The sequence below is a fragment of the Alteromonas sp. KUL42 genome, from assembly GCF_006538325.1.
GTDB lineage: Bacteria > Pseudomonadota > Gammaproteobacteria > Enterobacterales > Alteromonadaceae > Alteromonas.
In genome coordinates this window covers 1-57,671 of sequence record NZ_BJKK01000008.1, presented here as the reverse complement: position 1 = coordinate 57,671, position 57,671 = coordinate 1, and the positions used below count along the sequence as shown (strand labels likewise).

Below are 57,671 nucleotides of genomic sequence, written 5' to 3'. Positions count from 1 at the left end.
ATTAAGTAACAATATTTGGTAAATATCGACAAATATCTTATACAACCCCTAACAAAAGGCGAAAGGCGCTCAATCATAAGGTGTGTTAGTTGGCTGTAAAATCACGGTGTCCGACTTTACCAGTAGGTCCACTGTCTCTATGATAAGGAGCATGTTGAGCGGGTTGCTAAAGCTTATATAAAGCATGCAGAACACAATGGTATTAAGGCTTTATTCGTTTTAGCTTTTGCAACCCATAAAAATATTCAACAACACTATAAATTACGGCACTAAAAAGTATATAGATGAGTAACGCTGAAAACATAATATACGCCTATTTATTTAATACATTTTCCATTTCGCTTTTAGTGTTCAAACGGGCAAGTAAGATAAACATACTGTCTCTACCATACTGCTATCCCTGAACAACCAAATACGCTTTTATGGTGTCTACGAAAGAAGATAGTATCGTGACAATATTGTGATTTTTTTATGAAGTGTTTTATTGGAAAGGACTTTGAGCCAATAACTATACGTGTAGACAAGTACATCACTTACACTAAGCGGGTAACCTTACCGTACTTAGTAGCAATAAAAATAAAACTATGGAAAAGCACTCTGATTAAAACAATACAATATAAGACTTTGATTATTAATTACTTTACAACCTAGAGCGCGCATACTTGTGTAGATAGCAACTTACGGACGCGCTTTCTGGTCTTAATAATAAACACTTTGCTGTTAAAACGTATCGAAATGGTCAACACGCTTTAATCTTGAATATTGTTCCGCCCTATTTCAGCAACAACGTTTGGCAGGGTAATAAGCGTAGCAAATTGTAGAAAAACGCTCATCATCAGCGGGCGCAAGTTATGTGAATCAGTTATAAAAATGATTTCTTTAAACACCCAGTAAATGCACAGTAGGCAAATCATTGACAGCAGTAGACCTGCTCTACTTTCCGACCCAACACCCGTTTTACGCTTTCCATCGCGGTAAACTTTAATAGACAGGAACAGTAGCAATGTACAAGCAGCAGATAAGACACTTACTTTTAGCAATATTCCTGTTACCTTTTCCGAATTAAAAAGTGCAATTGCCACACACGAGGAAATATAGATAGTTACAGTAATCCACTGAATATATCTAAAAGGGAGCAGTTGTTTTCCAATAACAGAAATACGCTTTACGGCAACATCAACACTGTTCTTAAATAGTAACAAAGGGAGCAACTGGAATACGAAAAATGCACCTAGAATAGCCAGCTGGGTACGTGTTTGCTCAAATAAACTAGCAGAGAAACCAAATAGCAGTATTAGGGCCCCACACACCAATACGACCATATTGGCTTTCAAAAAGAGAGTATTAAGTGCTTCGGAAGGACTTAATATTTTTCTCAAAATTCCCCACGGTAAGAAGGCATTAATTAGTATTAATTGCACGAAGGTTGATATTTGAAAAGCGATTAGAGGCTCCATAGCGACTCCCAACAACAATATGATTGTATTTACATTTGTGGAGTATAGATTGCTCTACTATTTTGAATCACCACAGAACGTGCATACTGCATTGCAGCACGTACAATAATGAAGATATGCGTTTCATTGAGTTAGATCGTTGCTTTACTTTTTTAATCAAAACAAAAATTAAAAGCGATGATAGTAATATGACTGGAAGCCAGAACGGCATAACAAAATATATTAAAATGGTGCGTCTACCCTGATTCGAACAGGGGACCTCTACCATGTCAAGGTAGCGCTCTAACCAACTGAGCTATAGACGCATTTTGAGAGTGCTTTTCAGCGAAGTAAAAAGCGGTGTTGAAAAGTTTAAAGAAATAAAACCTTAGCAACGGCGCGTATAATACTGAGGCTAGTGCTTGCCTGCAAGAAAAACTTAATCAACAGAGTGTTAAGTGCTTATTTTGTCGGCAATACAACAAAAATAAGCACTAGGTTTTTATTCGTCTTATTAAATCTGCTTAAACGGAAGCGGTTTAATGCTATCCACAAGGGTGCCATCGCTAACCGCTTTTATGAAGTATTCCCCTAATCGATCCGTTTCTTTAAGTACCGTTTGCCAATATTTAATTCGCGTATTGGCATCAAGCACTTCAAAGTCTTTCCTATCGGGAATTTTACTGTAAGGTAAGTTAGCCACAAATGAGGCGGATGGCACTAACATAACCACATTGTCATAACTTGAGCGATGGGGCACTCTGCCCTTTAGCCCTTTATCAAACCAGCCGGGTATGGGTTTATTGTAAAAATGTGGGTACAACACCAAACCTTCATCTGGCCCAAAAGACACATCGAAGTGGTAATCTATTATACCCCCATCGCGGTACATCCCCTTTGGTGCACCCTCTATTTCTTCTACGCCTTCAATAACGACAGGAATAGAGCCCGAAGCCAATAATGCTTGATGAATATTACCTTGTGTGAGTGAACAGTAATGCGTGGGAAGCTCATAAGGGTCATCTATATTAAATGTGGTGTTAGGTGTAGAGAATACATAACGTTCATAAAGCCGAGATAAGCGCTTTCTACTGACTGTATTCATGGCTGCACTCATGGCCAAGCCTGAAAGTTGTCTTACTTTACTTTCGTAACGGGTGGCACCTAAACACTTTGCCACAATTAAATGCGCTTTAAAGCGGTCATTATTGAGTACTTGTTGTTTTCCTGCGTCATCGACCATTATTTTTAGTAAGTCTTCAGCTTTTTGCGTTATTTCCCGTGCAGTGGGTTTATCGCTACTGTAAGTGGTTGTCGAGTAAGACTCTGCCAAGCGATTAATTGCCGCAAGTGGATCATCTTGAACTGCACAAATGGTTCTAAATGCACCGGCTGATGAACCAATGACGTGAATTTGATGAGAAACGTTAGCGAACCACTCAGGAAACAAGACCCTGTCTAACCCAGCCAGTGAGAACCATTTTGGACCACCGGAAGCACCAAGAAAATAACTGAAAATTTCTGGCGTGAAGCCATGCTTCATAATAGTTTCGCGCGCTTTTTGACCTGCGTATACTTCTAGAGGTAACACTTACTATCCTTTATTTGTCTTTTATTTACTTTTTATTTGACTTTTATTTGTCTGGGCTCACTACCGTTTTTCTTTGTTGGTAGATATGTCCTGTCTTACATTTCGCTTTGAATAAAACAGTAAACGAGAGCATGTTGACCTTCGACGATGTAGATGAAATTTAACAGTTAAAAGCGCAAAAGTAACTATGGCATAAGAGCAAGCGTGACAAGCTTTGCAGTAAAATAGCCAGATCAAAGGCGAAAACTAGGTGGTGAGTGAGGTGGTAAGTGCTGCTATTACTTTTAAGAATGTTTCATACTCAGTTTCAGTGATACCCGCTAATTTTTCTTTTTGCCATTTTGCGACCAGTGGCACCAGTGTTTGATAAACTTCCTTTCCCTCGTCGGTAAGAAAAACTTCTGTCGCACGCCTATCTTCCTCACTTGGGCTACGGAAAATTAGATTATTATTTTCCATAGTAAGTAACGCACGTGAAACCTGTACTTTGTCTAGTCGTGTCGCAAAAGCTATGTGTTTTGCCGTAAGCGCCCCTCTGGGAAGGTTATTTTTAGCTTCTGTGATTTCTTGTTCATCTGATTCAATCGAAGAAGGCTCAGGAGGTATAAACTCAGTAGCGATAAGCTCATTGGGCATAATCTCAGCCACTTCACCTAAAGTTGCTAAAATACGCCATTGCGGCATGGTAAGTTGATAAGGTGCATAAACCTTGTAAAGTGACTCACTTAAGTCGCTGGAGAGCATAGCTACTTTATACGCTAACATTTCATTTAGTTTCATATGCCCTTTATCCATCTTTCCATTCCTCGTCACAATTACTCTTCTCAATTACTCGCAAAAGGTCATCACCGAAGATCATGTTAACTAGAGCGTGTTGAACTTTGTAAGATCTTAGCGTTGAAAGCCCCATCTCTCGCAATGCACTTCTCGCGTAAAACCTTCGTGTAAACTTATTAAAACAGCAGATTAAAAAATGCCGCCCTTCTATTTTGTGCTTAACAATTGATTTACACCGTTAATCCTTCTAGCCTAAAACAATTAGTTTCATTTGCAACTAATTAACTTGAAAAATAATTCACCCCAAGACGTCATTGGGTACTGATTGTGCAGGATTTTAGTAAGCATTTTGATATGACTAGCCTTGTAAGGGCACTAACGAAGAATTCAGTGGAATAGCTAAATGGATAACTTAACGTATTTAACGGGTTTTAATAACGAGCACGAATCAGAAGCTTTACCCGATGCCCTACCCAAGGGGCAGTTTAGTCCTCAAAAAGTAAACTATAAGCTGTATGCAGAACAGTTAAGCAGCACGGCATTTACTGCCCCAAGAGCTGGTAATCGCAGAAGCTGGACGTACCGTTTACGTCCATCTATTGCTATGGGTGATTTTGTTGCTGTAAACAATGGACTTGTTCGAACCGCGCCTGAAACAGCAATACCCTGCCCGCCCAATGTACTTCGTTGGAACCCCGTTCCTCTGCCCAATCAGCAAACTGATTTTGTTGATGGAATAGTTACTATTGCCACCAATGGAGATGCCAAAGCACAATTAGGAATAGGAATTCACTGCTACAGCGCTAATAAGGCTATGGAAAACAAGGTGTTTTACTCATCAGATGGTGAAATGCTGTTTGTTCCTCAGCTTGGAAACATGTTAGTGACCACTGAGTTCGGAAAGTTACATGTTTCTGTGGGTGAAATTATGGTGATCCCCCGTGGTGTAAGGTTTTCAATAGCGCCAATCAATGGGCCTATTCGCGGCTACATATGCGAAAACTATGGTCATCCATTTGTACTACCAGAGCGTGGGCCTGTTGGTGCGAATGGCTATGCCAATCAGCGCGATTTTCAATATCCAACGGCATGGTTTGAAGACAACGACATACCACATACGATGATAAACAAGTTTTGCGGTAACTTATTTGAAGCACCACTAAGTCATTCACCGTTTGACGTTGTGGCATGGGTTGGCAATTCAGCCCCTTATAAATACGACCTATCACGATTTAACGTGATGAATACAGTGAGTTTTGATCACCCTGATCCCTCCATCTTCACTGTACTTACCTCTCCTTCCGATTTGGAAGGCACGGCTAACGTTGATTTTGTAATTTTCCCTCCGCGCTGGATGGTTGCAGAACAAACCTTCCGTCCTCCTTATTATCATAGAAATATAATGAGTGAGTTCATGGGGTTAATTGAAGGTACGTATGACGCAAAAGAACACGGTTTTGTGCCAGGTGGAATGAGCCTACATAATTGTATGACGCCACATGGACCTGAAGCTGAAGTATTTGAAAAAGCATCGAATGCCGACCTTGCTCCACAACGTTACGAAAACACGTTAGCGTTTATGTTTGAGTCTCGTTATCCCATCGTCCCCACTGAATTTGCGATGAACTCAGAGATAAGACAACGCGACTACCTTTCCTGTTGGAAAGGATTAAAAAAGTATTTTGATGGTGAAAAATAGTTATCGCACCATCTCTATTGGCTTCATTTCAACAAGGCGAAAGGGGCACACAAAAACTGCGCTCCTTAGCCCCTATCCAGCATTTAAAAGCGCACTTTACAAATCATCACATTGCAGCAAGCAGTAAAATCACAACCGACAATTTATATATTTAGCTGCTCGGTCTTCTACCCTAATATGAATTTACTGCAATTAGAATGTTCCGTAATTTAAATGTAGAGCAACATAAATGTACCGTAATATGAACACTTCCCCTTATACAATAAATTACATAAAGTCCATTCAAAACAAAACCTTAATCATCCCAGTAGCATCACAAATGCAGCATTAACAATAGGTGAAAACTTTTCGTTACACCTTGTCTTTCCATTCCAAAAATGGCGTATTCTGTAGCACTATTGCTTGCTTTTTTACCTCGCGCTTACAATCGAGTCATAAAGCTACAATAAATACAATGTTGAGGAAGCATGACCATGGCTGATTTATTCGACAATCCAATTGGTTTGGATGGGTTTGAATTTCTTGAATTCACAGCACCAAAGAAAGGAATGTTAGAGCCTATCTTCGAAGCGATGGGTTTTACGCGCGTTGCTCGCCACAAATCAAAAGACGTTGAACTATGGCGTCAGGGCGATATTAACCTACTTAGCAACTACGAGAAAAATTGCCACGCATCTTATTATGCTGAAGAACACGGCCCATCAGCGTGTGGTATGGCCTTTAGAGTAAAAGACTCTCAGAAAGCGTATAAAGAAGTACTTGAACGCGGCGCACAGCCAATGGACACGCACACGGGTCCAATGGAGCTTAGGCTTCCTGCGATCAAAGGTATTGGCGGCGCAATGCTCTATCTTATTGACCGTTATCAAGGTGAAAATACCATTTATGACATCGACTTTAATTGGCTTGAAGGTGTCGATCGTCATCCTGAAGGTTGTGGTTTCCACACACTTGATCATCTAACACACAACGTTTATCGCGGTCGCATGAATTTCTGGGCAAACTTTTACGAGAAGCTATTTAACTTCCGTGAAATTCGCTACTTCGACATTAAGGGTGAATACACAGGGCTATTGTCAAAAGCGATGACGGCCCCAGACGGCAAAATTCGCATTCCACTGAATGAAGAAGCTGTTGGCGGTGGCGGTCAAATTGAAGAATTTCTAATGAAGTACAACGGCGAGGGGATCCAACACATCGCTTTTGCCTGTGATGACTTAGTGTCTTGCTTAGATAAACTTAAAGCGAAGGGCATGAAGTTCATGACAGCGCCGCCAAGCACGTATTACGACATGCTTGAAGAGCGTCTTCCAGGACATGGTGAAAATGTTGATGAACTTCAAAGTCGCGGTATATTGCTAGATGGTACAACCGAAGGTGGAGAGCCACGTTTGTTGCTTCAAATTTTCTCTGAAACCGTGTTCGGACCTGTTTTCTTTGAATTTATTCAACGTAAACAAGACGAAGGATTCGGCGAAGGTAACTTCAAAGCGTTGTTTGAATCAATTGAACGCGACCAAGTGAATCGCGGTGTTTTGAACAAGTAACGCTTTATACGCTCAATTTAAAATTTTATTAATAGGTAGTGAGTAATTCCTGAATCGGTTTTACTCACTGCCTTTTTCGTATAACGCACATACAGCTCCAGATGGGTCGCGAATAACGCAAAAGCTGTCGCTGCCGTGATGTCTTACTTCTCCAATCAGCTCCCCCCCATTGGAACAAACCGTGTCAATAGAAGCAGTTAAATTCTCTACAGTGAAGTAATTCACCCACCCGCCCGGCAATGACTCATTAGTGCCTCTCTTGTGGCATATTCCTCCTACTGGCGTACCATCAGGCTTCATCATGACATAATCATTGTACCCACCCATATCAATAGGCTGTTTTGTCCACCCCATTACGGCTTGGTAAAACTGAACTAAGCTTTCTGCATCTTGTACGGTGATATCACACCATGCTGACTGCGACATAAAATTCTCCTACTGGTTAACCAGAATACCTGATCGGTTGACACGATCGTTGATATGCACTTTTGTAGTGCACCACGCCTGACAAACGCCAATCGCGCTTAAAAAGTACCACATTGTCAAGACAAGAAATTGCAAAATGAATAAACATTTTTTACTTTAACTCTAGACACAGCCTGTGGAAAATGCTTGCAAATTTGATAATGTTATCCACTGCACATTGTTTGTACAGTTTATTTATTGTTTTATTATCAATAACTTACACAAACACTCCAAACTACTCAACAAACTTATCCACAGATAAAGTGGATAACACGTAGCACTTAACCACAGTTAGTGGTTTAATGTGAACATCTTCGACATTATCATTTTTTCGGTATCTTATGCCCAAACAGACACTCTTAGTTCGCGAGTCTTTATTTACCATTCACAGCTTAGATCCAGACAGTGATATTCCAGCATCGGTATTAGCAAGCCCACTTTTCTTCTTGGGAAAAACAGAAGAAGAACTGTCGATTGTAGTACCCAATACCATTAACGTCTCCTCAATAGATTGTGATGAAGGTTGGCGTGCAATGGAGCTTCTAGGTCCTTTACACTTATCTTTGATTGGGATCATGGCACAAATCGGCCAAGTGCTCGCTGCTGCAAAAGTGTCAATTTTCGTGGTTTCGACCTTTGACACCGACTTTTTCTTGGTAAAGGAAAACAAGTTGTCAGATGCAGTTTCTGCCCTCAAGAAAGCTGGATACACAGTGAATGAGGAAAAATAGTATTGAACAACAAACTATTACAATACCCACCCAGTGATTTTAAGCGACAGTTTGATATCGCCAGTCCCTTTACTGGCCAAGTAATAGCCCTTTCTGCATTAGAAGACGTTTTAGTTAAAAATGGTTTTTTTTGGGCCAGGTGCAGCTGTATCCTCCACCTCTAATACGGTAATGGCGCCTTTTGATGGGGTTGTTTTAACGGTTTGCCCATTAGACTATGCCGTTGAAGTTAAATCCTCAGCGGGCCTTAGATGCAGAATAAAATACGGTAATGACACGCAGCATTTATATGGAGCTCAATTTTCATGTTCCTTTAAGCCAGGTGACAAATTTTCAATTAAACAGCCATTATTTACGATTAACAGTGCTTGGTTGAAGCAGCAAGGCGTTGCAAATATTTGTATAATGACGGTTTTGAATGCCCAAGCGTTACAAGGTGTTATGCCCACCCAAAGAAGGCATGTTGAAGCAGCAGAAGATACGCTTTTCTCTCTTTACTTATAAATCCTCAGTACGTTAGGCTTTCGCACACAACAAGTAGTTTGGACATTATTCATGAGTACATTCCTTTACGGTATTCCCAATTGTGACACCATAAAAAAACGCAAAAAAGTGGTTAGCAGACAATAACATTACCTACGCGTTTCACGACTATCGCAAAGACGGCATAGAGGCTGACTTTTTAGCTAGCGCAGAAGCAGAACTTGGCTGGGAAGCTATGCTAAATAAACGCGGTACAACGTTTCGTCAACTAAGTGATGAAGACAAAAATGATATTGATAAAGAGAAAGCGTTGAAATTATTGCTACTTCACCCTGCTATGGTGAAACGCCCTATTTTATTTCACAATAACGCTTATCACATTGGATTTAAGCCAGCCCAGTACGAGGAAATATTTTGTTAAACGACTCAGTTATCGATATTGCCAAAAATCTAATGAACCGCCGCTCGGTAACACCGGAGGATGCGGGATGTCAGGATGCAATGAAAGAATTTCTAGGCACACTGGGTTTTAACAATGAGACCATGGTGTTTGACGATACTACCAACCTATGGTCTCGTCGCGGTACAACTGAGCCTGTATTTTGCTTTGCTGGGCATACGGATGTGGTACCTAGCGGGCCTGAGAATGCATGGAAAACACCACCGTTTGTCGCCACTGAGGTTGATGGCTACCTTCATGGCCGTGGCGCGGCTGACATGAAAGGCAGTTTAGCGGCGATGTTAGTCGCTACCCGTGAATTTGTACAAAAATACCCTAATCACAAAGGCAGTATTGCGTACCTTATTACAAGCGATGAAGAAGGCCCGTTTATTAATGGCACAACACGGGTCATTGACACATTAGAAGCACGTAATGAAAAAATCACGTGGTGTGTGGTTGGCGAACCATCATCAACCGATGAAGTAGGCGATATTGTTAAAAATGGTCGTCGAGGCTCATTAACCGGTGACTTAGTGGTTAAAGGCGTACAAGGTCACGTTGCCTACCCTCATTTGGCCAAAAACCCTGTGCATATGGCAATGGCTGCCTTAGATGAATTGGCGAAGTCTCACTGGGATAACGGCAATGAATTTTTCCCGCCTACCAGTTTTCAAATTTCAAACATCCACGGTGGTACAGGTGCAGGTAATGTTATTCCTGGCGAACTCCACGTATGTTTTAATTTCCGCTTTTCTACAGAAGTCACTGATCAACAACTTATCGAACGTGTCACTGCTATTTTAGATAAGCATGAGCTTGACTACGAGATTAAGTGGACCTTCAACGGTCAACCGTTCCTAACAGATACAGGCGCTTTGCTAGAAGCCACTCAAGGAGCCATAGCAGCCGTTAAAGGAAACCCAACCGTACTTTCTACTGCGGGCGGTACATCAGATGGGCGTTTTATTGCACCAACGGGGGCACAAGTAATTGAGCTTGGTCCGGTAAACGCCACCATCCATAAAATAGATGAGTGCGTTAAAATGGCTGACTTAGAGCAACTCGCCGATATGTATTTCGGTATTCTTGAACGCTTACTCGCGAATTAAGCGAGTATGCGATTACACCAATGCACAAAGTAGATATAGAACAATGGCTTGGACAGCACAACGATTACTTAGTTGATGCTGGCCATGGCCATTTTTTACATCCTGAAGTATTAACTGATTTCACTGCAATGCAAAATGCGGCGCTTCACGATGGTATAGACTTACAATTAGTCAGCAGTTACCGTGACTTTTCACGACAAATGGCTATTTTCAATCGAAAATGGCGAGGTGACGCCACGCTACTTAATGCAGAAGGTCAAGTTCTCAACTTCAGTGCACTGACGCAAGAAGAAAAACTGCACGCCATACTTACATGGTCAGCATTGCCAGGCGGTAGTCGTCATCATTGGGGTACCGATATTGATGTTTACGATAAGCAGGCCGTCGCTCAATCGCAGCAACCATTTAATTTGATTTGCGCAGAGTATGAAAAAAACGGCCCGTGTTATTCACTGGCTTGCTGGCTTGAAAGCAATATGGCCACTTTTGGCTTTTACCGCCCTTTTGATGAATACAAGGGCGGAGTAGCTAGAGAACCATGGCATCTTAGTCATAAATCAACCGCAACCTATTTTGAAAAAGCAAGAAACTTAGACGATTTAGCACACGCCATTTCACAAAGTGACATTGACGGCAAAGCATATATACTTTCTCAGCTACCTTTATTGTACACTAGGTATGTGCTGAACAACGGGCGAGACTAAATTACCGCCTCATTTAGATGTGTGGTACTTGCTTAGCTATTAAGAGAACATCATGGATTTTACTTGGGTTATTGTCATTATCGTCTTAGTACTTGGTGTGGTAATTGGCAATATCACACTTTTGAAATACAGTGCAAAGTTTAAGTTCCCCACGCCTTTGAAAACTGAAGACGGCGAAGAGCAAAATACCCATACTGATGGGACTTCAAAACAAAGCCCTCAAAAAAAGAGCAAGGGCTTTGATGACGATGACGAGTGGTAGAAGCTATTTTCGTGGGAATTCGTTTAATTTTTTTCATATTTAACAACTGTAAATACTCAACAATATCCTGTTGCTCACGCCTTTGAGCGTCCATCAAAAGTGTATTCCCCTGATGGTCTTTTAGGTTAAAATCAGCCCCGCGTTCTATTAAAAATTTCACCCGTGCAAGATCGCCATAGTAACCGGCCATATGCAGCGCAGAATCCCCTCGTTCATCTTGAGCATTAATATCTGCGCCTGCGTTAATAAGCACTTGCGCTAACGCTGAAACATCATCACCAAAATATTGCCACATTAAACGGCTCAGATAATGCTGCCCTCGAAATCCACGGTGAGTTAAGTCTGCTCCTGCTCTTGCAAGATAAGAAAAAAACCGCCCATTGCCCTGCTTCAACGCATAATCCATCAAGGGCAATTCATTAATCGTTTCATTTATCAAAGTTGGAGAGGCATTCAACATAGCTTCAAGCAACGCCAAATCGTGTGTAATAAAAGCGTGCATTAATATAGCTTCAGTAACCTTCTTTGATATGTGCCAATTGTTGCCTCTTTCAATTAATTCCAATGCTTCTCCGCGTCGCCCCGAGCGCAGCAAATATAATATATCACTGTCGAGTACAGGCACCTTTTGATGAGCTCTCTGCTGCTCACGTAACCATTCAATATGCGTAGATATTCTCGAGTAATGCTCTGTGGCACCGTAACTACCTTGAACGTCTGCTTCCTGACAACAGCTTACACCAGCCAAAAATGGAACGCCTGATTGGAAAATGAAGGCAGGACCGCCACTATCGCCTGTACCACTCACACCTTCAAACTCAGTCCCCTCAGCGGGTTCATTGAACTTAAATGACATCCAATGTCCATCTGTTATAGAAATAACATTTGTTGCACCGCGAAAAACACCGTCTCTTAGGCTATCTCCGGTTAAACCGTTACCCGTTGTGCCATTTCCTATTAGTGTAATCTGCTTGCCTTTTTCATCCTTATTTTCGTATAAAGGCGCATACTTTGCGCCAATCAAAGGCCACGCCAATTGTAAAAGCGCAATATCAGAATCGCCGCTTTTAGCAAAATCTGGGTGGCCAATGATGTGCGTAACAGGGTATTCGTTTTGTAGGTGTGTAATGCTCACGGGGTAATGTTCATTTGCATTAACACAATGGGCAGCTGTTACTAACCAGTAGTCATCTATGACTGTCGCGACGCAGCTGTCTAAATGTGCCACGTAAGGTGTTAGATCCTTTGCTAATTGCTGGTATTCGGCGTCAGGTTTGTCATGGCGAATAACAATGGCGTTTGCATCAAAGGTTGTTGATATGCTGCTTAGAATAAGTACCAAAGGCGTTGTTTTTATTATATTTAATATTGGCTGTAGATTCATTTAATTACCTTGAACTAACGTGTTTGTGATTAAATACGCTTTACTCAGTCGCGCTAACGCTGCAATCCCATGCTGTGTAGCGCACTGTGTTAACGTATTGTGGAAGCGTGTAGTTACGCGGGATAATTAACAATACAGAAATGATGTTGTTTTCCTTAAGGAAACCTTAGGGCATTAAAAATCAAAGAGTTAGATATAGTGGCAGTACAAAAAACAATAAATATTAAAAAGCCATTTTGGTTAAATGACTACTATATTGAACCGGAAAAAGGTTTGATTACTCGCGCAGATGAATTGTCTGAAAGAGGTATTGTTCCCCCATCAGATCAGGCTGTTTTGGTAGAACCAAAAGTCATGCAGGTATTGTTACTTTTGGTAGCCCATCACACAAAATTAGTGAGCCAAGAAGACATATTCACTGCTATTTGGCCACGATCAATTTACAGTCCAAGTTCTATACAACGTTGTATTGCTATTCTACGCAAAACACTCGGCGACAACGCAAAAACGCAAAGCGTAATAAAAACTCACCCCAAAAGAGGTTATAGCTTAGTTGCGAATGTATATCAGCCAGAAAGCGATCCCCGTAGCGTCAATGAAAAATCCGAAATTGGCGAAGCACAATCACCTAACAAACAAGTTATCACTCTGTTTCTCTCACCTTTGGTTGACTACTGGAAGTCAATCACCGCTATTTGTATCTTAGGTATTAGTTTATATTTTGCAGTTAGAGCTTATTGGAACGAAAAACCTTTGCCTGCTTTTCAGCAGGTTGCACTGGAAGTATTGTCTGCAACTGAAGAGGACGAATACTTTCCTCGTTTCTCTCCAGACTTACGCAATACAGCATATATAAAAGAGTCTGAAGATAATGCTTCGCTATGGCTTCGAGACAATCAAAGTAAGAATCACCAACTTCTGTATACGTCACCTCTCCCTATTCTCTCGTTTGCATGGCTTGGCAATAACCAATCATTGATTTTTACTGAATTGGATTATGTTGATGACAGCGCTCATTTTCTCATAAAGCGGTTAAGAATTAGCGATAGCTCAGTTGATGTTCAATTACTTCACGCACTTACGGGCTTTATCTATCTTACCGACATTAACATAGCTGATGATCATATTATGTATGCTCTGGTACAGTCTGCTGATTCATATAATATGCGTGTTCTTCAGGTTGATTTGATAACAGGGCAAGAGACATTTTTATCCCCTCTTGAAGAAACAGTTACCGTACGTGATATGGCTTTGTCTCAAGATGGGCGTCATTTAGCGTTAGTTGCTGAAGAAACGCGCTCACAACAACAGAAAATTTTTGAATATGACATTGAAAAGAAAAAACTCACCCACCGCATTACACTTGATGCCTCGCATATTAGGGTAAGTTGGCATCCGAACAACAAAACTTTGCTGCTTAGCGATACGCAACAGATGCGTATACTCGACAGTGAGGGTCAACTCTCTCAAGTTAATTACACTAGCTTCTCGCAAATCCAAGATGCTAGTTTTGCAGGTCCGAATCAAATTGTATTTAGTTTAGTAACTCGCGATGCTGATATAGTTAGTTACCCATTAGATAAAACCGAGCCCTTACTGACACCTTTAGATGTGGTTAATTCCACACAAATTGATCATAGCGCACGTCTTTCTCCCCTTGGCAAGCAAGTAGCCTACGTATCACAGAGGCCAAATACTCGACAACTATTTATCACCAGCGGGAGTAAAGAAAGGGAGCTTATATCGTCTGACAGTAGTTCAATGCCATTGAGCGCCCCTTTATGGCAATCAGAAACATCGCTTTTTGTCGCAGTTGGTGAAAAACTCAAACGAATTGATACACAGTCTGGCAACACAGAAGACTTTCATATAGAAGCAAATATCACCCATCTACTTAGCTGGCATGAAGATAGCCAAACCCTACTTGTTACCTTCAAACAAAACGACAATGTATGGATTGGTCGATTTTCCCCGCAAACCCAGAGGTTAAGCACTATTTTTCCGATTAAGCCTGAGCAGGCGGCCCATGCCATTGGAAACAAAGATATTGTCGTTATTCAAAATAATAAGCTTTTCCTAGTTACCCCCAAAGGGAACCTTGCATTACTGTGGGACACAGACGCAGACAATATCGATATGTCGGTAAATAGTGAAAGTGGAATGTTCTTTCAGGTAAGAAACCAAGGTGAGCATCAGTTGTGGCATTACGATTTGTCGGCAAAAAGTGCCACTCAAGTAATGACTGTTCCAAGCAATCAACTGCTCATCGACGTTAGCCAAGATGAGGGCACAGTGCTGTTTAGAAGGCTAGAGACAGAAATGGATATTGCCGCCATAAAACAGATAACTCGGCAATAGTGTAGCAGACAAACCTCGTCTTCTGGTGCGCATTCGCTAGTACGTTAAAACCCTTTCAAGCACCGTCTATCACTTAACCTCCTTTGAATTTAGGATCTTTGTTTTAAATTTTTATTGTAAAACGGTTGAAATATTTCACTTTCTGCCGATGAGGTTAGTAGACAGATAACAAACACCATTGCCGATGATATAAAAACTCGTTAATACTGGATATAACATCCATCAGACCTAATAACAAGAAGAGACGCGTCTATGAATATCCGCAGTAAACTCATCACCGCTTTCCTCGTCGCCGTTACCGTACCAATTATTGTATTGGTTGTAACAACAACGGTGCAGACGTTTACTCAGTCACGTGATTATTTTATTAATAGTGCTACACAAGAAATCCACCAAATTGACAATGCCTTCGAGTTGTTCTTTGAAGGAATGAAAGAGCATGTTCGCTATATGGCCAGCGATGAGCGTTTGTTAGCGGCGGCAAATACCGATATTACCAGTTACATCGGTAGAAGGGCAGATATGGTTCCCCTGCAAAACGGTGTCATTGAGAGCGAAATCTTTAAGTTTCACGGCCAGTTTAGAGACAAGCACCCTAACCTGCTTAACGTTTATATGGGCACGGAAACAGGGGGATTTATTCAGTATCCTCCTGAAACTATGGATAACTACGACCCGCGCAAAAGACCTTGGTATCAACAAGCCAAAAATGCATCTGGAAATGCGATTATAACCTCGCCTTATCAAGGTATTTCAGGTGGCCCGATGATATCTATTGCCACGACTATTGAGGGCTCAAGAGGGAGTACAATTGGCGTGCAATCTATTGATGTAACCTTAGATACGCTGACAAAATTGGTAAACGGGGTTAAGTTGGGTGAAACGGGTTACGTTATTTTAGTCGACCAAAACGGTGTGGTTCTTGCCGACCCGCGCAACAAAGCAAATAACTTCAAAAATATTAACGAGCTCAGTGGTAACCCACTTTATAAAGCGTTAAAAACTGAACGTGACAGCCACTTCACTGTTGATGGTGATGACGGTGAACTAACAGTAACCACCTATCGTTCACCTGCGCTGAATTGGCAGTTTGTAGGGGTTATTGAAAGCTCAGATATTGAAGCTCCAGCATGGAGTATCGTATCGACAATGATGGTTGTACTGATAGTCATGATTATTCTTTGCAGTGTTTTAGGCATTGTGATGGCCAATCGCATTGTTGCTCCAATCCACCGAATTAGCCGAAGTTTACGGGCTATTTCGGAAGGCAGAGGCGACCTCACTCAGCGCTTAGAAGTACGTGGCAAAGATGAAGTAAGTGACCTTGCGAATTACTTTAATGCCTTTTTAGATTCAATTCGCGATTTGATCACTGAAATCAAGCAGCAATCTGAGCACTTATATTCCGCATCAAATAATTTCACTAACATGGCGTCGTCTCTACAACAGGCCAGTGATAAGCAAGAGCGCTCAATTGAACAAGCAGCCACTGCCACTAATGAAATGGCCGCCGCTGCACAAGAAGTAGCGCGAAACTGTATTTCCACGCAAGAAGCCACTGAGCAAACGGATAAAGCAAGCCACAGCGGCCTGTCTATGATCCGCGAGACAGTTACACAAGTTGAGCAATTAAAACAATTGACTCAAGACTCATCTCAAGCAACCAAACAGTTGGAAAGTGAAAGCGATAATATCAACCAAATCCTAAACGTTATTAGGAGCATTGCCGAGCAGACCAACTTACTTGCACTTAACGCAGCTATTGAATCGGCGCGTGCCGGTGAACAAGGTCGTGGATTTGCCGTCGTTGCCGATGAAGTGCGCTCGCTAGCTCAACGCTCTTACGGTGCAACCGAAGAGATTGACGGCATGCTCACTAAGCTCATCGAGAGGACGCAATTTGTTTCTAATAAAATGGCCACAGGCTTAGATCAGTCTGAACAGGCTACGGATCAGTCTAACCAAGCACGAGCAACTTTCGAGCAGATAGGTGAGCTAGTACAGCAAATAATGAATCAAATCACTCAAATTGCCAGTGCAGCAGAAGAGCAATATCAAGTTTCAGAAGAAATCAGTCGTACAATATCCGGTATGCAGACATCAACTACTGATGTCAGTCATGCTTCAAAAGGACTTTCAAGTAACGCGGATAATTTGCTGTCTTTATCGAAAAACCTTAATGAACTGGTAGGTCAATTTAAGGTATAGAAACAACTGATTTTCATTCGTGCACAGCCAATACAAGAAGGGAAAGCCACAAGGCTTTCCCTTTTTAGTTTACAACGTCAGTAAATTCGTTATTTCAACAAAGATGAAACAGAAACAGAAACATTTTCAGCACCGCGATATATTTCATCCATAACTCCTTGGACTTGCGTTATCTGTTCGTTAGTTTGCTCTACATTCAAACGAACATTTTGCATTTGGTCCGATGCTTGACCTGACAACAATTTATTTTCACTTACCACCGACTCTATTTCTACCGTTGACTCGCTAGTTCGACTTGCAAGTTGCCTTACTTCATCGGCGACAACGGCGAAACCGCGCCCCTGATCGCCTGCTCTTGCCGCTTCAATAGCTGCGTTAAGTGCGAGCAAGTTAGTTTGCTCGGCAATAGCTCGAATAGTAGAGACAATCGCCTCAATATTACCTGATTGCTCTATGAGCTTTGACATAATTGCATTCGTTTTGTCTACTTGTTGACGTGCGGCATCAGATGAACTAACCGATTTTTTAAGCATCTCATTGCCTTTATCAGCAATCTGTGTAGTTTCTTCTGCAGTAGAAAAGGCCAATTCAGCCGCCTGCGTAACAAGCATTTTTTCTTTCACTTGTTCGGTAACATTAGTTGCAAACTTAATAACCTTTATCACTGTGCCCTCGGGCCCTATTATTGGATTATAGGTTGCCTCTAACCATATGGGATCACCACTCGCAGTGCGTCGTTCAAACAAACCAGATTGATGTTCACCTTGTCCTAATCGTCGCCAAAAATTGCTATTGTCAGCTAAAAACTCTTGGGTGCAAAACATTGAATGATGCTTATCTTGGATTTGCTCTAACGAGTATCCCATAGCATGTAAAAAATTATCGTTAGCTTTGCGTATGACGCCATCGGGTGTGAACTCGATTACAGCAGTCGACTTATCTAGCGATTCGGTAACAGCCTTACCATACGCGACCTCTTCCATTCTTTGCGTAACGTCACAGGCAATCTTCAGTACAGAGGTCACCGAACCGACACTGTCTTTGATAGGTATATAGGTCGCTTCAAGCCATACTGTCTGGCCATCCGGCTTAATTCGCTCAAACGTATTACTTTGCGAGTGACCATCTCTAAGCTGCTTCCAAAAATGCGAATACTCTTGCGAATCCGCATATTGTTTCAAACAAAACACCCTGTGATGCTTACCAGCAATATCTTGTGGTGTACAGCCCATAAGTTCACAAAACAGCGCGTTTGCTTCGATAATATCGCCAGTTGGCGTAAATTGGATGGTCGCAACAGACGCTTTTATACTCTCAAGCAAATGCCGACTAGCATCAGCAATAGCCTGCACTTTGCGCAACTCTGCATTGTGATGGGAAAGGGTAACAATCATCGCTGATCTCTTTTACTGTTCTAAAAAGTATTGAAGAAGTATAGATGATTATTTTAACTTGAGCTAAAAGTAAGAAAGCGGGCTTAGCCCGCTTTGATATACCCGGCAGAAAAACGAGTATAAGGTTGATTTAAAGATATATGACACATGATATGAACGTTAAAGTGGTGTAACCTTTACTGCTGTGCCACTAATACTTACCATTAGCATGCTGCCTTTGTCACCGATAACTTGATAATCAAGATCTATACCCACTACGGCATTTGCCCCCATGCCACGGGCTTCGTGTTCAAGTTCAGAAAATGCTAACTTTCGGGCCGTAGTAAGTTCTTCTTCATAAGAGCCTGAACGTCCACCAACAATATCTCGAATTGACGCGAACAGGTCTTTAAATACGTTTGCGCCCATTACTGCTTCACCAACAACAATGCCGTAATAGGCTTCTATTTTGTGACCTTCTAATGTGGGGGTAGTAGAAACAATCATAAATAACTCCTTTTAATGGAAATAATGCGTAACACCAATATAAACAATCGCTTAAATACTGTGGTCTTTTAGCGCCTCTTTTAACAACGCTAAACGTTGCATCGCATCGCGTTCATCATAAGCTTTAGTGGGCTGATTCCCCCAAACTGGTTTTGGCCATGCAATGTCATCTTCAAAGCGGGCAATATGGTGAACATGAAGCTGTCGAACCACGTTGCCAAGCGCGCCAACATTCAATTTATGCGGAGCAAAAAGTGTCTGCATTACACGAGAAACGTGTGCCGACTCTCTTAGCAACGCAATTTGTTCTTCATCAGCTAAATCAACTATTTCGGCTAGATCGTTTTTCCTTGGTACCAAAATGAGCCAAGGAAATTGGCTATCGTTCATTAACAATACACGACACAATGCAAGGTCGCATACAAAATATGTATCATCGTGTAAACGGCTATCTAATTCAAACATCAAGGTCTTCCAATTTGGTTGGGACCACGGTTAAAAGAGCACGCTGACCAATGGCAACATTCGCGTTAGGAAACACAATTGCTTCGCCATCGTACTCGGCTACGTACTGTTTACCCGACTCAGATGCCAGAACTTCACCTTTCGGAAAATCCATAAAGTTAGGTGTATCGTCTTCAAAATGAAGCGCAAAGTCTTCATGATGTTTATTAATCACTTGATTTACCCGATAGATATCAAGTGTGGCTATGTCAACCTCTGGTGCGAATTTTTCTTCACAAATCAATTGAGTAATTGCTTGTTTAGCATCTTCAAATCGGCTCATATCATTTTCACCAAACGGACGTACTTTACCCAGTTCAACCGTAAAGGCATGGGCATTGTGGTAGTAAGAAGAAAAGTAACTGAACGTCGTGGTGGCACTTTCTGAAAGCAATATAGTTTTCACGCCACAAGCAGCTAAAAATGCCAACTGCCCTTTGCTGTGCTTGCGCTCATGTAAATAAGGATATACCGCAAACTTTTCGTTTTTAGAGGCGCGAATAGCGGTGTGTAAATCATAATGAAATCGCATACCGTCATTTTGTTCAAAAAAATCAGCAACAGCTTCTTCTAATTGTTTAGCGCGCTTTCGCTCAATATTTATAAGCCCCTGCCCTTCAGAATGCGCCCCGCTAAACAAACGGTTCATATTTTCTTCCACAAACCGCTCCGCAATGTCCATCGCAGGTAAGTTTCCAAAAAGAAACAGTACATTGTGGGATAGGGTCAATTCACCTGTCAAAATGCGCTGGACAAGTTCATCACAAATCTCAATGGGTGCTGTTTCATTGCCATGCACACCACATGACAGCACAATTTGCTTCTTCTCAGATACAGTGGATTGCGGAAAAAAACGTATGATACCCGGTGCACTAACTTCAACCACGGTTCCATTATTTAGTGTGAATGTTAATGGGCTTTCAAAAAAAGAGGGAGAACGGCGTGATAATTCTAGAAATTGTCCGTTATCGATGAGTTCTTGCATGTCATTACCAAGAAAATGAAGAATGGCAATAGTGTAACGAGAGCGATAAACAAAATCACCCGCTCTTGGTAAATTAGATCTTTTGAAATGTCAGAATTTCTTTAACACACAAGGGTTACTTGGTATTTCATGTAATTGACACAGCAAAGCACAATCAAGCGTTAACTCGTAAAGGAGAGTTACCCACTATAATTTCTTGCTGTGATAGTTCTATAAAGTCTGATAATGGTACTGCGCGAGAAAACAAATATCCTTGACCACGTGTAACACCAACTTCTCTTAAAATATGCAGTTGTTCAATGGTTTCAATGCCTTCGGCGACAACAACACACCCTTTGGCATCACCAATAACCTTTGTTGCTTCAATAATTGCACGGTTAATGGGATCAGCCTCTAGTTCCATTACAAATGCTTTATCAATTTTTAATGCATCTAAATTAAGGTCTCGAATATAGGCAAGATTTGAATACCCTTTACCAAAATCGTCAACAGAAATTGACACTCCTAAATCCCGCAATTGGCCCAACTGCTTTTTAACCATTAACGAGTTGGAGAGCGCCACATCTTCCGTTAGTTCCAGCTCAATACGCGACAACGCAATGGAATAAGACTGACTAAGGGTTCTAAGTGTGGGAACGAGGTGATTGTCGTAAAGTTGCGTTGGAGAAATATTAACAGAGAGTGACAATGGCAGACGCAATGCTTCGAACTCAGCGAGAGTTCTAAATGCTTGCTCAAGCGTCCAATACCCAAGCTCATTCATCATATTATAGGATTCGGCAGCTTCAATTAGCGGGCCTGGAAAAAGCATACCATCAAGGGGATGATGCCAACGTAATAGACATTCGGCCCCTACCACCTTCAGGGTATTCAAATCCACTTTGGGTTGATAATAAAGCTCAAGTTCATTGTTTGCCAACGCTCGCTTAAGGTCTGCTTTTAATGCAAGGCTACGACCGGTATTTGTTTTGTTTATGGTAGAAAGCGCAAAGTAATTTTCATATTTATTTTCTTTTGCTTGTTTGAGTGCAGTCTCTGCACTAGACACAAACATGGTTAAATCAAATTCCTGATTACTATTACTGCTACACACAACTCCCACATTAAAATCTGCAATGAATGCTGTGTCCTCATAATGCATTGGCGTTTTAAAATGCTCCACCAACCGCTCGAACATCTTACGCAAAAAGTGCTCGTTGCTCTCGTTTGGAAATACAATGCCGAAAACATCACCACTAATACGTCCTAGTAAGACATTTTTACCGAATAGAAGCTGAATACGGTTGGCAATTTCTAATAAGAAACGATCACCGATATGAATGCCCAGGCTTGTGGTGACATCTGAAAATCTAACTACATCAACAAGCATAAGTGAAAGCGACTGATTCAGCGCTGCTTCTTTGGACACGCTATCAATAAACGCATAACGATTGGGAATGGTTGCCAGTGATGTGTGAACTTGGCTCATGATGTTTTCCTTGAGCGAAAACGCCCGTCGGTACTAAAAACAACTACTACTATAAAACCACGCTACTGATAAGTGCGCAACAAAACTAGCGTATTAGCTTACATACTTAATTATGTCATAATGTTTTGCAAAGAATACACTGAGCATCGTGTAAATCAAGGCATTTACCGACAATGCACCAAAAATATAAGATTAACCTAATAAAATAAGATCATTTAATATTCATAACTAAACAAAAAGCCCGGCGTGATTTCACAACCGGGCTTTTACCATTATGTTGCGTGTTTAGCTTTCAATCTTACAAGGTTGAAGCTTCCATACTCGCTCAACATAATCACGAATAGAACGATCAGAGGTAAACTTACCCATTTTCGCAGTGTTAATAATTGCCATTTCAGCCCAGCGATCTTTGTCTCTATACGCAGCATCGACAGCAATTTGAGCGTCAGAATATGCACGGAAATCAGCCAATACCATGTATGGGTCGCCGTTATCCAACAAGCTTTGTTTAATCGACACCAACGCACCTGGTTTGCCCGGTGTGAAGTAGTCGGTTTCTAACCAATCTAGTACCGCTTTTATTTCTGCATCTTTATAGTAGTAATCGTATGGGTTATAACCACTTGCTTTAAGCGCGTTTACTTCTTCTACAGTAAGACCGAAAATAAAGATGTTGTCATCGCCCACTTCTTCAGCAATCTCAACATTTGCACCATCCAATGTACCAATGGTAATCGCACCATTGAGTGCAAGTTTCATGTTACCAGTACCAGATGCTTCTTTACCCGCAGTGCTAATCTGCTCTGACACATCGGCAGCTGGGATCATTTTCTCAGCTAAAGACACGCGGTAGTTAGGCAAGAATGCTACTTTAATCTTGTTGTTTACACGTGGGTCGTTGTTGATTTTATCGGCAACCTTGTTAATTGCGTAGATAATATCTTTCGCCAATTTATATCCCGGTGCAGCCTTAGCGCCAAATACAAATACGCGAGGGTGCATGTCATAAGCAGGATTTTCCAAAATACGGCGATACAATGCCATTATGTGCAAAAGCGCGAGGTGTTGACGCTTGTACTCGTGAAGACGTTTTATTTGCACATCAAAAATGGCATTTACATCCACTTCTAAATCAAGAGATTTGCGAATTTCTTCAGCTAATAACTCTTTATTCTCAAGCTTCACTTTCATGAATTGCTTTTGGAATGTTTTGTTAGAAGCAAATTTCGCTAAGCCTTGAAGCTTGTCGAGATCTCTTGGCCAATCTTCACCAATTTTCTTATCAATAAGCTTAGAAAGCGCAGGATTACACGCTTTTAACCAACGACGCGGTGTAATACCATTTGTTACGTTGGTCAATTTACCTGGATACAGCTCATCGAATTCAGGGAAAAGCGAAGACTTCACCAAACGAGAGTGCATTTCTGCCACACCGTTGACTGCAAATGAACCAATAACTGATAAGTGGCCCATACGAACCATTTTCTCGTTACCTTCTTCAATGATAGAAAGCTTTGCTTTCATCGCATTGTTATTCGGCCACTTTTTATCGACCTCTGCCATGAAACGATGGTTGATTTCGTAAATAATTTCCAAATGACGAGGCAAGATTTTTTCAATCATACGCGCAGGCCACTTTTCTAAGGCTTCAGGAAGTAGTGTATGGTTGGTATATGCAAACACTTTTGTACTGATTGCCCACGCCTCATCCCAACCTAATTCGGCGCGATCGACGAGAATGCGCATTAATTCAGGTACTGCAATAGCAGGGTGAGTATCGTTAAGCTGAATAACAACCTGATCTGCAAAACGGCTCCAATCATCACCATGTGCACGTTTGTAGCGACGGATGATGTCTTTCAAAGAACAAGAACAGAAAAAGTATTGCTGAATAAGGCGTAATTCTTTACCCGCCTCAGTTTCATCGTTTGGATATAGCACTTTAGAAATGGTTTCCGCCTGTACGTTTTCACGTTGGGCATCTAAATAACCACCAGCGTTGAACACATCCCAATTAAAGTAGTCAGACGCTTCAGACTGCCATAAACGCAAAACGTTTACCGTTTTACCTTCATAACCTACTACTGGGATGTCCCATGGAACCCCTTTTACAATAGAGCCAGGATGCCATTCTTTGAGTACACGTCCATTTTCACCGTACTTGGTTTCCACATAACCGTATAAAGATACTTCTTGAATTGATTCTGGGCGGCAAATTTCCCAAGGGTTACCATAATCACGCCAGCTATCCGGTCGCTCAATTTGAGCACCACTTTTAATTTCCTGACGAAATAAACCGTGCTCATAGTGAATACCATAACCAATGGCAGGAAGCTCCATTGTCGCTAAAGAGTCGATGAAACACGCAGCAAGGCGACCTAGGCCACCATTACCTAATGCCATGTCAGGCTCTTCTTCTAGGATATCTGAAATTTCAACGCCTAATTCTTTCAATGCGCTGCTGGCTACATCAAACAAACCGAAGTTTTGCAGGTTATTCGACAGCAAACGGCCCATCAAGAACTCAGCAGAGAAGTAATGTACTGCTCGAGTATCATTTAAATAATGGCTCTTTTGGGTTTTGCGAAGCCCTTCTAGAACTTGTTCTTGAATAGCTGCGCATGTGGCTTTCCACCACGCGTGGTTGTTTGCTTTATTTTCGTCAGTACCTAAGGTGCAATGAAGATGTTTGATCACGGCAGCTTTAAAAGCTGTCTTATCTATCGTTGGAGAGGGTTGCGTCTTGGTCGCTTTAGCGTTCATTGTGCGTCTCACTCTTAATAAGCGGTGCTCGGGCACCAGAAAACGTAATTTAATTACAGAATAAACTAAGAATATGACAGCAATATAGCAGCACTTAAACGATTATGTTGTAAATTTTTTGTTAAAATTACAAAAAATCGCATGAATTCGTATGCAATCATGCGATTTTTAACATTAGATTTACAATTAAATTTTAAACAAGGTTATTTTTTAGGCATTAGGCGATGATTTTACTTACTAGCTCTTCAGCTTCAGAAATCAATTCTTGTAAATGACTTTCACCTTTAAAGCTTTCTGCATAGATTTTATAAATTTGCTCGGTGCCCGATGGGCGTGCAGCAAACCAGCCATTTTCAGTAGACACTTTTAAACCGCCAATGGCAGCGTTGTTACCAGGAGCATGAGTTTGCACCGCGGTAATTGCCTCTCCAGCAAGCGTATCGCTGGTAACCACAGACGCATCCATTGCAGACAATTTTTGCTTTTGCTCTAAGCTAGCAGCCACATCTACACGGTTATAAACAGGTGCATCGAACTTTTCCGTTAACGCTTGATAGTGCTCACCTGGGTCTTTACCGGTAACTGCTAGAATTTCAGCGGCTAAAAGGCATAGTATAAAACCGTCCTTATCGGTAGCCCACGTGCTGCCATCGCGCTCTAAGAAAATACCACCCGCACTTTCTTCACCAGCAAAACCAATGGTACTTGTAGATAGTCCTTCTACGAACCATTTAAAGCCTACTGGCATTTCAGCAAGTGGCTTATCTAAACTTTTTGCCACTCGGTCAATCATGCTACTTGAAACAAGGGTTTTACCTATTTTCAACGTTGAAGGCCATGCTGGACGATGGGTATATAAGTAGTTAATCGCTACCGCAAGATAATGATTGGGGTTCATCAAGCCTGCACTTTTACAAACGATACCATGACGGTCAAAGTCTGGGTCATTCCCCCATGCAAGGTCGAAATTATCTTTTAATTCAATAAGGCCCGCCATGGCATAGGCAGATGAGCAATCCATACGCAGTTTGCCGTCTTTGTCACGACGCATGAACCCAAATTGAGGGTCTACTGCATCGTTTACTACCGTAATATCTAAGCCATATTTTTTAGCAATAACAGACCAATAACCCACACCAGCGCCACCAAGTGGGTCAGTACCCAGCTTTAGTTTCGCTTTTGCAATGGCTTGCATATCAATCACCTTGGCAAGGTCATCAATATAAGGTTCCATGAAGTCTTCTTCGCGAACAAGTTCGTTTTGCGTTGCTTGGCGGATATCAATACGCTTTACATCTTTATTGCCATTGGCAATCAAAGCATTTGCTCTGTCTTGTATTTGCTTAGTAACGTCGCTATCGGCCGGACCACCATGAGGCGGATTGTATTTAAACCCACCGTCAGAAGGCGGGTTATGTGACGGCGTTATAACAATACCGTCCGCCTTTACATCACTATTAGAGCGGTTGTGGCGAATAATAGTACGCGAAATAACCGGCGTGGGCGTATACCCCATACTTTCGTTGTCACTGCGTTGAATTACCACATCAACATCATTTGCGCACAGTACTTCAATGGCGGTAACCATGGCAGGTTCAGACAAAGCATGGGTGTCTTTACCGACATAAAGTGGCCCAGTGATCCCCTCTTGTTGACGATACTCCACTAAAGCTTGGCAAATTGCACTAATATGCGTGTCAGTAAAAGTAACATTAGAGGCGGTACCTCGATGGCCCGATGTACCAAATGCGACAGCCTCTGCTGGCTTACTGCTATTTGGCTTAAAGCTGTAATACTGACTAACCAATTGAGCGACGTTTATCAATTGCTCTTTTGCTGCATGCTGGCCGGCTTGCGGATGTAATGCCATGAAAAAGTCCTTATTGTGAACGTGTTATTTATTTACCTTCGGAAGAAAAACGGGAAACTACGGCTTCAACAACCTCAGGCTGATAACCTAATTGACGCAAGACCTGTTCCAGCATGTTGGTTTTTTTCGCCGTATTATTATTAGTAACCACCCAAAACGGGCTTTCTGGTATCGCTTTCGGGTTGGTACTGCTGCCATTTTCTAGCAACGCGGCTTTGCTAGTAGCAAAATAAGTACGGTTTTTACCTTTGATGTTTTCTACATTGGTAAAATTATCTGCATTGAGTTTGTGCGCTGCACTCAAAACAAACAAGAATTGATCAACACGTTTTGTGAATGCTTTAAGCGCATTATGTGTAACCACATCGAGAATATCTTGCCTACTGTGCAATTCTAAAGGTTCGCTTTTTACTGATGCAGCAGTTTTACTACTAGACGTTACTGCTTTTGAAGGGGCTGCGACTGTCTTGGCAACAACTTTACTTGGCGATTTAACCGTAGCTCTACCTTTTTTTGCAGCGGTAACCGTTTTTTCTGACGTACTAGCAGCAGATATTTCGTCAACTGAGTTAACTTCAGCGTTATCGCTCGCCGATGTTTCTACAGTGGCATTTTTTTCTTCAGTTTTTAGTGCCAATGTAGCGCTCAACTCAGTATTCGACGCAACACCGTCTTCAGGTAACAGCAAGCGTCTTAAAATTTGTGATGCACTCTCACCAATATGCTTAGTCTGACTGGCGATGAAGGCATATAAATCGTCATCTATTTCAATGCTTTTCATAACTACTTCCTTTTTAAGAGCCTCCATTATAGACAACCAAGCAGCACTGCGCAGCACTTAATCTTTGTTGTTTACATGTTTAGATAAAATCCATCGGTAATTGGGGCTGATACCTTTGTATGGAAGTACAAAAGAAAGCCATCACTGCGTCTTGGTAGTATGTACTAGAGCGCGTTGACCTTTACGGTACGTTTTTGCAGCAAAGAGTTTGCATTCAGACAAGGAAGTGCACACGTCGTGTAGCCATCTACATAAGTGTGCGCAGACGCAGGATATATGCTAAACAATTGCTGTCTGAAAGGTTCATCCAAGCGAGCCTCATGCTGCTTTTCTCGTTGCTAATTTGGAATAACCAAACCACGTAACTCGCTCGTTGCATGAAACTCGCTTGGAATGAACAAAAAGTGTACCGTAAAGGTCAACACGCTCTAACAACAAAACTAAAATTTTGCGCTATATGTATGAATAGCGACACACCTCAAATACGAAAGTGACTTTATTATGCGCTCTGACATTATTGCTATTAAGCAAGCACTTGGCGAAAGAATAATTGGTAAAGAACACCAGTTACAGCTTGCAATCGCTTGCTTATTGGCCAACGGACATTTACTAATTGAAGATTTGCCTGGTATGGGTAAAACCACCCTGTCCCATGCACTTTCGCAGGTTTTTGGACTGCATTATTCTCGCATTCAGTTTACCTCAGACCTGCTACCTTCGGACATGTTAGGCGTTAATATTTTTCACAGCCACGAGACTGACAACGAAAAGCAGTTTAGTTTTCGACATGGCCCTATCTTCAGCCAAGTGGTGTTGGCCGATGAATTAAACCGCGCCAGTCCAAAAACGCAAAGCGCTTTACTTGAAGCAATGGAGGAACGTCAAGTAAGTATTGACGGTGTCACTCATTCCCTGCCCTCTCCGTTTTTTGTTATTGCCACACAAAACCCGAGCAATCAGTCAGGTACGTACCCTTTACCTGAGTCTCAACTCGACCGCTTCTTCATGAAGATATCGTTGGGGTATCCGGCGTGGGAGGCTGAAAAAGCCATGCTATTACAGAAAAACACCAGCGAGACACTCATGCAAATTATCAGCGAATCACAGCTACTAGAAATGCAAAGCCAAATCACAAAGGTACATGCTGGCGAAGCAGTTATCCATTACATATTGCGCTTGGTCAGTGAAAGCAGGGAAAACAGTGAGTATCCAAACCCTTTGTCTCCACGGGCGAGCCGTGCACTACTTCAAGGTGCGAGAGCGTGGGCTTTTATCGCTGGTAGAGATTTCGTTACCCCAGACGATGTACAAGCTGTCTTTGTGGCAATAACCTCCCATCGACTAACAGCGTCAAGTGCGCATCAGCGACAAAATAATATGCAAAGCAGTTCGTTAGCCGGCGAAATGTTGAGCATAAAATTGCTTGAAAGTGTCGACCCTCTTGCGGCATAACTATGCGCTTATTTAAGTCTTCAGCACAAGACTGGTACAAACAACGTTGGCACCGTTGGCTCGATAAAAGAATACCAGCAAGTGCTAGACAACAAATGAGCCTGAATAGCATTTTTATTCTGCCTACCGGATTTGGCTGGGCATTTATTATAATGGCCATTAGTTTGTTTTTGCTGGGAACAAACTATCAGAACAACTTAATGCTACTGCTTTGCTATCTGCTGCTAAGTATTATGTTGTTGGCCCTTTTTTATACCCATCAAAACTTTTCATACCTTGCACTTAAAGCACTTACCGTTGACCCCTTTCATTGTCACCAGACAGGCCAGTTAGTACTGCAAGTCACGCCTCACCGACAACACAAAAACAAATACGTTAATGGACAGTTATTGGTGTCATGGCTGACGCTACCACGCACACACCCCGTTGTAGTAGAACTCAACCACAAGACTACCACCTTTTTGCTTGATAATACTGGCAGCCAGACACTTTGCATTCCTTTATCCTACGAAACACGAGGGCTTCACCGTTTACCCCGGGTTACTTTGGCCTGTGACTTTCCATTGGGCCTTTTTAAGTGTTGGACCCATTTGGATTTTGATTCAAAGGTTATTGTCTACCCTCAGCCTATTGAAGGGGATGTCAATTATGCGCTGGCTGGAAACGATGAAGAAGAGTCGGCAGCTTCTTTGCAATTTTCTAATGCATCGGATTTTTATGCACTAACCGATTATCACATTGGTCAACCGCTAAATCGTGTAGCATGGAAGCAAGTGGCCAAAAATGGAAACTGGGTTATAAAACAATTCGCTTCGCCGCAGAGCGACATCACTACTTTATCGGTCAACGATACTATCGATATTGAAAGGGCTATCTCGGTGCTCACATATCATATTTTATTGCTCAGCGAAGAGAATGCGGTTTTCGGGCTAAAGTTCCGCTCAATTGACATAGCTCCGAGTTCGGGCAAAGAGCACAGTAAAGCATGTTTACATGCACTCGCCTGTTTAGAAAGCTCACCTTCACCCTCACCCTCACCCAAGGTGAGTCATTATTCAGCGTTTAACATTCAACGTGATGCAGTGAATAAAAAGCAAAGGTCATAAAAATGAAAGATGTGATCACGAACTTCATTCATCATAAAGGCTCTTCACCCATTCTATTATTGAGCCTAGCGTATAGCATTTTGCTACTGACGCTGAGTGAATCCTTGATGCTTTGGGTTTTACTACTGGGTTTATGTTCGTGCGTGGCAAGGTTAGTCGCCGTTAGGCAACCTGACAGTATTCCCAAAACGCGTACGGTAAACTTACTTGCCGTTTTGTCCATTTTTGCACTGTCTTGGTTTGGCCTATCTATCGGACTACTAGACAGTATGCTCAACCTTTTAGCTATTGCCTGTGCGTTGAAGCTAATACAACTGAATAAAAAACGGGACTTTCACCTACTTATTTGCACGTGTCTGTTTTTAATTGGGTGTGGTTTTATCTCTGCGTTAAGTATTTTCGCATGGTTTGGCTATACGGGGGTTCTAGTCCTACTTTTATTAGCGACAGCAGCCTATCACGGACCACAAATTTCATTTCACCGACATCTAAAGTTTGTGATGTTGATCGTGCTACAAGGGTTACCCATAGCGTTTTTACTTTTTTAGTTTTACCTCAGCTTCCCCCTCTTTGGCAAATGCCCACCTCAAAATCATCAAAAACGGGATTAGCGGAAACCGTGACACCAGGTGACATTGCTTCTTTAGCCCAATCGTCAGAACTTGCTTTCACCGCGACGTTCCAAAATAAGGAAGACGTACCGGTTATGGCACGGCGTTATTGGCGCGCGATGGTCATGGAGAACTTTGATGGAAAAACATGGGCTATTGATGACAAACGCAAGCTGGCCGAACGTCAACTTGAAAACCTTGGTAAAACCCCAAAATCACTGCAGTTGTCCTCAACAGATGAAATAAGTGCTATTGCATATGAAATGATTGTTGAGCCCACTCACCAAACATGGTTGTTTGGCTTAACTTTGTCGACACCCGACAACAGCAAGAATACGACTTTTGTGAGACAACGCCATGACCATACATTGCAAGCAGAGTCTGCTATCACCAGCAAAAAGCAATTTCATCTGCACTATTTACCTAATTTAACCGTGCCAAATAGTACTGGCGAATTTGAAAAGCAGCTGAACCTTTCCGTTGCACGCAATTCAAATCCGGAAACACAAAAATGGGCAAATGAACTAAAAGTACATTATCAAGACCCTATGCGTATCGCCGAGGCCATTATGGGTTATTTTGCCTCTCAGTCCTTTCGCTATACGCTGTCACCTAACCCAATGCCTTCAAATCCAGTAGATACGTTTTTATTTGATGAGCAAGCGGGCTTTTGCGCACACTATGCCGGTGCCATGGCATTTGCCTTGCGCGCGGCAGATATTCCAGCAAGGCTAGTCGCGGGCTACCATGGAGGAGAGTCGTTAGAGGACAACGTCCTGCAAATAAGACAGTACGATGCACATGCTTGGGTAGAAGTACTAATTGATAACAAGTGGGTTCGCTACGACCCCACCAGCATGGCGGCACCTAGTCGCATTACACGAGGACTGGAGCAAGCTCTTCTAGATTTTGGCGAAACCCGAGAGCAAGGCTTTTTAAGAGACTTTACACAATCCGGTCTCATAACTGAATTACAAACGTGGCTAAGGCATTTGGACTATTCATGGAGCAAATGGGTACTGGGTTTCGATGCCAATAGCCAGCGGGATATATTTGAAGAGCTTTTAGGGGATTTAAACACCACAAAAATAACCGTCGCATTTTTAAGCGCGTTTTTACTTGTTGGCTTTATTCTACTGCTGTATTTCTTCCCTTTTAAGCATACTTCGAATCAACCGCAATATCACCGTTACTATTTGAAAACGTTGAAGCTGCTCGAACAAAAAACGGGAATAAAAAGAAATAACCAAAGTCCACTTGCGTACACACAACAAATCGCACCGCATTTGAATAATGAAACGCGCACTATTATCAACGAGCTAAACACTTACTACATGAAAGTGGTTTATCAAGGTGCAATTGATGAAACAGTGGCAAATGAGAACATGAAAGTGCAATACAAGACCTTAAAACACTCACTAAATTAGTGCACAACTATCGAAGTTGGTGCAATAAGAACTGTAGCGACACATTGAGCACATACCTATATTTCGAAAGCACAGACTCGTATCACATTGTTAAATAATAAATTTTTCACATCATAATTATGCACTCTATCTATTTGGCACTCTTTTGGCATTGCGTATATTACAAATGCGCAGCTGAATCAAAAAAACGATGCGTATTTTGTAAATAGAGTAATTATCGACAATTTAAGGTTCAGGACAAAGGCGTCCCCAGCATTTTCTAACGAGAGTGTTGCGGACGCTTTTTTTTGATCTTTGAAAAGTTATGACTCCTTACTAACATTATTTATATGAGGTGAAACAATGGCTTACCTTCTTCCTGCAGAATTTGCAACCAAAATGGTAGATGCCGGTGAAGCAAAAATCTACATGTCGACACGAGACACGCTCATTCGCGCTTTTATGGCTGGTGCAATACTCGCGTTGGCCGCAGTTTTTGCCATCACAATTGCGGTTCAAACGGGCGTATTTCTTATAGGTGCCATACTCTTTCCTGTGGGCTTTTGCATGCTATACCTGATGGGATTTGATCTACTGACCGGGGTATTTGTTTTAACGCCTTTGGCTTGGTTAGCAAACCGCCCAGGTGTTACACCGAAACAAATATTACGCAATTGGGGCTTAGTTTTCTTGGGTAATTTTGCAGGTGCTCTAACGGTAGCCTTTATGATGTCATTCATTTTTACCATGGGTTACAACGTGGATGGCGGTGCTATTGCAACTAAAGTTGCTGGTATTGGTGAAGCAAGAACACTCGGGTATGCAGAGCATGGTGTTGCTGGCTGGTTTACTATTTTCATTCGCGGCATGCTGTGTAACTGGATGGTGTCACTAGGTGTAGTTGGTGCAATGATTTCTACTCACGTTAGCGGTAAAGTACTGGCCATGTGGATGCCTATTATGCTGTTTTTCTTTATGGGATTTGAACATTCAGTAGTAAATATGTTCTTGTTCCCTTTCGGTCTTATAATGGGTGGAGAGTTCTCAGTAATGGACTACTTCATTTGGAATGAGATCCCAACTGCATTGGGCAACTTGGTAGGTGGTCTGGCCTTTACAGGTTTAACACTATACACAACCCACGTGAAAACCTTACCTAAGCGCAAAATTCCCGTTAATAAAGCTGCTGCAGCTGAAACACTTCCTATCTAACGCGATAGAAAGGAAAGTGAACCAAGTAGAACTATCACTGTTAGCTTTATACAAAACCGATGACACCTTGTGCTTGGCCTCGCATGCACAAGGTGTGATTGACCTAGGTGTCATTAAAGATTGTGAGATGTGATGCAAACCCCTGTTATCTCGTGTAATGCTTTTAGTTCAAAAGGCACCAAACCTATCAATCAAGATGCGTATATCTGTGAGTGCTTTATTACAGATGAAGAACCTTCTAAGCAAGCTTCTCGGGGCAAAAGCTCCCAAAGCAAAAGACCTATTCACCTATTCGCTATTGCTGATGGCGTTAGTAGTAGTACGGTTAGCCAATGGGCGAGCGACTATGCAACATCTCAATTTTTAAAGCTATTCAAACTTGCACCTGAACAATGGTCTATCGCGGAAACTGCAACAACAATTATCAAAGAAATAAATGCGCTGCTCTACACTAAAAATCAAAATAGCGCATTTTGTTATACTCCTGAAAAAGGCTACGTATGTACGTTTTCCGTACTCATTTTAACTAGCCAAACAGTGCACGTTTTTCACATTGGTGATGGCGAAATAAAACAGGCAATCGGTAGTGATGTTAATACTCTTACAAATGTACATCGTGAAGTAAGTAGAGAATCATCAGCGCATTCTTATCTGTCAAATGCGCTTGGTATTAGTGCCCAAGTCGAAATAGAAGTTGCTGAATACCCCATTTCAGCAGATTGCGCATTTGCTATTTGTACAGACGGTGTTTATGAACACATTGATATGTGTGAAACGCTCAAGAACATTATAAATTCAAAATCGTTAGCAGAAAATGTGGCTGAAGAAGCAGTACAACGAGCAATCGACAATGGCAGTAATGACAACTTAACCCTCATACTTATTACTATTTCCGGCATCACTGGCATCAAAAATGACACTTTACAATTAAGCCAAGAAACGTATGCCAAGATTGAGAAACCAGAACTGCGTGTGGGGGACACAATTGATGGATTAACCATTAAACGCCAATTATATACGTCTGCGCGCAGCCACGTTTTTCTCGCGAGTAGTAATAGAAATACTTACGAACAAGATACTAAGAAAACTTCTGTTGTACTAAAAGTTCCTGCAACGGAATTTGTGCAAACCGAAGCATTAAAAAAACAGTTTAGCATTGAATCCTTTTTGACGCGTCGTATACATTCACCTCACGTTATTAAAAGCGAATATTTGCGAAACCACAGCGCGGCTTTGCTACCATCGAGTGAATATAGCCTTTATCAGTATTTTGAAGGTCAAACCCTGTCGCAATGGATACTAGACAATCCTCGCCCTTCCCTCGAACAGGTGAGAATTATTATTGAGCAAGTGGCAACGGGTCTACAGGCTATGCATCGACAGGGGCTCATTCACCAAGATTTACGCCCAGACAATATTATGGTTAATAGTGAAGGGCACTGTACAATTATTGACTTGGGCGCCGCTGCGCTTATCGATGCACCATATCTTTACTGCGAAAACCCCATTCCAGGTACTGCGTTATATAGTGCACCAGAGTACTTCTTAGGCGAAATTGGAACCCCACAATCCGATCAATTTTCCTTGGCTGTACTCGCTTATTTTCTATTATGTGGTCGCTACCCGTATGGCACTAAAATGGCTCATTGCCAAACCGTTTCCGCACAGAACAAACTAAAGTATAAAAGTGCGATAAATACTACGCTCTCTATTCCCCTATGGGCAGATAATACGCTTCGTCGCGCACTACATATAAACCCGACAAAGCGCTTTTCTTCGTTATCTGAATTTACGTTTGCACTGCGCTACCCCAATCCCAGTCAGCACAATTCTCATGTTCCACTTATCCAACGCCATCCTCTTGTCGTCTATAAAGCGTTGGTTCTTCTACTCGTGTTCACCAATTTGGTGACACTGGTACTCTACAATTAATTGAAAAGGAAAATCTATGATTACCTCAAGAACACAAGTTACTGAAATGATTCAATCTGCAAAAGTGCTTAAAGGTATTAAATGGCGTCAAATAGCAGAAGTTATTGGACAGTCAAAAGAATGGAGTACGGCAGCTTGTCTTGGTCAAATGACAATGACTAAAGAGCAAGCAACTGCCGTGGGTAAATTACTTGACCTGTCTGATGAAGCTGTTGCGTGGCTACAAATAACACCTTACAAAGGATCGCTTCCCACTGAAGTACCAACAGATCCATTAATTTACAGATGGTATGAACTAGTCAGTGTGTACGGAACGACACTTAAAGAATTAATCCATGAAGAATTCGGCGATGGCATTATGAGTGCCATCGACTTTTCAATGGACCTACAGCGCGAGAACAACCCTAATGGAGACCGTGTTAGTGTTGTAATGTCCGGTAAATTCTTACCTTATAAGATGTACTAATAAGAGCCTAATGTCGGCAAGTAGGAATACTGTGCCGACAATTTACTATTGCGTTTTCGGCATTGTCTGTCGTTTTTCGAGTATTAGCCAAACACTGGTTATCGTGAACCAAGTGATCATACCAAACAGATATACCATAGATAGATGGTTGTAGGCCTCGTTAAGTACCATCATTCCTAATACACCAACCGCAATTCCCCACAGCTGCAAAAGAAAATGAAAACGCCGTTGCAGTAACAACAAAACATTAATCAAGAAAAGCCACAAATCTATTCCCCATTCGGTACTTGCCCTTAATTTATTAACTATGGCATAGATATCGATCGTCAACTGCGCCTGCATATAGTCGCTGTCAAAGTGCCGCCTAATAAGCATTTCATTTGACATCGTTTCTATTATGAACATGGTGGTATCGTGCGAGAGATTTAAAAAGCTAACAGCGGTGCACAAAATAGCGAGCTTTTGAAATGTAGTAGGTGACTGTTTAACAAAAGCGCGGTTAAGAAAGAAAACGGCCAATCCGAGCAATGGAAAAACTGCAAAATGCCATAAGTGCAGTAACCATCCAAATTCCAATATGACCCGTATACGCCCATGGGGAAATTGATAGATATCTGGAGCTATCCATTTTAACGTGATTACGCCAAGAATAAAGCACAGAGCACATATCGCTGAAGATGCCACTGCTTGAAGTTGTAGTTTTTGCGTTGTCACTTTACTTATCCTTGTTGCGGCAATCCCACTTCGACCACGACAGCATAAAATTAATTCCTAGCAATTGCTCTCAGTATATATTGCCAAAAATAAACCACTAGAGATAAAAAAAGCCGGTCATAAGACCGGCTTTAAAACAGTTAGAAGCGGCTGGATTTCCAACCCACACACAGTGCTAATTACTTAGCAGCTTTACGTGCTTTTGCTTCTTCAATTACTTTGTCAGCTACGTTCTGAGGACATGCTGAGTAGTGGCTGAATTCCATAGAGAACTGACCACGACCAGATGTGATAGTACGTAGGTGACCGATGTAACCAAACATCTCAGATAGAGGTACGTCAGCCTTGATGCGAACGCCAGTAGCGCCAGCTTCTTGGTCTTTGATCATACCACGACGACGGTTAAGGTCACCGATTACGTCACCAACGTTGTCTTCTGGGCTGAATACGTCAACTTTCATCACAGGCTCAAGAATTTGAGGACCCGCTTTTGGCATTGACTGACGGAATGCACCTTTCGCTGCAATTTCGAACGCGATTGCTGATGAGTCAACTGCGTGGAAACCACCGTCGAATAGTTCAACTTCAACGTCTAGTACTGGGTAGCCCGCTAGAGGACCTACTTCCATCATGCCTGCGAAACCTTTTTCGATTGCAGGGAAGAATTCTTTAGGTACATTACCGCCCACAACAGTAGATGTGAACTTGAAGCCAGAGTTTGTTTCGCCCGGACGGATGCGGTAATCAATCTTACCGAATTGACCAGAACCACCAGACTGCTTCTTGTGCGTGTAGCTGTCTTCAACCGCTTGCGTGATAGTTTCACGGTATGCAACCTGAGGCTGACCAACTTCTAGCTCAACGCCGTAAGTACGCTTCAAGATATCAACTTTGATGTCTAGGTGAAGCTCACCCATACCTTTAAGGATGGTTTCGCCTGAATCTTCGTCAGTTTCAACTTGGAAAGATGGATCTTCTGCTACTAGTTTACCGATAGCGATAGACATCTTTTCGTTAGCGCCTTTGTCTTTTGGCTTAACAGCAATTGAGATTACTGGCTCAGGGAAGATCATTGGCTCAAGTGTACAAGGGTTCTTCGGATCACATAGTGTGTGACCAGTTTGAACGTTCTTCATACCTACAACAGCTAGGATGTCACCTGCTTGTGCTGAAGTAAGTTCAGTACGTTCGTCAGCGTGCATCTCAACCATACGGCCGATACGCTCAGTTTTACCTGTTGCGCTGTTAAGAATAGTGTCGCCTTTGTTTAGTTTACCAGAGTAGATACGGATAAACGTAAGGGCACCGAAGCGGTCGTCCATGATTTTGAACGCAAGCGCACGGAACGGCTCGTCAACAGATACTGTTGCTACTTCGCCAGTAGGCTCACCAGTTTCTTCGTCAGTTAGATCTTGTGGATCAACTTCTGTTGGAGAAGGTAGGAAGTCTACAACTGCGTCAAGAACTAGCTGAATACCTTTGTTCTTAAATGCAGAACCACAGTAAGTTGGGAAGAACGCTAGGTCACGAGTACCTTTACGGATACAACGCTTAATGTCTTCTAGAGACGGCTCTTCGCCATCCATGTAAGCCATCATTAGGTCGTCGTCTTGCTCAACAGCAGTTTCGATTAGTTGCTCACGGTACTCGTTCGCTTTATCAACCATGTCTGCTGGAATATCTACAACTTCGTAGTTCTCAGGAAGACCTGAATCGTCCCAGATGTACGCTTTCATGTCTAGAAGGTTAACAACACCTTTGAAGTCGTCTTCGATACCGATTGGAAGCGTCATTACTAGTGGGTTAGCAGCAAGTACTTTCTTAACTTGGCCAACAACACGGTAGAAATCTGCACCCATGCGGTCTAGTTTGTTTACGAAGATTACACGTGCAACTTCTGATTCGTTAGCATAGCGCCAGTTAGTTTCTGACTGAGGTTCAACACCGCCAGAACCACAGAATACACCGATACCGCCGTCTAGTACTTTAAGTGAACGATATACTTCAACTGTAAAGTCAACGTGTCCCGGAGTATCAATGATGTTCATGCGGTGATCTTTCCAGAAACAGGTTGTTGCTGCTGACTGGATAGTAATACCACGCTCTGCTTCCTGCTCCATGAAGTCGGTAGTTGATTCACCATCGTGAACCTCACCAGTTTTATGGATTTTACCAGTAAGCTTCAAGATACGTTCTGTTGTGGTAGTTTTACCCGCGTCTACGTGGGCGAAAATACCAATGTTTCTGTATAAAGATAAGTCTGACATTAGTTCACTTTCATTGGTTCAGAGTAAAAAAACGGCGAGATTATAAAGGATTTCTATACCAGATTTACACCTTTTTTAGCATAAACCTAAAATTCGTTAGCTCAAATCCGCGCCACCATCTAAAATTTTCTTTAAATATCAAAAACTAACAAGATTATGATATTTTTTTGAGCAACAACAAAATCACACCTCATCTGTTGAAGTGCGAACAATTGTTACTGTAACTTCATCTCTGTCGTGGTAGAGATGTCTCACCTTCACCGCAAATGCATCTTCAAGTGCATTCAACCGGTCATTAAGCAACGTCATGGCTTCTACAACAGTTTCATAGCGCTGCTTCATAGGTAGCTTCAAATTAAAAATGGCATGCGTGGCCCAGTGTTTAATTAACCAGTCACCCATTAACTTAGCTACCCTATCGGGTTGCTCTATCATATCACATACGAGCAAATCTACACGACCAAATTGTGGTCGGTAAGTAAAACCATCTGCAGCGTGATGCTCTACCAGCCCTGTACTCATTAAACTATCGGCAACAAGCCCGTTGTCGATAGCTTCAACATACATACCGCGTTTAACTAATTGATACGTCCAGCCACCCGGGCATGCGCCCAAATCTACCGCTCGCCCGCCACTTCTTAGTACTTTGGCCTGCTGCTTTTCATCAAGCATATTCACCAGTGCATCTTCAAGCTTTAACGTAGAGCGGCTTGGTGCATCACTCGGGAACTTTAATCGGCAAATGCCCAAATGATCATGGCTTGCATGGCTTGGTAATGTATAGCCAATATGACAACATTCAAATGATTCAAAGAAAATATGCAGTTTAGGCTTTCCCTTATTTTCTTTTGCTGTAAGCCAATTCGCTTTGCGTAGCGCTTGTCTTAAGGGAACCGTAAACTTTCTGCAGAATTTTGCTAATGTCTTACCGTCTTCAGTATCAGGATATTCAACATCAATGGCGCCAAACACGGAAAAAGGTTTTTCTACGCTACTTAGTGCGTCTAGAATTTGCCCTACTCTGTCCTCTTTTTCGATGTCTGCCATAGTCGAAAACACAGCGATTAGCTGTCGAGGAAAAATACTATCGTTAACAGCAAACTGAGTAATACAGGCTTCTAACTGGGTAGCATCGTACAAATGGTAGTGAACGAAACCTTGGTTTTTCTTTGACACTGGATAACCAAAGCAACCGGCTTCACCATAACGCGTAGTCAGTTCATTAGCCGTGTCGCTTTCATAACCCGGTCGGCAATAGGCGAGTACACTATGATTTGACATCATTTTCTCCCTTATCTCCTATTGATGTGCGAGCTTTAATTAATCCAACCACAAGTAACCCCCACCCAACAATAAAGAACATACCACCGATAGGTGTAATTGGGCCGAACCATTTAATTCCTGTTACCGCAAGGGCATATAGGCTCCCACTAAACAGCACACAACCAATGATAAAACACAGAGCGACTCGATTAAGCCATTTGCGTGATACATAAGCTGCCAAAACAGGCAAAAGAAGTAACGCTAAACCGTGATACATTTGATAGCGCACCGCAATTTCAAAGGTGATTAAGCTATTTGGTGATAGCACTTGCTTTAACCCATGCGCGCCGAATGCACCCAGTACAACACTAAAGCCAGCCAAGAGGGCGCCACAAACTAAAAACCACCGGTTTATCGGAGGTACGCTATTTTCTACTTTTGTCATACAAAGATTTGCTCATTTTTTATCGCAAGCCAACACAATATGTTTGATATTAAGGTAATTGGCGGTTGATGAAATCTGCCACTATTGTCGCCGCAGACTCGATATGCGCTTGTTGTGTTTCACCACTGGCCTTACGAGGTTTAAAACTGTGATCGCCGTCACTTAAGAATGCTAATTCGATGCTGTCTGCCAACGAATATTGCAGTATTTCTTGCTGTGTTCCAAAAGTATCTCGTTCACCTTGAATAATCAGCATTGGCTTTTTCATACACTCTAAATGCGCTGTGCGTGTTTTTTCAGGCTTTCCAGGAGGGTGGAAAGGATAACCTAATGCAATAGCGCCTTCGGCCAGTTCAAGGTTATCTAACAGCATACTTGCCATCCTTCCGCCCATTGATTTACCACCAATGTACAAAGGCAAGGTATTTCCCTCCTCAAAAACCTTGTCGATAACACTTTCAAAGTGCGCTAAAAGTTTGTCAGCTTTATCAGGAGGTCTTCGCTTTCCCGTTTCTTTAATGGTTTGCATATAAGGAAAGTTAAACAACACCACGTTAATTTGAAGAGCGCAAAGCTTCTGTGCAATGTCTTGCATAAACTCATCCTCTTTCCCTGCACCTGCGCCATGGGCTAAAACTAAGCACGCCTGAGGGTCAGTTGCCTTATTTATTTCTATATCAAACATCGTCTTGTTCAGCTTCAACCAAAGATAAAATCCAGTCTCTAAATGCGGCTATCTTACCTAATTCAGCTTGAGACTCCTCACACACCAAGTAAAACGCGTCTCTACTTTCCACACGCTCTTCGAAAGGCATAACTAATCGACCGGCTTCAATTTCAGGGCGAGCAAGTACTGTATTGCCCAAAGCAATACCCTGCCCTAAAGCAGCGGCTTGTAACACCAGCATTGAATGACTAAAAACAGGCCCTTGATTCACATTAATACCCGGCACGCCAACATGCTTGAGCCAGTTTTTCCAAGCGGTTCGACTCATGTCGTGAAGTAATACGTGATGTCGTAAGTCTGACAAATCAGATAACGGCTTTGGCCCTTGGAAAAGCAAAGGAGAACATAATGGGGTGAGAAACTCTCTGTGCAATTGGTCGGCCTGCAAACCAACCCAGCGCCCTTTTCCGTAATAAATGGCAACATCGACATCGTCTTCTAGAAAGCCTTCATCGTAGTCCACCGCTTTAATACGCACGTCAATATCAGGATGTGCCAAACTAAACTTATGAATACGGGGCACCAACCATTGGCTGGCGAAACTAGGTGGCATGGCAACGGTTATTGCGCCTTTACTGCCTTTGGCCAATAACCTTTCCGTTGCCTCTTGAAGGTTCTTAAAGATGTCTTTTAACTCGAGAAAGTAAGCTTGGCCTTCCTCAGTAAGTAATAGTGTGCGATTTCGCCTTAGAAACAATTTCATTGAAAGAAACTCTTCTAATGCTTTGATTTGATGGCTCACCGCAGCTTGAGTTACAAAAAGCTCATCTGCCGCTTTCGTAAAACTTAGATGACGGGCAGCCGCCTCAAAGGCCTTAAGGGCATTCAGCGGGGGTAAACGTCGGTGCATCATTACTTTTTATTCCAGTGTGACCGAAGCATGACAAAAGCATTAGTTTTTCTAATGACATCCCATACTTTAACTCGTTTTATTTTCAACCTAATCCTGTTTACTATTTACCCGAATTTTAAAAAGCGATTTTAAATTCAGTATTTTACAATACATCATTGTTAATAGATTTAACATTTCAAAACATATTTTTAATTATTTTTATTAGGTGTGAAAATGAAAAAATTACTTTTAGCTAGTGTTTCTGTAATGGCATTCGCCAGTGCCGCGGCAAATGCTAACGCACAACCAGAAAAGATCAATCTACAATCTCTTATTAATACCGCAATGACGAGTGTAAAGATGGCCGATGTGCTACCTGAGAACGATGCGCATATCATTGTTAAGAAGCAATCAAAAGCTATATTGGCAGAAGCAACTCAAGTTCAATTACACAAGAACTTGTTAGCTATGACCGAACGTGAAGAGAGTACTGTCGTCACACAAGGCGAATAAACCCCTCTCACACCTGATACGCATGCCGGTGCAAGCACCGGCATACGCCATCAAGTAGTCAATATAAGCAGTATTACGTATTGCTCGTATCTAGAGGCTCAAAACCTTTCACTAATTCATCCAATGCTTTCATTTGTTGCAAGTACGGCTCTAGCTTCGCTAAAGGCAACGCACAAGGCCCATCGCACTTTGCTTCATCTGGATTAGGGTGAGCTTCAATAAACAATCCAGCTAACCCCAATGCCATGCCACTTCGTGCTAATTGTGCTGCTTGTGCTCTTCGCCCATCAGCAGATGTTGCGCGACCACCAGGCATCTGTAACGCATGGGTTGCATCAAAGATTACTGGCGCATATTCTTTCATTGCATCCATACCAAGCATATCAACAACAAGATTGTTGTAGCCAAAACAACTGCCGCGCTCACATAGGATCACATTGTCATTACCTGCTTCACTTAATTTACCCATAATATGGCGCATTTCGTGAGGTGCTAAAAACTGTGGCTTCTTCACATTGATCACATTGCCCGTTTTTGCCATTGCAACAACGAGATCGGTTTGACGTGCGAGAAAGGCTGGAAGCTGAATAACATCAACCACTTCTGCAACAGGTGCCGCTTGATGTGGCTCGTGAACGTCAGTAATAAGTGGCACATTGAAAGTTGATTTTATTTCTTCGAAAATGCGTAGCCCTTCTTCCATGCCTGGGCCTCGATAAGACGTAACAGAAGAGCGATTAGCTTTATCAAAAGACGCTTTAAATACATAAGGTATGTTGAGCTTTTGCGTAACTTCAACATAATGCTCGGCAATACGCATTGCCAAGTCTCTAGACTCTAAAACATTCATCCCACCAAATAGAACGAACGGTAAATGGTTAGCGACTTCGACATCGCCAACGCGAATAATCTGCTGAGATTCAGACATTTTTTTATCCAGTTATATCTTTAAAAAAGTACTTAAAAAAGCGGTTGTTTAGTTACTGCAACCATTGCCGTTGCCATTAATACAGCCAGCGCCGCAACAAAAAAAGCCCAACGGCCAACAGTGCTTTTTGCCCTTTTGAGCGCAAACAAACCTAATACGATATACAGCACAACACCAATTAACTTAAAAGTTAGCCATGCATTTGCAAACGGGTATTGAGACAGAATAACACACAACCAAATTGCACTTGCCAATAGAATGGTATCGATAACATGTGGCAGTATTTTCACCCATTTTTTTGACAATGCCTGGGCATCAAATTGTGACCAAATAAACCTAAACACAAAAAAGAGAATACTGAGTGCTACAGCCGTTAAGTGTAGGTGCTTAGCCATCATATACATAAAATAAGTCCTGTTAGTAATTCAAAAAAACTCAGGTGCCCTAGAGCTTGCTCACCTTTGTTTATACATTGTGCATGAGTCATTTTTTTAGTCAGACAATCGCAAATATACGTAGTTTGGTGGGCACAAATAACAGGCTCTTAAGCACTTAATATTATGATTGGTTTGGAATGTTATGTCTCGTTTCTTTTAATCGCGCTTTAATCACTTTATTTTGGTTCGTCTGGAAAGTGAGTTTGAATCGCCATAAATGCTGGAAGATCATCAAGAAGCAATTTAACCAATGAGGGGTCAAAATGCTGCCCACTCTCCTGACGCAACGCTTCTTCTACTTTATCTACCGGCCATGCAGGTTTGTATGGCCTTTCATTGAGCAAAGCATCGAAGACGTCAACCAAGGTGGCTATACGACTTTCTATTTTAATGTTCTCTTTCGACAAACCATCGGGGTAACCTTTTCCATCCCAACGTTCATGATGCTCACGTGCTAAGGTAGCGGCCAGTTGAATAGTGGGTCGCGTAGAGTTTTTCAATATTTGATAGCCAAATTCCGCATGCTTGCGAATTTCGAAAATTTCATCTTCGCTGAGCGGTGATGTTTTATGCAATATAGATTTGGGTACAATGGATGTCCCTATATCGTGTAACGGCAGTGCGAGTTTCAAGGCGTGTATTTGTTTTTCATTCAACCCCGCTTTGCTTGCCAGTAGCCCTGCCATTTCAACCATGCGATTGATATGATTTGACGATTCAGACTCATGCTCAAGCACTTTACCTAAGCGCTCAATGATTTCTCGTTGTGTCGCTTCAACGTCAACGGTTTTTAACACATTATCAAACGCGAGTTGCACACTGTCGGAGAAACGCTTCACTAGGTGCCTGTCACTTTCGCCAATTCTACGGGGAAGACCAGACAAATACAGCAAGGCCCCCTTGTGCGACTTGCTATTACAATAGGCCACAACATGATCTTCAGCATAAACGATTTTCTTGTCGCGCATAGCTTGTGCACATAATGCATATTCCTGTGCGCTGATAGCGTCTTTCAGAGCAATACCTTCCTTACTGGCGTACTCTCCATTACCTGCAAATACATAAAGCTCATCTTTACCCATGGCACTGTTAAAGTTTTCTAACGTGCGCGACGTAGTCGCAACAGCCGTCGTGATATATGCGGCATCCTTAGAGCATCCCAAGATAGAGGCGAGTTGCTGAATAATACCTTGCATGAACTTTTCAAGGGAACGCGAAGAAAAAAGGTCCACAGAGGCATCAATAATTTTTTCTAGGCCTCGGCGATTTTCTTCAATGACGATAATGTCACGATAAGAACGAAGTGCAGCAATAATAACAGTAAAAAGCTTTTGCGCGGTGAGTTCAGTTTTCGACTTATAATCATTAATGTCGTAGTTAATGATAACGTCTTTTTCTGGCGCCTGACCGGGTTGCCCTGTTCTTAAAATAATGCGCGTGAAGTGGTTATCTAATTCGTTGCGAATGTATTCCGCTACTTGTAAACCAGCATCGTCGGTTTCCATCACAACATCAAGCAACACGACAGCTATATCATCGTGTTCTCTAAAGCATTTCTTTGCTTCTTCCCCACTGTATGCACTCACGAACTCGAGTGTTTTCCCATTGAGGCTAAAATCATTTAATGCAAGTTTGGTAACCGCGTGTACTTCCGGTTCGTCGTCAACAATAAGTACTTTCCAGCTACCCAGATCATCTAGCTCTTGTTCTTCATCATCTTCAGCAAACAGAAAATCATCGTTCATCTGGTACGTCCTGTAATGTATAACCCGTATTATAAAACTGTTAAGCTTTTCGCTTTTTTATTTTTTGGTTCGTTTCAAAGATACTAATGCAAAACAAAATTTAAGCAAGTATGCAGAATTATCTTATTAATGTACCTAAGGTAACCCGGTCGTTTCCGCCGTAGTCGCGAACTGTCAGAACGTTACTAAACCCTTCATTACTAAGGAGTTGACGAACGGGTTCTCCTTGATCAAATCCGTGCTCAAAAGCGAGGAGCCCTCCATTTTTCAAGTGGAAAGGCGCTAGTTTAGTGATATGTCTTATGTCATCTAGCCCATCAGCACCGGATGTGAGTGCCGATTTGGGTTCAAATCGCACATCTCCTTCAACAAGATATGGACTAGTATCTTCAATATAAGGCGGGTTTGAAACAATGATATCAAACTGCTGCTGCCCTACTGCACTGAACCAATCACTTCGAAGAAATTGCGCATTCTTAATATGATTTTGCTTTGCGTTGCGTTTTGCGAGTGCCACTGCTTCTTCAATAAAATCCACACCTATAACCTTTGCGGTTGGCAATTCTGATGCCAGCGCCAGTGCAATAGCACCAGTTCCCGTGCCTAAATCACAAATTGTCATTTCAGCTACTGGAATTTGCGACTGCTTAGCAAGAGCCCAATCTAATACTTTTTCAACCAACACTTCGGTGTCAGGGCGAGGAATTAAGGTATGCAGTGAGGTTTCAAGGGACAAGGTCCAGAAGTCGCGTTTACCAATAATGTAAGCCACCGGTTCACCGGTTTGCCTTTTTGCAATGGCACTTTCAAATTGCGCGAGAATAGCATCATCTATGTGTTTTTCTGGCCACGTAAAAAGATAAGTTTGGGACTGATTTAACAAATGAGACAAAATAACCTTTGCATCAACAGAGGGCGACTGGCCGCCCTCGAGTTGTTGTGTAGCCCATGCGAGAGCCGCATCAATACGCATACTTATTCGTCAGACAGCGAGGCTAACAAGTCAGCTTGGTGTTCTTGTAAAATAGGGTCGATAAGTTGTTTTAAGTCCCCTTCCACCACTTCATCAAGGCGATAGATAGTAAGATTTATACGGTGGTCTGTTACGCGACCTTGTGGGAAATTATAGGTTCGAATACGCTCTGAACGATCGCCACTGCCCACCAAGCTTTTTCGAGTAGATGCTTCTTCTGCAGCGCGCTTCTCTTCCTCAATTTGGTTTAAGCGTGCTTGAAGCACTGACATCGCCTTAGCACGGTTTTTATGCTGTGAACGCTCGTCTTGACATTCTACCACTAGGCCCGTTGGTAAGTGGGTAATACGAATTGCAGAATCTGTTTTGTTAACGTGCTGACCACCGGCACCCGACGCACGGAAGGTATCAATGCGAAGCTCCGCAGGGTTAATTTCAATGGCCTCAGACTCTGGAATTTCGGGTAAAACCGCTACTGTACAAGCTGATGTATGAATTCGACCTTGTGATTCGGTTTCTGGAACACGTTGAACGCGGTGACCACCTGATTCAAACTTCAATATGCCGTAAACGCCATCACCGCTAACATTAGCGATAACTTCTTTATACCCGCCATGCTCGCCTTCGTTGGCGTTAACAAGTTCTACACGCCAACCACGACTTTCTGCATAGCGACTGTACATACGGAAAAGATCACCGGCGAAGATAGCGGCTTCATCACCACCTGCACCCGCGCGAATTTCTAAGAAGCAGTTGTTGTCATCGTTAGGATCTTTCGGCAGAAGTAAAACTTGTAATTCAGTCTCAAGACGCTCGATTTCAGCCTTAGCCTCTTTCATTTCCTCTTGCGCCATTTCACGCATTTCAGCGTCGTCTTCGTTTAGCATTTCCATCGCAGACGCCAAGTTTTCCTGCGCCTGCTGATAGGCATTAAACCCTGCAACCACATCTTCCAACTGGCTGAACTCTTTTGACAAGTTGCGAAACTTCTCTTGATTGCCGATAACCTCAGGGTCGCCTAACAGGGCCTGAACTTCTTCGAAACGCTCTACTAAGTGTTCGAGCTTCCTAACTACCGACTCTTTCATATGCTTCTTATTACCTTATTTATTCTCATCTGACGAATAATCAGACAATGCTAATGCTTGACCCATCCAACGGCTTAATGCTTGATCATCTTGCATGGCTGCTTCGCGCAACGCCAACGTGGTAGGGTGTAAAAGCGCATTGGTTAGCTTGTACGCCATCTCTTCTAACACCGCGCTAGCCTCTTTACCCTCAGCCAGTTGTGCTTTGGCCTTTTCTACCAGTTCGTCACGTTGTGCCATGCCCTTTTGACGATACTGCCTTACTAAATCAATAGATTGCTGCGACTGCTTCCAACTCATGTAGTCGCCAGCTTGCTTATCTATTAGCTTCTCTGCTTCAAGGGCAGCTTGTTCTCTATTTTCTAAATTCTTTTGAACGATGTGCTGTAGGTCGTCTACCGTGTATAAATAGGCATCACCCAGCTCGTTTACTTCAGACTCAATGTCTCTTGGTACTGCTAAGTCCACCAGAAACATCGGCATGTTCTTGCGCTGCTTAAGCGCTTTTTCCACCATGCCTTTACCAATTAAGGGTAGCTGACTGGCTGTGGAACTGATCACTATATCAAAATCTTTAAGATGCTCAGGCACTTGAGAGAGCGTATACACACTGGCACCGAGTGTTTCAGCCAGCGCTTCAGCGCGAGCTACAGTGCGATTAGCAACCGCTAAACAACTTACACCCTGTTCTTTTAAATGTTGCGCCACAAGTTCTATGGTCTCACCTGCACCGACCAACAAAACAGATCGTTTAGGCAGCTCAGCAAATATGTGTTTTGCCAACTGCACAGCCGCATAAGCTACACTTACGGCATTTGCGCCTATGTCTGTTTCACTTCGCACTCGTTTTGCAACAGAAAAGGTATGTTGAAACAGTTTATCAAATTCACTGCTGATCATACCCGAGTGCTTTGCATCACCGTAGGCTTGTTTTACCTGCCCAAGTATTTGTGGCTCACCCAATATTAACGAATCTAAACCACTCGCCACACGCATTATGTGCTTTACCGCATCATCTTGCGATAATACATAGCTGTTATTCGCAATATCTTCCACATTGAGGTGATGAAATTCACTTAGCCACTGCAACAGCTTTTGACCACTGTCATCTTGCGTATTTACGTATAGTTCTGTGCGATTACAAGTCGACACAATGACCGACTCGTCAACGCCATCGAGCTTTTTTAAGCTCGCAAGGGCTTCCACCAAAGAATCTGGTGTAAAGGCCACTTTTTCACGTAGTGCGACTGGGGCTGTTTTGTGGTTAATACCGAGGGCGAGTAAAGTCATTAACATCTGTGCTGGCAACGTCGGAGCGGCATTGTACGAAAAAGCCAAAATGATTGAAAGTGTTGGTGAAACTGTGTTCCCATATTGTTATTACTATTTTAGTTGTATTTTTACTCAAGTGAGCACTTTAGATGATCCGCAATTTTCTTTTCTTTTGTACGGTTGGCGTTTTACTAAGTGCTTGCGTAACTGCGCCCAAAGGCCCAGAACACGCGGTTAACCTTACAGCACAGCTACACAATATTGCGCAAGTACAACAGTGGCAAATGCGCGGAAAAATAGCGTTTCGCCAAGGTAAGGAAGCAGCGAGTCTTAATTTAGTTTGGAAAAACGATTCCGGTGATTTTGATTTTAGATTAACCAACTTTTTAGGCGTAACCATGGTTAACCTAACTGTTGATCAGAACAAATCGGTATTAGAAGCTGATGGTGAAACCTATGTTGACGCTTTGCCAGAACCGCTGATTTACCAAATTACGGGTATGGTTATTCCCGTTGAGCCTTTATTGTCGTGGGTAAAAGGGCTTCCATTGAAAAACGATACTTACACGTTAACGGAAAAGGGATTAGTTGATACGTTAAAGTCTGGTTGCACTACATGTCAAAATTGGCAGGTGAATTACGGTAACTATGGCCGTGTTAATACCGCCAAAGATAAAGAAGTCTGGTTACCTCACAGCATTACCCTTACACAGAGCGCTGCATCAGGTTTACCCAATACTCAGCTTAAGATTAAAATTTATCAATGGACTCTCAATTGAACACGCAAACTTCCCATGACTGGTGGCCTTCTCCAGCCAAATTGAACCTATTCCTGCACATTTTAGGTCGTTATGAAAATGGCTATCATCAACTTCAAAGTCTTTTTCAAATGCTCGACTACGGTGACAAACTCGCTTTTGATATTACAGAGGATAGCGCCATTTGTATGGCAACCCCATTAGCGGGCGTTGACGATGACGATAATCTTATTATCAAAGCTGCCCGATTATTAGCCAAACACACACAGTGCAAAAAAGGGGTTAGTATTACCCTAGACAAGTGCTTGCCCATGGGTGGCGGTATAGGTGGCGGTTCGTCAAATGCGGCAACCACACTGGTTGCACTTAATCATTTGTGGAAGACGGGTTTAAATGAAGATGAGTTAGCCGAGCTTGGCCTGGTATTGGGCGCTGATGTACCCATTTTTGTACGCGGTAGAACGGCTTTTGCTGGCGGTGTTGGCGAAGAAATCACACCCGCTCCCCAAAAGGAACTCTATTTTTTAGTAGCCAACCCTAATGTTCACGTGAGTACGGCAGAGGTGTTTACTGCACCAGAATTGCCCAGAAATACCCCTGCGATAGCATGGGAAGACTATAAATTTGAAAAAACACGCAATGATTGTCAGCAATTAGTCGAGAATCGCTATCCTGAAGTTGCAAAATTATTACAGTGGTTGGTAAACTACGCACCGTCGCGAATGACGGGTACAGGTGCATGTGTATTTGCCACTTTTTCTGACTACACTTTAGCCGAACAAGTTAGGGCCAAAATGCCTGAAGCTTGGCAGAGTTTTGTCGCAAAAGGTGTGAATCGCTCACCACTATTAGACAAATTAGAACAACAAAAATAGTGTGCACGCCAAATCGGACACGAACTTAAAAATTGGGGTATAGCCAAGTTGGTAAGGCAGCGGGTTTTGATCCCGCCATTCGTAGGTTCGAGTCCTGCTACCCCAGCCAAACCTCTTTTATCAACGCACTGAGGAACCACTTGTGCCAGATATGAAGCTCTTTGCAGGTAATGCCGTCCCAGAACTTGCCCAGAAAGTCGCCGATCGCCTCTACACCAAACTTGGAAATGCCAAAGTTGGCCGTTTCAGTGACGGTGAAATTAGCGTAGAAATTCATGAAAACGTCCGTGGCTCGGACGTTTTTATTATCCAATCTACGTGTGCACCTACTAACGATAACCTTATGGAACTTATCGTGATGATCGACGCCCTGCGTCGCGCATCTGCGGGTCGTATTACGGCTGTTATTCCATACTTTGGTTATGCACGTCAAGACCGTCGTGTTCGTTCAGCAAGGGTGCCAATCACTGCAAAAGTTGTGGCAGATTTTCTGTCTAACGTAGGTGTTGATCGCGTACTCACTATTGACCTACACGCCGAGCAAATTCAAGGGTTCTTTGATGTTCCTGTTGATAACGCATTCGGTACACCAATCCTTCTTGCGGATATGGTTAGACGTGACTTTGTCGATCCAGTAGTGGTATCGCCAGATATCGGTGGTGTTGTACGTGCTCGAGCAACGGCAAAATTGCTTAACGATACCGACCTTGCAATTATCGATAAGCGTCGTCCTAAAGCTAACGTGGCGCAGGTTATGAACATCATCGGTGATGTAAAAGACCGCGACTGTATCATTGTGGATGACATGATTGATACAGGTGGCACACTGGCTAAAGCCGCTGAAGCACTTAAAGCTCACGGTGCGCGCAAAGTATACGCATATGCAACCCATGCCATATTCTCTGGTAATGCAGTTAGCAACTTAAAAGAGTCTGTTATTGACGAAATTATCGTTACTGACTCAATCCCACTTAGCAAAGATATGCAGCAAATGGGCAAAGTAAAACAACTTACCTTGTCTGAGATGCTTGCTGAAACAATTCGCCGTATCAGTAACGAAGAATCTATTTCAGCGATGTTTGAATATTAATTTCAAACGCTAATTTGCAAAAAGCACCTTCGGGTGCTTTTTTGTTGTCTGTTCTTTTTTACTTTTAAGAGATGTCTTCTGCATAGCTGGCATAACTTTTCTCATGTAGAGTTTATGGATTCCGATCTGTTTTCCAACCTCTTAGAAGCCTCCACTTCGTAGCATGCATACGCTTTTCTTATTGTAAATTAACGTTATACTCGTTGAGCAATGACTTAATAAAAACAGATTTCAAACATTGTGATTTCTCAACCTAAGGAATGAAACATGAAAACAAAACCATGGTATGTAGTTGTGGCGCTAGCGGCATCGTTATCGATAGTGGCGTGTTCAGACAAAGAAGAAAAAGGAACAAGCACAGTGACAGAGAAAAATGAAAGCGAGGTTACGCAGGCGAGTAATTTACCGTCTAACTTGGTTGCCGAGCCAGTGACCCAATTAGACGCAAAAGAAAACAGTGAAAAACAGGAAGTAACCTTAACAGGTACTATTGTATATAAAGACCTTGAAGGTGGGTTCTTCGCATTTATTACCCAAAATGGTAAACACTATACCCCTCACGGATTGGACGAAACGTACAGAAAAAATGGTCTATTGGTGGAAATTACAGGTATTACAAAACCAGATATCATGACCACAACGCAATTTGGCACCGTCCTTCAAGTAACCAGCGTAAAAGTAATTAGCAGCGAGAATGTGAAAGACAATAATATTTAGACTTTTGTCTAGTATTTTTACAACTAAACGTTTATACACAACAGTGCAAATAATTTAAGTCATTCCCTATCTATTAGGTAAAGCGTAATTGTATTGGTCTACATAAGATGGTAGTATTCGCCGCCCTTAAAATTCTGGGCAGTGTTTTTATAGGTTTCATGTCGTATAAAAGCACTGATTAACAGTAGGTTTTGGTCGCAAAAATCTACAATAATTAGACTTAATATTTTGGAGACAGACAATGTCTGAAGCAATTTTTAACCTAGACGCATCTGTTCGTACAGACCTAGGGAAAGGTGCGAGCCGCCGCCTACGTCGCGAAGATAAGCTTCCAGGTATCATTTACGGTGGTGAAGAAGCACCAGTTTCTATCACTCTTGCACACAACAAAGTAATTCAAGCTGCTGACTTTGAAGCATTTTACTCTCACGTTCTTACACTAAACGTAGACGGTAAAGCAATTGAAGTACTTGTAAAAGACATGCAACGCCACCCGTACAAGCCAAAAATCATGCACATTGATTTCCAACGTGTAATTGCGGGTCAAGACGTACACACAAACGTGCCTCTTCACTTTGTTAACGAAGAAACATCTGCTGCTGTTAAAGCGGGCGGTGTAGCTGAGCACCACGTAACTGAAATCGAAGTTACCTGTCAGCCTAAAGATCTTCCTGAATTCATCGAAGTAGACATGTCTGCGATTGAAATGGGTCAAACACTACACTTGTCTGATCTAACTCTTCCAGCTGGTGTTGCTTCAGTTGAACTTGCTAAGAACGACGAAGCTCACAACCTAGCGGTTGTAACTGTTAAGCCTGCTAAAGGCGCAGCAGCTGAAGACAGCGAAGAAGAAGCTACTGAGGAATAATCCTCTTGGCTGATATTCGCCTTATCGTGGGTCTGGGTAATCCAGGCCCCGAATATGAAAATACCCGACACAACGCCGGTGAATGGTTTCTAAACCAACTAGCCGTCGCCTATAACGCCCCGCTAAAACCAGAAACAAAATTCTTCGGTAAAACTGCACGTATCACCATTGCAGGCAAAGACATTCGTTTGCTTTATCCCACTACGTTTATGAACAAAAGTGGTCAAGCAGTTGCGGCGCTTGCCAACTTCTACCGTATAGAACCAGAACAAATTCTCGTCGCATTTGACGAACTTGACTTACCTCCAGGTGTTGCAAAATACAAAATAGGCGGAAGCTCAAGTCAAAACGGTGTGCGTGACATAGTGGCTAAAATGGGTAACAACAAAGATTTTTTACGCTTGCGCATTGGTATAGGTCACCCCGGTCATAAGAGCCGTGTAACGGGACACGTACTAGGAAAGCCTTCAGCAGAAGATAAGATAGCCATCGACAGTGCTATTGACGAAGCGGTACGTTGTACTGAAATTCTACTAAAAGAAGACTTAAAACAAGCGCAAAACAGGTTACACTCACACAAAGCGTAATCTACTAGCCAGTTAACTTTTCCAAACAAGGATCCATATCATGGGTTTTAAATGCGGTATTGTTGGCCTACCCAATGTAGGTAAATCAACACTTTTCAATGCATTAACAAAAGCAGGTATTGAAGCGGCAAACTTCCCTTTCTGTACTATCGAGCCGAATACAGGTGTTGTACCTGTACCAGATCTTCGTTTGGACAAACTTGCTGAAATTGTTAAACCTCAGCGCGTTATTCCAACCACCATGGAATTCGTGGATATTGCTGGTTTGGTTGAGGGTGCATCTAAAGGTGAAGGGTTAGGAAACAAATTCCTTGCTAATATTCGTGAAACCGACGCTATTGGACATGTAGTTCGCTGTTTTGACGACGAGAACATCGTACACGTTGCAGGCCGCGTAAGCCCTAAAGATGATATTGACGTTATCAATACAGAGCTAGCCCTAGCCGACTTAGAAACCACCGAAAAAGCACTTCACCGTGTAGCAAAGCGTGCTAAAGGTGGTGATGCGGATGCGAAGTACGAATTAAAAGTACTTGAGAAAATAAAACCGCACCTTGATGAAGGTTTACTTCTTCGCTCTCTTGAGCTTACAAAAGAAGAGTTAGCCGCCATTAGCTACATGAATATGTTGACACTTAAGCCAACAATGTACATTGCAAATGTTAACGAAGATGGCTTTGAAAACAACCCGTATTTAGACCAAGTGAAAGAAATTGCAGCAGGCGAAAATGCTACGGTTGTGGCTGTTTGCGCTGCAATTGAAAGCGATATTGCTGAACTTGAAGACGACGAGCGTGAAGAGTTCATGCAAGACATGGGGTTAGAAGAGCCCGGCTTAAACCGTGTTATTCGTGCGGGTTATAGCTTGTTAACGCTTCAAACCTACTTCACTGCGGGTGTAAAAGAAGTTCGCGCATGGACTTTCCCTGAAGGCTCAACTGCACCGCAAGCTGCCGGTAAAATCCACACAGATTTCGAAAAAGGCTTTATTCGCGCTGAAATCGTTGGTTACGACCACTTCGTTGAATTTAACGGAGAACAAGGTGCAAAAGACGCCGGTAAGTGGCGCTTAGAAGGTAAGGACTACATCGTTAAAGACGGTGACGTTATTCACTTTAGATTTAATGTTTAAGTTGAAAGGGCCTGACTCAGTTCAGGCCTCTTTTATGTAACAAGCCACTTCCTATCACCTCGTGGAACTCGTTCTGCAATCCCCACTTTAATTCCTGAATATGCTTTGATTACTTTCTACTCTTACTAAGAGTTTTAAATATATGAAGATAAATAGGACGTATTCACAGGTTAAGATTGAATCTATAAAAACATGAAACACATTCTATAAAGCGACTAACTTCCATAGACATTAAAGTAGGATATGTAAGTGAGAAGGACGCAAAAAAAAACCTCCAACGTTCAACATTTGGAGGTTTTTGAGTGTACTACGAGTGGCCTTACGATCTACGCACTCGAGCTACTGTCATTAGCAAGAATCCCAACATCGCAAGATAACCAGGTTCCGACACTGCATTAACGTCAGTGTACTTGTAAACAATTTCTAAAATGCCATCGGCGGAGTTTTCGTAGACGATTGAACCACTACCACCTGCACCAGCATTAGCAACACCGGCCGCATCAATTTCAATTGAACCATTTCCAGTTCCAATGAAAGAGTTAAAAATTAATGCGCTTAACGGATGTGCACCACCCGTGCTGGTGTACGTTTCCGTATTCGAAGCATTGGGAGTAACATTACCTGACGAGACAGTCGCTCCATTTGCAACGTTCAAAAAGGTTTGTGAATACTCAGGGAAGACTGTGACCAGATCAATGCTTCCACCGAAACCTCTAACTGTCAAATTAGCTCCAAGGTTCAAAGAAATATCTGCTGCATTAGTACCGACATTTGTACCAGAAATACTACCGGTGGATGTTCCCGTTAGTTTAAGCTCAACCGAATTAAGAACTCGAGTGCCGCCTAGGTCATCAAACAGCTCAAAGAAAAACGACAAAGGTCCCCAGTTTAGTTCTAGCGCACCAATATTTGTTCCGTCTACACTAGAAACTACTAGCTCTTGAGTAGCTGTACTCGTATCATCTCCAAACCAAAACTTTTGAGAAATGACACCTGCGTTTGCTGTTGCTGTACATACTGTTAACAACGCTGCTGTGAGAAATTTTTTAACCATTTTTTATGTCCGTTAGTATGGATGCCAGTATCTTTGGTTGTTAAGCATTTATAATGCCAAACATGAAAAACACAGAAAATACTTAAAGTTACATTGTCTCCCTCAATATAAAAAGTTGTCTGTGTAAAAAAAACTGACGAGACTTATATTATTAGATAATAACCGACTAAAGACATTATCTATCAACTTAACTATTCGTACTATCGAGCTTTTAAATTAATTAAGGCCAATAAAAAATGATCATTAATCGTCAACGAAATTACAAACTCAAAGCAATGCTATCAATCTTATTCATCATTCTCATCACTAATTCAGCCTCTTCTAACGAAAACCACATCAATAGTCCAAATGAGTTAGTGTATAAAAGTATTTCTCCGTGGTTTCACGTTAATAACTCTCAAACCATCACATTCAAAACAACCTACGGCGATGTTGTTATTGCCCTTCACCCCACATTAGCGCCTAAACATGTGGCTAGGTTTAAGAGGCTAATAAATGAAGGCTTTTATAATGAGCAGTATTTTTATCGTGTGGTTGATGGCTTCGTGGCTCAAGCGGGAAGTAACAACAATCATGATTCTTCTAAATTCGATAAGGCAATATTGTCAAATATTGAAGCCGAGTTTACTCAACCTCTTTCAAGTAATGCCACTATTATAGAAAGCGATGATATGTTTGCGCCTTATACAGGGTTCTTAGATGGCTTCCCTATTGGTATAGATAAAGAAAGAAACGAAATGTGGGGCCTACACTGTCCTGGCACGGTGGCTTTTGCGCGAAATAGCGAAAAGGATACTGCAAGTACCGAGTTTTATATAGTAATCGGTCAAGCACCTCGTCATTTAGATAGAAATATGTCGGTTGTTGGTCGAGTAGTAGAAGGTATGGAGGTTTTACAAAAGCTCCCCAGAGGAGACAAAGCGGTTGGCGGTGTTATTGAGGAATTACAAAGCGAAAGTATCATCAAACAAGCCTTTATTCACTCTGACGCGGTCGCGCCTTACTATGTTCAATTACCTGCTCACGAAGAATATCAAAAACGTATAAATACCGGCAAAAACCTAGATAACCCATTTTTTCATGATAATAGCTATGGACCACGCCCTATAGATGTGTGCTATTACCAAACTAAGGCAACCCAAAAACCACAATAATTTAGCAAGAAATAAAGGCCAAGTTGTTCAATTTCGCCACGTTTTGTGTGTTATTCATGCTAAACCGAACACTTAATGAGCATTTGGAAAAAGTTAGTAAAAAAGGGGTTGACGGTTGCCAGTCATATACGCATAATACGCGCCACTTCCTGAGAGGGGAGAGAATAAAAGAGGCTACGTAGCTCAGTTGGTTAGAGCACATCACTCATAATGATGGGGTCGCAAGTTCGAATCTCGCCGTAGCCACCAATTCTCATAATTCTCTTTTAGGAAAGTCTAGCTGCGCGGGAGTGGTGGAATTGGTAGACACGCTGGATTTAGGTTCCAGTGCTTCACGGCGTGAGAGTTCAAGTCTCTCCTTCCGCACCACGACTGGGGTATAGCCAAGTTGGTAAGGCAGCGGGTTTTGATCCCGCCATTCATAGGTTCGAGTCCTGTTACCCCAGCCATTCTTCTAGAATGATAATTACAGCTAGCGTCTACGCGGAAGTGGTGGAATTGGTAGACACGCTGGATTTAGGTTCCAGTGCTTCACGGCGTGAGAGTTCAAGTCTCTCCTTCCGCACCAATTGGGGTATAGCCAAGTTGGTAAGGCAGCGG

Annotated in this window: 50 protein-coding genes, 6 tRNA genes and 3 pseudogenes (1 of these 59 running past the window's edge); 32 read left to right on the top strand and 27 right to left on the bottom strand. The window is 42.3% G+C overall.

The annotated features are described in order from the left end of the window. Nucleotides 1-5, top strand: partial view of a serine hydrolase gene (locus EYR97_RS12355; protein ID WP_165478041.1) — the 3' end only. 1,081 nt of this gene lie to the left of the window's left edge; 5 of the gene's 1,086 nt are visible here — the last part of the coding sequence; its start codon lies beyond the left edge, outside the window; its stop codon occupies nucleotides 3-5. A gap of 744 nt (nucleotides 6-749) precedes the next feature. Here EYR97_RS12355 and EYR97_RS12350 read toward each other — a convergent pair. The 4 genes from EYR97_RS12350 to EYR97_RS12335 form a co-directional block, all read right to left on the bottom strand. Beyond that, nucleotides 750-1,457 carry a hypothetical protein gene (locus EYR97_RS12350; RefSeq protein WP_131094107.1) on the bottom strand — a complete coding sequence of 236 codons (708 nt, stop codon included), beginning with the start codon at nucleotides 1,455-1,457 and terminating at the stop codon, nucleotides 750-752. A gap of 228 nt (nucleotides 1,458-1,685) precedes the next feature. Then, nucleotides 1,686-1,762, bottom strand: a tRNA-Val gene (locus EYR97_RS12345). A 188-nt stretch (nucleotides 1,763-1,950) separates the two neighbouring features. After that, entirely contained in the window at nucleotides 1,951-3,027 is a 1,077-nt protein-coding gene (locus tag EYR97_RS12340; RefSeq protein ID WP_131094106.1) for a patatin-like phospholipase family protein, read from the bottom strand. 246 nt (nucleotides 3,028-3,273) lie between these two features. Further along, complete coding sequence (locus EYR97_RS12335) at nucleotides 3,274-3,822, bottom strand: MarR family winged helix-turn-helix transcriptional regulator (protein ID WP_242635009.1); 549 nt, start codon at nucleotides 3,820-3,822, stop codon at nucleotides 3,274-3,276. A 385-nt stretch (nucleotides 3,823-4,207) separates the two neighbouring features. Here EYR97_RS12335 and hmgA point away from each other — a divergent pair, with 385 nt between their 5' ends. Next, nucleotides 4,208-5,503 (top strand): homogentisate 1,2-dioxygenase, encoded by a 1,296-nt coding sequence (gene hmgA / locus EYR97_RS12330; protein ID WP_131094105.1) that lies wholly within the window; start codon nucleotides 4,208-4,210, stop codon nucleotides 5,501-5,503. Between the two features lie 473 nt (nucleotides 5,504-5,976). Beyond that, entirely contained in the window at nucleotides 5,977-7,050 is a 1,074-nt protein-coding gene (hppD, locus tag EYR97_RS12325) for a 4-hydroxyphenylpyruvate dioxygenase (protein WP_131094104.1), read from the top strand. A 60-nt stretch (nucleotides 7,051-7,110) separates the two neighbouring features. Here hppD and EYR97_RS12320 read toward each other — a convergent pair whose 3' ends face one another. Continuing rightward, complete coding sequence (locus tag EYR97_RS12320; RefSeq protein WP_131094103.1) at nucleotides 7,111-7,476, bottom strand: VOC family protein; 366 nt, start codon at nucleotides 7,474-7,476, stop codon at nucleotides 7,111-7,113. A gap of 380 nt (nucleotides 7,477-7,856) precedes the next feature. Here EYR97_RS12320 and EYR97_RS12315 point away from each other — a divergent pair, with 380 nt between their 5' ends. From EYR97_RS12315 to EYR97_RS22385, 6 genes and pseudogenes are all read left to right on the top strand, one after another. Then, entirely contained in the window at nucleotides 7,857-8,246 is a 390-nt protein-coding gene (locus EYR97_RS12315) for an ACT domain-containing protein (RefSeq protein WP_131094102.1), read from the top strand. A gap of 120 nt (nucleotides 8,247-8,366) precedes the next feature. Then, a complete protein-coding gene (locus tag EYR97_RS12310) occupies nucleotides 8,367-8,750 on the top strand; it encodes a PTS glucose transporter subunit IIA (RefSeq protein ID WP_242635008.1) in 384 nt (127 codons plus the stop codon). A gap of 51 nt (nucleotides 8,751-8,801) precedes the next feature. After that, nucleotides 8,802-9,150 (top strand): annotated as a pseudogene (locus EYR97_RS12305) (ArsC family reductase). Then, nucleotides 9,144-10,280, top strand: a complete 1,137-nt coding sequence (gene dapE / locus EYR97_RS12300; RefSeq protein WP_131094101.1) for a succinyl-diaminopimelate desuccinylase — start codon at nucleotides 9,144-9,146, stop codon at nucleotides 10,278-10,280. Before EYR97_RS12305 ends, dapE begins: the two are co-directional and overlap by 7 nt. 20 nt (nucleotides 10,281-10,300) lie before the next feature. Then, nucleotides 10,301-10,984, top strand: a complete 684-nt coding sequence (locus EYR97_RS12295; protein WP_131094100.1) for a M15 family metallopeptidase — start codon at nucleotides 10,301-10,303, stop codon at nucleotides 10,982-10,984. A gap of 52 nt (nucleotides 10,985-11,036) precedes the next feature. Further along, nucleotides 11,037-11,114, top strand: a pseudogene (locus EYR97_RS22385) (DUF2897 family protein); the annotation flags it as partial. 10 nt (nucleotides 11,115-11,124) lie between these two features. On the opposite strand, the gene EYR97_RS12285 reads toward EYR97_RS22385, so the two are convergent. Next, a complete protein-coding gene (locus EYR97_RS12285; protein WP_131094098.1) occupies nucleotides 11,125-12,630 on the bottom strand; it encodes an ankyrin repeat domain-containing protein in 1,506 nt (501 codons plus the stop codon). A 198-nt stretch (nucleotides 12,631-12,828) separates the two neighbouring features. On the opposite strand from EYR97_RS12285, the gene EYR97_RS12280 reads away from it, so the two are divergent. Further along, nucleotides 12,829-14,988, top strand: a complete 2,160-nt coding sequence (locus EYR97_RS12280) for a winged helix-turn-helix domain-containing protein (RefSeq protein WP_131094097.1) — start codon at nucleotides 12,829-12,831, stop codon at nucleotides 14,986-14,988. Nucleotides 14,989-15,240: 252 nt separating this feature from the next. Further along, nucleotides 15,241-17,196: a methyl-accepting chemotaxis protein gene (locus tag EYR97_RS12275; RefSeq protein ID WP_131094096.1), complete on the top strand. Its 1,956-nt coding sequence runs from the start codon at nucleotides 15,241-15,243 to the stop codon at nucleotides 17,194-17,196. Between the two features lie 89 nt (nucleotides 17,197-17,285). On the opposite strand, the gene EYR97_RS22610 is transcribed toward EYR97_RS12275, so the two are convergent. From EYR97_RS22610 to EYR97_RS12235, 8 genes are all read right to left on the bottom strand, one after another. Further along, nucleotides 17,286-18,590 (bottom strand): PAS domain-containing methyl-accepting chemotaxis protein, encoded by a 1,305-nt coding sequence (locus tag EYR97_RS22610; RefSeq protein WP_131094095.1) that lies wholly within the window; start codon nucleotides 18,588-18,590, stop codon nucleotides 17,286-17,288. A gap of 159 nt (nucleotides 18,591-18,749) precedes the next feature. Continuing rightward, nucleotides 18,750-19,076: a heavy metal-binding domain-containing protein gene (locus tag EYR97_RS12265; RefSeq protein WP_131094094.1), complete on the bottom strand. Its 327-nt coding sequence runs from the start codon at nucleotides 19,074-19,076 to the stop codon at nucleotides 18,750-18,752. 51 nt (nucleotides 19,077-19,127) lie between these two features. Further along, nucleotides 19,128-19,541, bottom strand: a complete 414-nt coding sequence (locus tag EYR97_RS12260) for an HIT domain-containing protein (protein ID WP_131094093.1) — start codon at nucleotides 19,539-19,541, stop codon at nucleotides 19,128-19,130. Continuing rightward, a complete protein-coding gene (gene astE, locus EYR97_RS12255) occupies nucleotides 19,534-20,565 on the bottom strand; it encodes a succinylglutamate desuccinylase (RefSeq protein WP_131094092.1) in 1,032 nt (343 codons plus the stop codon). The genes EYR97_RS12260 and astE overlap by 8 nt, the downstream gene beginning before the upstream one ends. Nucleotides 20,566-20,719: 154 nt before the next feature. Next, a complete protein-coding gene (locus tag EYR97_RS12250) occupies nucleotides 20,720-22,033 on the bottom strand; it encodes a bifunctional diguanylate cyclase/phosphodiesterase (RefSeq protein ID WP_131094091.1) in 1,314 nt (437 codons plus the stop codon). Between the two features lie 285 nt (nucleotides 22,034-22,318). Beyond that, the gene (locus EYR97_RS12245; protein WP_131094090.1) at nucleotides 22,319-24,796 is read right to left on the bottom strand and encodes a glycogen/starch/alpha-glucan phosphorylase; all 2,478 of its coding nucleotides are present in this window, start codon (nucleotides 24,794-24,796) and stop codon (nucleotides 22,319-22,321) included. A 217-nt stretch (nucleotides 24,797-25,013) separates the two neighbouring features. Beyond that, nucleotides 25,014-26,666 carry a phosphoglucomutase (alpha-D-glucose-1,6-bisphosphate-dependent) gene (pgm, locus tag EYR97_RS12240; protein WP_131094089.1) on the bottom strand — a complete coding sequence of 551 codons (1,653 nt, stop codon included), beginning with the start codon at nucleotides 26,664-26,666 and terminating at the stop codon, nucleotides 25,014-25,016. A gap of 28 nt (nucleotides 26,667-26,694) precedes the next feature. Beyond that, nucleotides 26,695-27,447, bottom strand: coding sequence for a SeqA protein (locus tag EYR97_RS12235; RefSeq protein ID WP_131094088.1), 753 nt, complete (start codon nucleotides 27,445-27,447; stop codon nucleotides 26,695-26,697). Between the two features lie 501 nt (nucleotides 27,448-27,948). Between EYR97_RS12235 and EYR97_RS12230 the strand changes: the two genes are divergently transcribed. From EYR97_RS12230 to cynS, 7 genes and pseudogenes are all read left to right on the top strand, one after another. Further along, nucleotides 27,949-28,899 (top strand): MoxR family ATPase, encoded by a 951-nt coding sequence (locus EYR97_RS12230; protein WP_131094087.1) that lies wholly within the window; start codon nucleotides 27,949-27,951, stop codon nucleotides 28,897-28,899. Nucleotides 28,900-28,901: 2 nt separating this feature from the next. Then, nucleotides 28,902-30,005 (top strand): DUF58 domain-containing protein, encoded by a 1,104-nt coding sequence (locus EYR97_RS12225; protein ID WP_131094086.1) that lies wholly within the window; start codon nucleotides 28,902-28,904, stop codon nucleotides 30,003-30,005. A 2-nt stretch (nucleotides 30,006-30,007) separates the two neighbouring features. Then, a pseudogene (locus EYR97_RS22710) lies at nucleotides 30,008-30,981 on the top strand (DUF3488 domain-containing protein); the annotation flags it as partial. Nucleotides 30,982-31,164: 183 nt separating this feature from the next. Next, complete coding sequence (locus EYR97_RS22705; RefSeq protein WP_404840968.1) at nucleotides 31,165-32,043, top strand: transglutaminase family protein; 879 nt, start codon at nucleotides 31,165-31,167, stop codon at nucleotides 32,041-32,043. Between the two features lie 342 nt (nucleotides 32,044-32,385). Then, on the top strand, nucleotides 32,386-33,234 hold the full coding sequence (locus EYR97_RS12210; RefSeq protein ID WP_131094083.1) for a formate/nitrite transporter family protein: 849 nt from the start codon (nucleotides 32,386-32,388) through the stop codon (nucleotides 33,232-33,234). A 132-nt stretch (nucleotides 33,235-33,366) separates the two neighbouring features. Further along, a complete protein-coding gene (locus EYR97_RS12205; RefSeq protein ID WP_131094224.1) occupies nucleotides 33,367-35,166 on the top strand; it encodes a bifunctional protein-serine/threonine kinase/phosphatase in 1,800 nt (599 codons plus the stop codon). A 16-nt stretch (nucleotides 35,167-35,182) separates the two neighbouring features. Next, complete coding sequence (gene cynS / locus EYR97_RS12200) at nucleotides 35,183-35,632, top strand: cyanase (RefSeq protein WP_131094082.1); 450 nt, start codon at nucleotides 35,183-35,185, stop codon at nucleotides 35,630-35,632. A 45-nt stretch (nucleotides 35,633-35,677) separates the two neighbouring features. Here cynS and EYR97_RS12195 read toward each other — a convergent pair whose 3' ends face one another. The 6 genes from EYR97_RS12195 to EYR97_RS12170 form a co-directional block, all read right to left on the bottom strand. Further along, nucleotides 35,678-36,346, bottom strand: a complete 669-nt coding sequence (locus EYR97_RS12195; RefSeq protein ID WP_131094081.1) for a hypothetical protein — start codon at nucleotides 36,344-36,346, stop codon at nucleotides 35,678-35,680. A gap of 179 nt (nucleotides 36,347-36,525) precedes the next feature. Further along, nucleotides 36,526-38,613 carry an elongation factor G gene (gene fusA / locus EYR97_RS12190; RefSeq protein WP_131094080.1) on the bottom strand — a complete coding sequence of 696 codons (2,088 nt, stop codon included), beginning with the start codon at nucleotides 38,611-38,613 and terminating at the stop codon, nucleotides 36,526-36,528. A gap of 183 nt (nucleotides 38,614-38,796) precedes the next feature. Beyond that, a complete protein-coding gene (rlmM, locus tag EYR97_RS12185) occupies nucleotides 38,797-39,894 on the bottom strand; it encodes a 23S rRNA (cytidine(2498)-2'-O)-methyltransferase RlmM (RefSeq protein ID WP_131094223.1) in 1,098 nt (365 codons plus the stop codon). After that, nucleotides 39,881-40,321 (bottom strand): DUF423 domain-containing protein, encoded by a 441-nt coding sequence (locus EYR97_RS12180; protein ID WP_131094079.1) that lies wholly within the window; start codon nucleotides 40,319-40,321, stop codon nucleotides 39,881-39,883. The genes rlmM and EYR97_RS12180 overlap by 14 nt, the downstream gene beginning before the upstream one ends. 49 nt (nucleotides 40,322-40,370) lie before the next feature. Next, complete coding sequence (locus tag EYR97_RS12175) at nucleotides 40,371-41,006, bottom strand: alpha/beta family hydrolase (RefSeq protein ID WP_131094078.1); 636 nt, start codon at nucleotides 41,004-41,006, stop codon at nucleotides 40,371-40,373. Beyond that, nucleotides 40,999-41,898, bottom strand: a complete 900-nt coding sequence (locus EYR97_RS12170) for a transcriptional regulator GcvA (RefSeq protein ID WP_131094222.1) — start codon at nucleotides 41,896-41,898, stop codon at nucleotides 40,999-41,001. The genes EYR97_RS12175 and EYR97_RS12170 overlap by 8 nt, the downstream gene beginning before the upstream one ends. 216 nt (nucleotides 41,899-42,114) lie before the next feature. On the opposite strand from EYR97_RS12170, the gene EYR97_RS12165 reads away from it, so the two are divergent. Next, on the top strand, nucleotides 42,115-42,393 hold the full coding sequence (locus tag EYR97_RS12165) for a hypothetical protein (protein WP_131094077.1): 279 nt from the start codon (nucleotides 42,115-42,117) through the stop codon (nucleotides 42,391-42,393). A gap of 73 nt (nucleotides 42,394-42,466) precedes the next feature. Here EYR97_RS12165 and kdsA read toward each other — a convergent pair whose 3' ends face one another. The 6 genes from kdsA to hemA all read right to left on the bottom strand — a co-directional run bounded on the left by kdsA (nucleotide 42,467) and on the right by hemA (nucleotide 48,854). After that, entirely contained in the window at nucleotides 42,467-43,321 is an 855-nt protein-coding gene (gene kdsA, locus EYR97_RS12160; protein ID WP_131094076.1) for a 3-deoxy-8-phosphooctulonate synthase, read from the bottom strand. A gap of 32 nt (nucleotides 43,322-43,353) precedes the next feature. Then, nucleotides 43,354-43,725, bottom strand: a complete 372-nt coding sequence (locus tag EYR97_RS12155) for a SirB2 family protein (RefSeq protein ID WP_131094075.1) — start codon at nucleotides 43,723-43,725, stop codon at nucleotides 43,354-43,356. A 209-nt stretch (nucleotides 43,726-43,934) separates the two neighbouring features. Next, nucleotides 43,935-45,503 carry a DUF3369 domain-containing protein gene (locus tag EYR97_RS12150; protein ID WP_131094074.1) on the bottom strand — a complete coding sequence of 523 codons (1,569 nt, stop codon included), beginning with the start codon at nucleotides 45,501-45,503 and terminating at the stop codon, nucleotides 43,935-43,937. A gap of 118 nt (nucleotides 45,504-45,621) precedes the next feature. Next, nucleotides 45,622-46,476, bottom strand: a complete 855-nt coding sequence (gene prmC, locus EYR97_RS12145; protein ID WP_131094073.1) for a peptide chain release factor N(5)-glutamine methyltransferase — start codon at nucleotides 46,474-46,476, stop codon at nucleotides 45,622-45,624. A 2-nt stretch (nucleotides 46,477-46,478) separates the two neighbouring features. After that, nucleotides 46,479-47,564, bottom strand: a complete 1,086-nt coding sequence (prfA, locus tag EYR97_RS12140; protein WP_131094072.1) for a peptide chain release factor 1 — start codon at nucleotides 47,562-47,564, stop codon at nucleotides 46,479-46,481. Nucleotides 47,565-47,579: 15 nt separating this feature from the next. After that, nucleotides 47,580-48,854 (bottom strand): glutamyl-tRNA reductase, encoded by a 1,275-nt coding sequence (gene hemA / locus EYR97_RS12135; RefSeq protein WP_131094071.1) that lies wholly within the window; start codon nucleotides 48,852-48,854, stop codon nucleotides 47,580-47,582. 131 nt (nucleotides 48,855-48,985) lie between these two features. Between hemA and lolB the strand changes: the two genes are divergently transcribed. The 8 genes from lolB to ychF all read left to right on the top strand — a co-directional run bounded on the left by lolB (nucleotide 48,986) and on the right by ychF (nucleotide 54,863). Then, entirely contained in the window at nucleotides 48,986-49,615 is a 630-nt protein-coding gene (lolB, locus tag EYR97_RS12130; protein ID WP_131094070.1) for a lipoprotein insertase outer membrane protein LolB, read from the top strand. Beyond that, a complete protein-coding gene (gene ispE, locus EYR97_RS12125; protein WP_404840966.1) occupies nucleotides 49,612-50,469 on the top strand; it encodes a 4-(cytidine 5'-diphospho)-2-C-methyl-D-erythritol kinase in 858 nt (285 codons plus the stop codon). Before lolB ends, ispE begins: the two co-directional genes overlap by 4 nt. A 33-nt stretch (nucleotides 50,470-50,502) precedes the next feature. Next, a tRNA-Gln gene (locus EYR97_RS12120) sits at nucleotides 50,503-50,578 on the top strand. A 33-nt stretch (nucleotides 50,579-50,611) separates the two neighbouring features. After that, nucleotides 50,612-51,559: a ribose-phosphate pyrophosphokinase gene (locus EYR97_RS12115; protein ID WP_131094068.1), complete on the top strand. Its 948-nt coding sequence runs from the start codon at nucleotides 50,612-50,614 to the stop codon at nucleotides 51,557-51,559. A 267-nt stretch (nucleotides 51,560-51,826) separates the two neighbouring features. Then, nucleotides 51,827-52,276, top strand: a complete 450-nt coding sequence (locus EYR97_RS12110; RefSeq protein ID WP_131094067.1) for a ribose-phosphate pyrophosphokinase — start codon at nucleotides 51,827-51,829, stop codon at nucleotides 52,274-52,276. Nucleotides 52,277-52,517: 241 nt separating this feature from the next. Then, complete coding sequence (locus tag EYR97_RS12105) at nucleotides 52,518-53,144, top strand: 50S ribosomal protein L25/general stress protein Ctc (RefSeq protein ID WP_131094066.1); 627 nt, start codon at nucleotides 52,518-52,520, stop codon at nucleotides 53,142-53,144. A 5-nt stretch (nucleotides 53,145-53,149) separates the two neighbouring features. After that, complete coding sequence (gene pth, locus EYR97_RS12100) at nucleotides 53,150-53,731, top strand: aminoacyl-tRNA hydrolase (RefSeq protein WP_131094065.1); 582 nt, start codon at nucleotides 53,150-53,152, stop codon at nucleotides 53,729-53,731. 40 nt (nucleotides 53,732-53,771) lie between these two features. After that, the gene (ychF, locus tag EYR97_RS12095) at nucleotides 53,772-54,863 is read left to right on the top strand and encodes a redox-regulated ATPase YchF (protein ID WP_131094064.1); all 1,092 of its coding nucleotides are present in this window, start codon (nucleotides 53,772-53,774) and stop codon (nucleotides 54,861-54,863) included. Between the two features lie 319 nt (nucleotides 54,864-55,182). On the opposite strand, the gene EYR97_RS12090 is transcribed toward ychF, so the two are convergent. Continuing rightward, a complete protein-coding gene (locus EYR97_RS12090) occupies nucleotides 55,183-55,917 on the bottom strand; it encodes a choice-of-anchor E domain-containing protein (protein ID WP_131094063.1) in 735 nt (244 codons plus the stop codon). A gap of 236 nt (nucleotides 55,918-56,153) precedes the next feature. Between EYR97_RS12090 and EYR97_RS12085 the strand changes: the two genes are divergently transcribed. From EYR97_RS12085 to EYR97_RS12065, 5 genes are all read left to right on the top strand, one after another. Further along, nucleotides 56,154-57,071: a peptidylprolyl isomerase gene (locus tag EYR97_RS12085; RefSeq protein WP_131094062.1), complete on the top strand. Its 918-nt coding sequence runs from the start codon at nucleotides 56,154-56,156 to the stop codon at nucleotides 57,069-57,071. A 172-nt stretch (nucleotides 57,072-57,243) separates the two neighbouring features. Then, a tRNA-Met gene (locus tag EYR97_RS12080) sits at nucleotides 57,244-57,320 on the top strand. Between the two features lie 35 nt (nucleotides 57,321-57,355). Further along, nucleotides 57,356-57,440: transfer RNA gene (locus tag EYR97_RS12075), tRNA-Leu, on the top strand. 4 nt (nucleotides 57,441-57,444) lie between these two features. Next, a tRNA-Gln gene (locus EYR97_RS12070) sits at nucleotides 57,445-57,520 on the top strand. Nucleotides 57,521-57,554: 34 nt separating this feature from the next. Continuing rightward, nucleotides 57,555-57,639: transfer RNA gene (locus EYR97_RS12065), tRNA-Leu, on the top strand. Nucleotides 57,640-57,671 lie beyond the last annotated feature (32 nt).

What these genes read in the sequence shown, in the direction of transcription:
- EYR97_RS12150 (WP_131094074.1), bottom strand. Translation starts at nt 45,503, where the DNA reads ATGAACGATGATTTTCTGTTTGCTGAAGATGATGAAGAACAAGAGCTA.
- EYR97_RS12335 (WP_242635009.1), bottom strand. Translation starts at nt 3,822, where the DNA reads ATGGATAAAGGGCATATGAAACTAAATGAAATGTTAGCGTATAAAGTA.
- EYR97_RS12175 (WP_131094078.1), bottom strand. Translation starts at nt 41,006, where the DNA reads ATGTTTGATATAGAAATAAATAAGGCAACTGACCCTCAGGCGTGCTTA.
- EYR97_RS12165 (WP_131094077.1), top strand. Translation starts at nt 42,115, where the DNA reads ATGAAAAAATTACTTTTAGCTAGTGTTTCTGTAATGGCATTCGCCAGT.
- hppD (WP_131094104.1), top strand. Translation starts at nt 5,977, where the DNA reads ATGGCTGATTTATTCGACAATCCAATTGGTTTGGATGGGTTTGAATTT.
- EYR97_RS12230 (WP_131094087.1), top strand. Translation starts at nt 27,949, where the DNA reads ATGCGCTCTGACATTATTGCTATTAAGCAAGCACTTGGCGAAAGAATA.
- ychF (WP_131094064.1), top strand. Translation starts at nt 53,772, where the DNA reads ATGGGTTTTAAATGCGGTATTGTTGGCCTACCCAATGTAGGTAAATCA.
- EYR97_RS12320 (WP_131094103.1), bottom strand. Translation starts at nt 7,476, where the DNA reads ATGTCGCAGTCAGCATGGTGTGATATCACCGTACAAGATGCAGAAAGC.
- EYR97_RS22610 (WP_131094095.1), bottom strand. Translation starts at nt 18,590, where the DNA reads ATGATTGTTACCCTTTCCCATCACAATGCAGAGTTGCGCAAAGTGCAG.
- EYR97_RS12210 (WP_131094083.1), top strand. Translation starts at nt 32,386, where the DNA reads ATGGCTTACCTTCTTCCTGCAGAATTTGCAACCAAAATGGTAGATGCC.
- EYR97_RS12285 (WP_131094098.1), bottom strand. Translation starts at nt 12,630, where the DNA reads ATGAATCTACAGCCAATATTAAATATAATAAAAACAACGCCTTTGGTA.
- EYR97_RS12295 (WP_131094100.1), top strand. Translation starts at nt 10,301, where the DNA reads ATGCACAAAGTAGATATAGAACAATGGCTTGGACAGCACAACGATTAC.
- EYR97_RS12180 (WP_131094079.1), bottom strand. Translation starts at nt 40,321, where the DNA reads ATGACAAAAGTAGAAAATAGCGTACCTCCGATAAACCGGTGGTTTTTA.
- cynS (WP_131094082.1), top strand. Translation starts at nt 35,183, where the DNA reads ATGATTACCTCAAGAACACAAGTTACTGAAATGATTCAATCTGCAAAA.
- lolB (WP_131094070.1), top strand. Translation starts at nt 48,986, where the DNA reads ATGATCCGCAATTTTCTTTTCTTTTGTACGGTTGGCGTTTTACTAAGT.
- kdsA (WP_131094076.1), bottom strand. Translation starts at nt 43,321, where the DNA reads ATGTCTGAATCTCAGCAGATTATTCGCGTTGGCGATGTCGAAGTCGCT.
- EYR97_RS12105 (WP_131094066.1), top strand. Translation starts at nt 52,518, where the DNA reads ATGTCTGAAGCAATTTTTAACCTAGACGCATCTGTTCGTACAGACCTA.
- EYR97_RS12250 (WP_131094091.1), bottom strand. Translation starts at nt 22,033, where the DNA reads ATGAGCCAAGTTCACACATCACTGGCAACCATTCCCAATCGTTATGCG.
- EYR97_RS12350 (WP_131094107.1), bottom strand. Translation starts at nt 1,457, where the DNA reads ATGGAGCCTCTAATCGCTTTTCAAATATCAACCTTCGTGCAATTAATA.
- EYR97_RS12235 (WP_131094088.1), bottom strand. Translation starts at nt 27,447, where the DNA reads ATGAAAAGCATTGAAATAGATGACGATTTATATGCCTTCATCGCCAGT.
- EYR97_RS22705 (WP_404840968.1), top strand. Translation starts at nt 31,165, where the DNA reads ATGCGTATCGCCGAGGCCATTATGGGTTATTTTGCCTCTCAGTCCTTT.
- EYR97_RS12090 (WP_131094063.1), bottom strand. Translation starts at nt 55,917, where the DNA reads ATGGTTAAAAAATTTCTCACAGCAGCGTTGTTAACAGTATGTACAGCA.
- EYR97_RS12155 (WP_131094075.1), bottom strand. Translation starts at nt 43,725, where the DNA reads ATGTATATGATGGCTAAGCACCTACACTTAACGGCTGTAGCACTCAGT.
- prmC (WP_131094073.1), bottom strand. Translation starts at nt 46,476, where the DNA reads ATGCGTATTGATGCGGCTCTCGCATGGGCTACACAACAACTCGAGGGC.
- EYR97_RS12205 (WP_131094224.1), top strand. Translation starts at nt 33,367, where the DNA reads ATGCAAACCCCTGTTATCTCGTGTAATGCTTTTAGTTCAAAAGGCACC.
- pgm (WP_131094089.1), bottom strand. Translation starts at nt 26,666, where the DNA reads ATGGCATTACATCCGCAAGCCGGCCAGCATGCAGCAAAAGAGCAATTG.
- fusA (WP_131094080.1), bottom strand. Translation starts at nt 38,613, where the DNA reads ATGTCAGACTTATCTTTATACAGAAACATTGGTATTTTCGCCCACGTA.
- EYR97_RS12310 (WP_242635008.1), top strand. Translation starts at nt 8,367, where the DNA reads ATGGTTTTTTTTGGGCCAGGTGCAGCTGTATCCTCCACCTCTAATACG.
- EYR97_RS12110 (WP_131094067.1), top strand. Translation starts at nt 51,827, where the DNA reads ATGAAAACAAAACCATGGTATGTAGTTGTGGCGCTAGCGGCATCGTTA.
- rlmM (WP_131094223.1), bottom strand. Translation starts at nt 39,894, where the DNA reads ATGTCAAATCATAGTGTACTCGCCTATTGCCGACCGGGTTATGAAAGC.
- hmgA (WP_131094105.1), top strand. Translation starts at nt 4,208, where the DNA reads ATGGATAACTTAACGTATTTAACGGGTTTTAATAACGAGCACGAATCA.
- astE (WP_131094092.1), bottom strand. Translation starts at nt 20,565, where the DNA reads ATGCAAGAACTCATCGATAACGGACAATTTCTAGAATTATCACGCCGT.
- EYR97_RS12225 (WP_131094086.1), top strand. Translation starts at nt 28,902, where the DNA reads ATGCGCTTATTTAAGTCTTCAGCACAAGACTGGTACAAACAACGTTGG.
- EYR97_RS12265 (WP_131094094.1), bottom strand. Translation starts at nt 19,076, where the DNA reads ATGATTGTTTCTACTACCCCCACATTAGAAGGTCACAAAATAGAAGCC.
- EYR97_RS12315 (WP_131094102.1), top strand. Translation starts at nt 7,857, where the DNA reads ATGCCCAAACAGACACTCTTAGTTCGCGAGTCTTTATTTACCATTCAC.
- EYR97_RS12275 (WP_131094096.1), top strand. Translation starts at nt 15,241, where the DNA reads ATGAATATCCGCAGTAAACTCATCACCGCTTTCCTCGTCGCCGTTACC.
- EYR97_RS12245 (WP_131094090.1), bottom strand. Translation starts at nt 24,796, where the DNA reads ATGAACGCTAAAGCGACCAAGACGCAACCCTCTCCAACGATAGATAAG.
- prfA (WP_131094072.1), bottom strand. Translation starts at nt 47,564, where the DNA reads ATGAAAGAGTCGGTAGTTAGGAAGCTCGAACACTTAGTAGAGCGTTTC.
- hemA (WP_131094071.1), bottom strand. Translation starts at nt 48,854, where the DNA reads ATGACTTTACTCGCCCTCGGTATTAACCACAAAACAGCCCCAGTCGCA.
- EYR97_RS12170 (WP_131094222.1), bottom strand. Translation starts at nt 41,898, where the DNA reads ATGCACCGACGTTTACCCCCGCTGAATGCCCTTAAGGCCTTTGAGGCG.
- EYR97_RS12260 (WP_131094093.1), bottom strand. Translation starts at nt 19,541, where the DNA reads ATGTTTGAATTAGATAGCCGTTTACACGATGATACATATTTTGTATGC.
- EYR97_RS12085 (WP_131094062.1), top strand. Translation starts at nt 56,154, where the DNA reads ATGATCATTAATCGTCAACGAAATTACAAACTCAAAGCAATGCTATCA.